The sequence below is a fragment of the Parabacteroides sp. AF17-28 genome, assembly GCF_003479205.1.
Classification (GTDB): Bacteria; Bacteroidota; Bacteroidia; order Bacteroidales; family Tannerellaceae; genus Parabacteroides; species Parabacteroides acidifaciens.
Map to the genome: position 1 here is coordinate 1 of NZ_QUGV01000034.1, position 41,588 is coordinate 41,588.

Annotated in this window: 27 protein-coding genes; 2 read left to right on the forward strand and 25 right to left on the reverse strand. The window is 44.1% G+C overall.

Features of this window, described 5'->3' with window-relative positions:
* Positions 1-542 (forward strand): DUF6383 domain-containing protein (locus DWW90_RS20895; RefSeq protein ID WP_233547814.1); only part of this gene is annotated, 542 nt, incomplete at its 5' end.
* A 349-nt stretch (positions 543-891) separates the two neighbouring features.
* Here the strand turns inward: DWW90_RS20895 and DWW90_RS20900 are convergent.
* From DWW90_RS20900 to DWW90_RS18545, 8 genes are all read right to left on the reverse strand, one after another.
* On the reverse strand, positions 892-5,859 hold the full coding sequence (locus DWW90_RS20900; RefSeq protein WP_233547816.1) for a family 78 glycoside hydrolase catalytic domain: 4,968 nt from the start codon (positions 5,857-5,859) through the stop codon (positions 892-894).
* A gap of 324 nt (positions 5,860-6,183) precedes the next feature.
* On the reverse strand, positions 6,184-7,476 hold the full coding sequence (gene tyrS, locus DWW90_RS18515) for a tyrosine--tRNA ligase (RefSeq protein WP_122331374.1): 1,293 nt from the start codon (positions 7,474-7,476) through the stop codon (positions 6,184-6,186).
* Between the two features lie 97 nt (positions 7,477-7,573).
* A complete protein-coding gene (locus tag DWW90_RS18520) occupies positions 7,574-8,287 on the reverse strand; it encodes a TatD family hydrolase (protein WP_122346046.1) in 714 nt (237 codons plus the stop codon).
* Between the two features lie 3 nt (positions 8,288-8,290).
* Positions 8,291-8,512, reverse strand: coding sequence for a membrane protein insertion efficiency factor YidD (gene yidD / locus DWW90_RS18525; protein WP_208642453.1), 222 nt, complete (start codon positions 8,510-8,512; stop codon positions 8,291-8,293).
* Positions 8,512-8,898 (reverse strand): ribonuclease P protein component, encoded by a 387-nt coding sequence (gene rnpA, locus DWW90_RS18530; RefSeq protein ID WP_115498543.1) that lies wholly within the window; start codon positions 8,896-8,898, stop codon positions 8,512-8,514. Before rnpA ends, yidD begins: the two co-directional genes overlap by 1 nt.
* A complete protein-coding gene (locus DWW90_RS18535; protein ID WP_187574917.1) occupies positions 8,888-9,655 on the reverse strand; it encodes a uroporphyrinogen-III synthase in 768 nt (255 codons plus the stop codon). The genes rnpA and DWW90_RS18535 overlap by 11 nt, the downstream gene beginning before the upstream one ends.
* Positions 9,652-10,380, reverse strand: coding sequence for a DUF4271 domain-containing protein (locus DWW90_RS18540; protein WP_115498541.1), 729 nt, complete (start codon positions 10,378-10,380; stop codon positions 9,652-9,654). Before DWW90_RS18540 ends, DWW90_RS18535 begins: the two co-directional genes overlap by 4 nt.
* Before the next feature lie 168 nt (positions 10,381-10,548).
* A complete protein-coding gene (locus DWW90_RS18545; RefSeq protein ID WP_115498540.1) occupies positions 10,549-11,985 on the reverse strand; it encodes a Gfo/Idh/MocA family oxidoreductase in 1,437 nt (478 codons plus the stop codon).
* Between the two features lie 197 nt (positions 11,986-12,182).
* Here DWW90_RS18545 and DWW90_RS18550 point away from each other — a divergent pair, with 197 nt between their 5' ends.
* A complete protein-coding gene (locus DWW90_RS18550; protein ID WP_122346047.1) occupies positions 12,183-14,999 on the forward strand; it encodes a pitrilysin family protein in 2,817 nt (938 codons plus the stop codon).
* A gap of 718 nt (positions 15,000-15,717) precedes the next feature.
* On the opposite strand, the gene DWW90_RS18560 is transcribed toward DWW90_RS18550, so the two are convergent.
* The 17 genes from DWW90_RS18560 to DWW90_RS18640 all read right to left on the reverse strand — a co-directional run bounded on the left by DWW90_RS18560 (position 15,718) and on the right by DWW90_RS18640 (position 41,345).
* Positions 15,718-16,614 (reverse strand): YitT family protein, encoded by an 897-nt coding sequence (locus DWW90_RS18560; RefSeq protein WP_115498537.1) that lies wholly within the window; start codon positions 16,612-16,614, stop codon positions 15,718-15,720.
* A 63-nt stretch (positions 16,615-16,677) separates the two neighbouring features.
* Positions 16,678-17,808, reverse strand: a complete 1,131-nt coding sequence (locus DWW90_RS18565) for a glycoside hydrolase family 43 protein (protein WP_115498588.1) — start codon at positions 17,806-17,808, stop codon at positions 16,678-16,680.
* Between the two features lie 10 nt (positions 17,809-17,818).
* Entirely contained in the window at positions 17,819-18,703 is an 885-nt protein-coding gene (locus DWW90_RS18570; RefSeq protein ID WP_122346049.1) for a hydroxypyruvate isomerase family protein, read from the reverse strand.
* 27 nt (positions 18,704-18,730) lie between these two features.
* Complete coding sequence (locus DWW90_RS18575; RefSeq protein ID WP_233547817.1) at positions 18,731-20,509, reverse strand: hypothetical protein; 1,779 nt, start codon at positions 20,507-20,509, stop codon at positions 18,731-18,733.
* Positions 20,510-20,518: 9 nt separating this feature from the next.
* On the reverse strand, positions 20,519-21,331 hold the full coding sequence (locus tag DWW90_RS18580) for an alpha/beta hydrolase (protein WP_122346050.1): 813 nt from the start codon (positions 21,329-21,331) through the stop codon (positions 20,519-20,521).
* Positions 21,332-21,453: 122 nt separating this feature from the next.
* The gene (locus DWW90_RS18585) at positions 21,454-22,722 is read right to left on the reverse strand and encodes a polysaccharide pyruvyl transferase family protein (protein ID WP_233547818.1); all 1,269 of its coding nucleotides are present in this window, start codon (positions 22,720-22,722) and stop codon (positions 21,454-21,456) included.
* A 7-nt stretch (positions 22,723-22,729) separates the two neighbouring features.
* Entirely contained in the window at positions 22,730-24,553 is a 1,824-nt protein-coding gene (locus DWW90_RS18590) for an FAD-dependent oxidoreductase (protein WP_122346051.1), read from the reverse strand.
* Positions 24,554-24,623: 70 nt separating this feature from the next.
* Complete coding sequence (locus DWW90_RS18595; protein WP_122346052.1) at positions 24,624-26,309, reverse strand: RagB/SusD family nutrient uptake outer membrane protein; 1,686 nt, start codon at positions 26,307-26,309, stop codon at positions 24,624-24,626.
* Between the two features lie 18 nt (positions 26,310-26,327).
* Entirely contained in the window at positions 26,328-29,582 is a 3,255-nt protein-coding gene (locus tag DWW90_RS18600; protein WP_122346053.1) for a TonB-dependent receptor, read from the reverse strand.
* Positions 29,583-29,765: 183 nt separating this feature from the next.
* Entirely contained in the window at positions 29,766-30,815 is a 1,050-nt protein-coding gene (locus tag DWW90_RS18605) for a FecR family protein (RefSeq protein WP_122346054.1), read from the reverse strand.
* 57 nt (positions 30,816-30,872) lie between these two features.
* The gene (locus tag DWW90_RS18610) at positions 30,873-31,424 is read right to left on the reverse strand and encodes an RNA polymerase sigma-70 factor (RefSeq protein WP_122331382.1); all 552 of its coding nucleotides are present in this window, start codon (positions 31,422-31,424) and stop codon (positions 30,873-30,875) included.
* 273 nt (positions 31,425-31,697) lie between these two features.
* Complete coding sequence (locus tag DWW90_RS18615) at positions 31,698-32,717, reverse strand: MBL fold metallo-hydrolase (protein ID WP_233547819.1); 1,020 nt, start codon at positions 32,715-32,717, stop codon at positions 31,698-31,700.
* Positions 32,718-32,851: 134 nt separating this feature from the next.
* On the reverse strand, positions 32,852-33,985 hold the full coding sequence (locus DWW90_RS18620; protein WP_122346055.1) for a metallophosphoesterase: 1,134 nt from the start codon (positions 33,983-33,985) through the stop codon (positions 32,852-32,854).
* Between the two features lie 100 nt (positions 33,986-34,085).
* Entirely contained in the window at positions 34,086-35,978 is a 1,893-nt protein-coding gene (locus tag DWW90_RS18625) for a RagB/SusD family nutrient uptake outer membrane protein (RefSeq protein WP_122346056.1), read from the reverse strand.
* 31 nt (positions 35,979-36,009) lie between these two features.
* Positions 36,010-39,426 carry a TonB-dependent receptor gene (locus DWW90_RS18630; RefSeq protein ID WP_122346061.1) on the reverse strand — a complete coding sequence of 1,139 codons (3,417 nt, stop codon included), beginning with the start codon at positions 39,424-39,426 and terminating at the stop codon, positions 36,010-36,012.
* A gap of 285 nt (positions 39,427-39,711) precedes the next feature.
* Positions 39,712-40,575, reverse strand: coding sequence for a FecR family protein (locus DWW90_RS18635; RefSeq protein ID WP_233547820.1), 864 nt, complete (start codon positions 40,573-40,575; stop codon positions 39,712-39,714).
* Between the two features lie 185 nt (positions 40,576-40,760).
* On the reverse strand, positions 40,761-41,345 hold the full coding sequence (locus DWW90_RS18640) for an RNA polymerase sigma-70 factor (protein ID WP_122346062.1): 585 nt from the start codon (positions 41,343-41,345) through the stop codon (positions 40,761-40,763).
* Positions 41,346-41,588: the final 243 nt, after the last annotated feature.

Consider the following 41,588-nt stretch of genomic DNA (forward strand, 5'->3'; position numbering starts at 1 on the left):
CTGCTTCTATCATGGCTCAGGATACATTGTTAGTTCCGACTATGGATGCTGCTGCTAAGATCGACACTGTATCTATCGCTGCTAAACTTGCCGGTTCAGCCGATGGTTTGAAGCATAATGTTAAAGCTGGTGTTAAGAACTTCCAGTTCAGCTTCGAATTTGCAAGCAAAGATGCAGATAACGAATACAACATCGTATGCCAGAATAACAACGGTAAGAACTATGTTCACAACATCAACGGTGTATTGGCAATGGGTCCGAAAGAAGACGCAGTTGTCGTAAACGTTCTTAACGTAACTCCGGAAGACGAAGCTGCAACAGGCAATGAAACGATCAACGCTGAAGGCGTGAAAGTTATCGCTGCTAACGGTGGTGTTCAGATCATCGGTGCACAGGGCAAAAAGGTTGTTATCACGAACATCCTCGGCCAGACAGTTGCTAACACAGTTCTTTCTTCTGACAACACAACAATCGCTGCTCCTCAGGGCGTAGTCGTAGTTGCTATCGAAGGCGAAGAAGCTGTAAAAGCAATCGTAAAATAAGAATGAATTTATAATCAAATAATTCTAAATAGATTGCGCGGGGTTGTGCGGGATGCGCGTAGAGACGGACGGCCGTCCGTCTCTACATTACGGATGAATATCCGTTTATCCCAATCAACACCAATTACCCTGCGACAGGCGAACAAGCGGTCAAGTTTAATATTAATAATACTAAAGTAATTGAATTAAAAGTTCAATGTAGCCTGTAGCCCTGTGAAGGACGAAAGCATACAAAAGATTAGTCCCGGAAGATGGTAACACTTCCGGGGCTTTGTCGTTTTATAGGGTTGCCGCTTCTTTGTCCCTGTGTTTGGCGCGCTGTATGTCACAGTAAGGAAAACCGAACCGGTCATTGAGTCTTCACTTCATTCTTACCACCGGCAAGTTTTATCTCCTGTCCGCCCCAGACGAATGTACCGGTCAGGGAGGCCGGCAAAGTGACCGTACCGGAAAGCCCTTTTCCGCTCTTCTTCAAACTGACTTCGATGATGCCTGCCGGATGAGGGATTTTTCCTTCGATTTGCTTCAACGATCCCAAATGAGGAGCGACACGCACCGAGCGGAATCCCGATTCGGCCGGCTCCACACCACAGACGGTAGCCAGGAAATCATAGACAGGGCTCGCGCTCCAGGCATGACAGTCCGAACGGGTCGGTTCCGGGTTTTCCGCAAACGTAGTCAATCCGATTGCCAGCATATCCTGCCAGGGTTTCAACATTTCCGTGTAGTGGTCTGCCAATCCGACCTTTTTTAGAGCACGGAACAGGTAAAAGCGATAATAGAAAGTCGCCTGTATCAAAGAAGGGTCCGTATTCAGCTTATTGAACAGCGCCTGTTGCTTCTCCTGCGGGACGGCATCCGAAAGGATTCCCATGATATTGGCGTGCTGGCTGTAACTTGCTTCATCCGGATCATCCGCAAGCATCTGTTTTCCTTCATTCCAACATTTATCCCAAGTATGACGACATAAGGATTGATAGACTTTTTCGTAAGAACGGGCCAAATCGGTTTCGCCAAATTCTTTCAGCAACTCGATCGCATCCTTCAAGGTATAAGCCAGTTGAAGGGAAAGGATGGAAGAACCACCTGTAATAGCAGCTTTATGAGTCCCGCCAAGCGGCTGGTCATTGTTCCAGGGCCACTGCTTCGGCCAGTCGATGAAGTTCCAGTGAGGCACCGGCCCCAAGATACCCGTCTCCGGATCGATCTTGCTTGTAAACCATTCTAACACGCTCTTGACACCCGGCATACAGTTTTTCACAAAAGCAGGATCATCCCTGTACATCCAGTAATCGTGCACCATATTAATCCAATAGAGCGAGAAAGGCGGGATGTATTGCGGCACCCGGCTCGGATAGCGGCTGGTCGTAATCCCCTCATACGAACGGGAATAGTCGAACATTTTGATCGCCTTCCGCATCAACCGGTCGTCCCCGTCGACATAGAGGGAAATCAATGCCTGGATGCGTGTGTCGCCCACATATTGCAGTTGTTCGTAATAGGGACAGTCGTAATAGGTCTCGTTCGCACACAACCGGGCTGTACGCCAACCGACCTCCCATATCTTCTGCAAATCCGGCTGGTCGCTGGCGAAGCTGCCATTCTCCTTGAACGGATAGGCGGTGTACATTCCATAAAGATCCAATAGGGTAAGCGGTTCCCCTTTCGTCTCGATTTCGACTTGCAGGTAACGGTAGGTACGGAACCACAACGGACGGAACACCCGGCCGCTTCCTCCGTCGGGATAGAATTTATCCGTAAATCCGCCTACCTCGCGCCCTTCTATATCGTTGCGGTTTCCTTTCTGTCCGTCCTTATACAAAGCTTCGCTATACCGCATCCGTATCTCGCTGCCCTTGCCTCCCGACACTTTCAGTTCCGGATAAGCATTCGTCAGATAGGACTGGTCGATCAGCAGCGTGACTTTCCGGTTGGCCGGAACCGTCATCGGGGCGTTTCCCTTTAGAAATGCAGAAGAAACAGTCAATCCTTCCGAACGCCGGATTGTCTGCATCCGCACCAAGGAGTCTTCCATCAGAGGGATATCGCGCCGGCACAACACCCAGTCATACCCAGTCCCGACCCCGTAAGGCTGCCCGCGTCCCAACGACACAACCTCTTTCCATGTACTGTCATCATAGTCCGCCGTTTCCCAATTCCAAGGATATAAAGAGGCATCCACAATATCGGCGCAACCCACATCCTGCCGGTTCTCAACAGAAGGGGCATAGGCCGGATTCTGATAGACTTTCCAGCCCCGACCGGTATTGACAACCGCTTCACGGGCCGTATTTCCCTGCACAATCAGACCTGTCTTCAACGTCATCTGCGCTCCCGGCGTATAACGTCCAGCATTCCAGACAATCGCGGCAAGCGTATTTTTTCCTTCTTTCAACAGAGAAGAGATATCTACCGTTTCAAAATACCAGTGGTTCAAATCTCCACGCGCCGGTCCATAGCAGACAGGCGTCCCGTTCACAAAAAGCCGGTAACGGTTGTCCGCCGAGACATTTATCACAAAGGATTCCGGTTTGCTATCCAGCTGGAAGCTCTTCCGGAAATGATAAACCCCATAATCATAAAGAGAAACCTGTGGACAGGATATCCAGTTAGCATCCCATTTACGGGCCAGAAGAGAGGCATCGGGAGCAACTTCCCGCACACCATTATTATCCACTGCATAGCCAAAAGCCGTAAACCGATGGACTCCCGCTCCGACATCCGGATACTTCTTTCCGTCGGGAAGGATAACTGTTGCAGTTGCATTCACCGGTACCTCGACCGTCAATTCAAATTTCCCCTCCTGGATCCGCCAGTCGGAACAGACCTGTCCATAAAGGGATTGATATGTGCCCCGGCAATAAGTAAGATCGCCTGCAGGTTGGGGAGCTATAATAATATGCTTCATCCCCGGCTTCGTTTCATCATAACGGATGCCGGCAAGCGTATTATAGAACCAGGCTACCACACTTCCGAACATAGGATGGCAACGGGAGGCTTTTCCTTCCCACCGTTCCCACAGGCAAGAGTAACGGTCGTCCATCACATAACCGAATCCCGGTATATCCCGCTGGTTCATCAACCGGAACGCGATATCGCTACGCCCGTTATCTGTCAGGACCTGCAACAATAAAGGAGTCGCCATAATTCCCGTATCGAAGTGATTCCCGATACTTTCCAAATGGGCAAGCAAGGCGTTGAACACAGCCTCCTTCTTCTCTTCCGGGACCATCCCGAAAGCCAGCGGAAAGACATCTGACCCCTGTCTGCCTTCCCAATAATGATTGGTCACGGGATTGAAAAAGACGGCATTAAAATCTTGTTTAATCTTCGTACACAGCCGGTCAAAATATTGTTTGTCTTCTCCTTTTCCTAAAGCTGCCGCCACTTTCGACATCAAGGATGCCGAATGATAATAGTAAGCCGTATTAACCAGGGCTTCCGGAAGTTCCATCTTCTTCCCCGGTGCGCACCAATCCCCCAAGCACCAGCCGTCCGGCTCTTCCCTGACGACGATTCCCCGCTCATCCGTTCGTGTGCCGAGATAGGAAATCCATTGTTTCATTCCTCCATAATGCCGGCTTAGCAAAGCAGTGTCACCGTAATAGCAATAATAAGCCCAAGGCATAATCACATAGGCCGAGCCCCATGCCGGACCACCGCCACCGCCTCCAAACGGAGCGGTATGCGGGACATAGCCACTCTTTCTGTTCCGGGCATCTTCCATATCGTCAAACCATTTCCGATAGAATTGAGTCATATCGAACGAAAGAAGGGAACTTTCCACGACCACTTGTGCATCTCCGGTATAAGCCAGACGTTCCCGGTGCGGGCAATCACTGCTGATACTGCCATGAAAGTTATTCGTCTGCGTCCGCAGATAGACTTCGTTTATCTTGTTGAACAACTCATTCGAGCAACTGAAACTACCGGTAGGCTTCGCATCCGTATGTACAACCTTCGCAATCAGACTGTTTTCATCTATCTTGACCCGGCGGGATGTAACTTCGATATAGCGGAAAGTATGCCAGGTAAAACGCGGTTCCCATTGTTCTTTCCGGTTCCCCCGCAAGGTATAGGAATCCACTTGTCCAAAATCATCATTCTCTTCTCCTACAAAACGGAGCTTGACCTGATCGCCGGCATTCCCCTCCACATTAATTTGCGCCCAACCGGAAACCATTTCCGGAAAAACAAACCAATAAGTGGAATCGGTTTTCTGTTCACAACGCACCGGTTTCAACGTCCTGACAACTCTGTCATAAGGGGCAAGCTGGGCATGTAAACGACCTGTCGGCGCTCTCATTATAAGAACGTTCTTCCAGGAAGAATCATCATATCCGTTCCGGTTCCAGCCATCCAGTTCTAAACGGGCATCATACACTTCGCCGGTAAATATGGCGTCATGCAACAAAGGGCCGGCAGTTGTTTTCCAGCTACCATCCGAGCCAATCATTTCCGTCGAGCCATCGGCATATTCTATTTCCAACTGGCATAATAAACGAGGCGTATCGTACCACATACAGCCTTCCACCGTCCGGTCACGTTGGTTATACCACCCGTTTCCCAACAGGACACCGACCGTATTGTCTTCTTTCTGCAACAAAGAAGTGACATCGAATGTATTATAAAGAACCCGCTGTGCAGACTGGTCGTCAAAGAAATAAAGCATCTTCTGTAGCGGACGGCGATCATAGTTGGTAACGGCGGGGGCCAATACCTGGTCTCCCACTTTTGTTCCATTGAGATACATCTCATAGAACCCCAATCCACAGATATAGGCTTTTGCCTGTTTGACCGGCTTGCTGATTCGGAATCCTTTACGGATATAGGGGGCGGGATAAGTCAAAGTCGAATCAGGGTAGCGGTCTTCCTGACTTCCGATCCAACGAGCTTTCCAGTCGGAAGGTTTCAACAGCCCCATTGTCCATTTCCCCGTACCGCTCCACGAAGAAGGTTTCCCTTTCTCATCCCAAACCATTACTTTCCAGTAAAGCGTCTGCCTCGATTCAAGAGGTTTACCCTTATACTCGATCTGATTGGAAGATGAAGAAATTACTTTCCCGGAATCCCAGAAGTCGGCTTGCTTATCCGTAAGCAACGATGGGGAGCTTGCCACCAGGATACGATAGGCTGTCTGGTTTTTTGCCTGTTCCGACGACTGCAACTGCCAGCCCAGCAAAGGCTTTTCATTCTCTACCGCAATCGGCTCTTCCAGATATTCACACCGAAGATTACAGACGGACATTCTTTCCTGCCCGGAAACAGAAGCGGCAAATCCTAAAAGGAAAGAGAGTAGCAGACAAAAATACTTCATAACATTAAGATTAACGGAGTGTTCACGATATCAATCGTACAAATATATCGATATCTATCCATCTGTTACTTACAAATTTGGGAATTAAATATGCAGAAATGATACAGGAAAGGCATTCCTGTTGCCAGAAAAGAAAAAAGGTTCGAAACTTCCGTTCCAAACCTTTTTCTTTCTGTGTGTTGTCTCACGAGGATTCGAACCTCGACAGACAGAACCAAAAACTGTAGTGCTACCATTACACCATGAGACAATCCGGCGCTTTATTTAAAGCGATGCAAAGGTAAGAATAAAATCTTACCCTGCAAGCGTTTTTGTACGAAAATCTTACTTTGCAATCAGCAAATAGTAGTTCTTCTTGCCTCTCTGAACCAATAAATATTTCTCATCCAGCAGAGAAGAGCAGTCGATCACCATATCCTGGTCTGCCAACTTTTCCTTATTTACACTGACGCCACCGCTCTGAACAAGCTTGCGCATTTCGCCTTTAGAAGGGAAAATGGCAGCTTTTTCAGTAAACAGGTCGATAGCCTTCACGCCGGCGCTCAGTTCGTCGCGTGAAACCTCAAACTGGGGAACACCGTTGAACACATCCAACAAGGTCTGTTCGTCCAAATGTTTCAAAGCTTCCGAAGTAGAGTTTCCGAACAGGATATTGGAAGCCTCGACCGCAGCATCGTAATCTTCCTGGGAATGAACCATGACAGTCACTTCCTTTGCCAGACGTTTCTGCAACGGACGGAGATGCGGAGCTTCTTCCTGCTCTTTGATCAGGGCCTCGATTTCATCCTTAGGCAGATCGGTAAATATTTTGATGTATTTGGCAGCATCGGCATCGCTTACGTTCAGCCAGAACTGATAGAATTTGTAAGGAGAGGTATAACGACGGTCCAGCCATACGTTTCCGGACTCGGTCTTACCAAACTTACCGCCGTCGGCCTTCGTAATCAACGGGCAAGTCAGGGCAAACGCCTCACCACCTAACTTACGGCGGATCAACTCCGTACCGGTCGTGATGTTACCCCACTGGTCGGTTCCTCCCATCTGCAGGCGGCAGCCTTCGTGTTCGAACAGGTACATATAGTCGTATCCCTGCAACAGCTGGTAAGAGAACTCCGTGAACGACATGCCGACAGACGATTCGCGGCTCAGACGTTTTTTAACGGATTCCTTAGCCATCATATAGTTAACGGTAATATGCTTACCGATATCGCGGATAAAGTTCAGGAAAGAATAATCCTTCATCCAGTCGTAGTTGTTTACCAACTTCGCAGCATTAGGCGCGTCCGAATCGAAATCCAGAAACTTAGCCAACTGCTTCTTAATGCTATCCTGGTTATGACGAAGCGTCGCTTCATCGAGCAGGTTACGTTCAGCCGACTTCATTGAAGGGTCGCCGATCATACCGGTAGCTCCACCGACCAGGGCAATCGGACGGTGTCCTGCACGCTGGAGATGTTTCAGCATCATAACCGACACCAGGTGACCGATATGCAATGAATCAGCCGTCGGGTCGATACCTACATAAGCAGAAGTCATCTCTTTTTGCAACTGTTCTTCTGTTCCGGGCATCATATCAGCAATCATGCCCCTCCATGTTAATTCTTCAACAAAATTCATCGTTTTAGATTATAGTATTAATTGAATGGCGGCAAAGGTACGACTTTATAATTGAAAATGGAGAATTGAAAATTGAAAATTAGGGAATAACAGTGATTTATGATAAATGCAGGACGTTATGAACGTTCTCCGCGACTTGCGCGGCAAACCGCTCCAGCGGAAGATCCAGGGAGGCTGAGAGGTGATCGTAGACGGTGCGGATATCGGTTTCGCGGTCGTCGGTTTCGGCAAATAAACGGTCCGGCCAGGCTATGCGCACGGCTGCCGGATTGAAGTGCTCGCCAAAAGAAAGGTAAAAACCTTGACGGATCAGTTGCCCGGCCAATATGGCATTGCCACGAAAGCCGTGGATGACCCAGGGCATACGGGGTTTGAGTTCTTTCTTCAGGGCGATCAGTTCGTCCCAGGCTTTGACACAGTGGATGATTAAAAAGACGCCGAGACTTTCGGCTAAAGCTGCCGACGCTTTGAAGACTTCTTGCTGACGTTCCAACGGCGCTTCCGCCAGCTTGTCCAAACCAGCCTCGCCGATTGCGACGGCACCCGGAAGCATGGCCTGCTGTTCAAGTCCGGCAAGCTGTTCCTCTACATTATATATATACCAGGGATGAATGCCGACGGAATGGAGCTTCCCCTTTCCCGCGCTCGACGCGGGATCGCACAAACAACCGGCTGTATCCTCTTTTCCGAATGACGATATGGCCTGTTCCGGATGCGATCCCGCGTCAAGCGCGGGAACGAGGCAGTTGACAATCGCGACATCTTCCGGATGAACCGATGGGCGGTGAGTATGTATATCGTAATAAACCATTACCTACGGGACAGGATCATAACCGCTACCTCCCCAGGGATGACAGCGAAGAATACGTTTGACTGCCAGATACAATCCTTTTATGGGACCATGTTTCTTGAGAGCTTGCACGGCATATTCGGAACAAGTAGGTGTGTACCTGCACGATGCCGGCGTCATGGGAGAGATACAATATTTATAGAAATAGACCGGCAACAACAGAAGAGTGGTAAAGAAACGCTTCATTATTCTTTGTTGCGAAGTACATTCAATGCTTTCGTCATCGCTTTCTCTATATCGGCAAACGGATGAATCTCCTTATCCAGATACAGGAATGCCACCAGCATACGCTTGTTTTTTTCTGTCAGCGGATCGATCAGGTCATATTTACGCACCCGGTAGGCCTCGCGCACCTGACGCTTGATCAGGTTTCGCTTGACGGCGCGTCTGAATTTCTTTTTGGGGACACTTATCATGATGGAGACAGGAGCCAACGCCTCCTCTTCCACCGGTAAATAAACAACCCGTAGTGGAAACGCTACAAACGATTGCCCTTTTTCAAACAACAGGTCAATGTAACGTTTCCACGACAGGCGCTCTTCTTTTGAAAGGGTGTACCTTCTATTTACCATTCTTTTTGTTACTACCCATCTCTTTTTTCAGATACAATTCCAGGGCAGCCGTCATCGACGGAGCTTCGGTAGTCGGTGCTTCCACATCCAGACGCAAACCGGCGTCTTTCACCGCTTTGGCTGTCGTCGGGCCGAAACATCCGATCTTTATATCTTCTTGCTTGAAGTTCGGGAAGTTTTTCAACAAAGAGGATATTCCGGAAGGACTGAAAAATACCAGCATATCATAGTCGAACTTCTCGTCTTTCGAGAAGTCATTGCTTACGGTGCGGTACATAACAGCTTTCGTGTAGTTAATCTTCTTTGCTTCCAACATAGTCAACAAATCATCTTTATGCACGTCTGAAACGGGCACAAGATACTTTTCTTTTGCATGCTTGCCGATAACAGTAACCAGATCATCCAGCTTGCCGCTCTGTCCAAAAAAGATCTTACGCTTTCTATACACAATATACTTCTGCAAATATACTGCGATAGCTTCCGTCATACAGAAATACTTCATCGTTTCAGGAATAGTAACGCGCAATTCTTCACACAAGTGGAAGAAATGGTCGATTGCCGTACGAGCCGTAAAAACAACAGCCGTATGATCCAGAATAGAAATTTTCTGCTGTCTGAACTCCTTAGACGTAAGGGGTTCTACTTTGATGAAAGGACGGAAGTCGATCTCTACTCCATACTTCTCTGCGATGTCGAAATACGGGGACTTCTCGGATGCAGGCTTCGGTTGTGATACCAGCAACTTTTTGATGTTCAATGCCATAGAGTACTTGTCTCGATAAAGTTATACAAATAAACCATACCTTCGTACAAAAATACCAGAGGTAAAATTTCTTGGGTGCAAAGGTACAAACTAATATATAATAAACCAGTGCTTTTCTTGTGAAATATCCGTATTGTCTTATAAATTATTACAAAACGACACAAAATATAAAGAATACAAAACATAACTACAGGTATTGTCACGTGAGTCCCGACAAACACTAACCACAGCACCGGGACGTATAGCGAGACGCCCCAAATCCCCATTATGGCATTATAACTTGTTTTCCATAGCCGGTATTTATTCGGATCGGCAAACACGCTGCCCAACAAAAAGTAACAACTTTGCTTAAACTGATAGAACAGGAACAGCACGCAAAAGATCGTGCAGAATGTCCACAAGACTTCCCTCCATTCCACATAACTGACAATCCCGTATATCCGTCCGATGGCAATCAGGGCAATACTGCAAAGAAATAAAACCTGGAACGTCATAAAGTTGCGGAAAAAGAAATCGCTTTTCCCGGCTACGCCATCAAACAGGTTCTGCCTTTCCTTCACCAGGAAAGCGTCTTTCAACATCTTCACAAACAGTTGGAAATTCAGCCGGAACACAAAGGCAAAAACAATAAACAGGAATAGGAGCAGCGAGAAGATCACATCGTCCACCAACTGCCCGTCCCATAACCGAATGCCCACGTATCCTTCAAATATACTCATGTTCCCTATGCGTATTACGGGTGCAAAGATAGATGACAATTGACAATTGACAGTTGACAATTGACAATTATTTCATCTCTGTACAAAAAAGAAAGGCAAGCTTACCCGACAAGCTTGCCTTCTCAAAAATAATCAACCGTTAATAATAACGATCTTAGAAACTATCTTTTAGATATTATAGTATTCTTCCCAACCCTGGCGCGGCATATCGCCAACCAGCATCTGGTTCATGACAGGATCGTTCACGATCTGTTTCAGGTCGCGGTCGAATACGATCTTACGGTTCATGCGCTGTGCCAATACACCCAGGCAGAATACCTGGCTCAACGGACCGGCGATATGGAACGGAGAACGGGTCTGTTCCTTACCCTGGCAAGCCAACAGGAAGTTTGCGTAGTGGTTGGACGGGCTCTTCTGATATTCAGGCAATGTCGGATTCATATCCTTAGCTACCTTATCAGGAATTACAGACAATGTGCTACCGTGAGAGCCACCCTTGAATGTTAATGTCTTTGTATAGATTTCCTTACCCGGGTTCAGTTTAGTCAGCTGCAGTTTACCACCGGCAACAGTCGGGATATTCGGGTCTACATCCGAAGAACCATAGTTTTCAGGAACAGGAGGAATATTGTCCAAACCGTCATACCAGGTAACATCTACGCTCGGCATATCTTTTCTTTCCGGGAAACGGAAGAGGATACGGGAAGACATCGGATAGAAGAACGGATTGTGATCTTTCAGATACAGCGGGTTAATTTCTGTCGGCAAGCCGAGATCCAGGAATTGATGAGCCGTATCGAGGATGTGAGCTCCCCAGTCACCCAGCGCACCCATACCGAAGTCATACCAGCAACGCCACTGTCCCAAATGATAATCGTGGTTATATTCGTGGAACGGACGAACACCTAACCAAGTATTCCAATCCAATGTTTCGGGAACCGGTTCGCCCATCGGCATATGCTTGATGTTCGGGTTCCAGTTATGCCAGCGGCGCGGAGAGTTCATGTGAGCCGTGATAGCCGTTACGTCTTTGATCAGGCCGGCTTCTTTCCATGCTTTAAACTGGAAGTAGTTAGCTTCGGAGTGTCCTTGGTTACCCATCTGGGTTACGACACCGAATTTCTTTTCGGCCTTCATCATCAGTTCGATTTCCTGGAAGGTGCGGGCCATCGGTTTTTCTACATATACGTGTTTTCCATGAGCCATAGCCTCGATTGTGATCGGGAAATGGGCGTGGTCAGGCACACCGACTGTCACAGCGTCGATCTTATCAGCCATCTTGTCGAACATCTGGCGGAAATCCTGGAAGCGCGGAACCTTCGGGAACATGGAAATAAGTTTCTGGGTATGAGGTGCACCCATATCCACATCGCAAAGGGCTACGACTTCGCAAAGACCGGTTTTATACAGTTCTTGTGCGATCTCGCCTCCGCGATTACCGATACCGATAAAAGCGATTCTTACTTTTTCGTTAGCGCTAACGAAAGGAACACCCGGCATTCCATTGGCTTTCGACGGAATCCAGAAAGAAGGAATTGCTGTAGCAGCAGAAAGAGCAAATGCCCGTTTCAGAAACGAGCGGCGTGAAATGTCATCTGATTTCATGGTAAATATATTAGATAAATTATTAATGTTTGCGTGCACATTAAAACAACAACCTCACAAAAATAGATATTTTTTTCTTACAGAAAAGCATTCTTCCCAGTTTTTTCCTAAATAAAGGCAAACGTTTTCAGTATTATGTCTGTTGTAATAAAAAACTGTTACATTTGTCGCCTCTTGACAATAAGAAAATAAGTGATATGAAGATCAGACAGATTCTCTCCATCGGATGTCTCCTTTGGATACTCGCCGCCTTCCAACTGGCAGCCCAGCAACCGCAGCTCCAGCCGTTACCCGTAGACCCGAAAGTCAGATACGGGAAGTTAGATAACGGACTAACCTATTATATTCGCCACAATGCGCAGCCGAAAGACCGCGCGGATTTCTTTATCGCCCAGAACGTAGGCTCCATCCTCGAAGATGAAAACCAGCGCGGACTGGCACACTTCCTCGAGCATATGGCGTTCGACGGAACCCTGAATTTTCCCGGACACGGCATGGACGAGTTCACCGAGAGCGTCGGGATGCGCGGAGGCGAGAACTTCAACGCTTACACAAGTTTCGACGAAACAGTCTATATGATCATGAACGCTCCGGTCACACGTGAGAGCGTTGTCGACTCCTGCCTCCTGATCCTGCACGACTGGTCGGGCTTCATCACGCTTGCAGACACGGCCATAGAGAAAGAACGCGGCGTGATCCGGGAGGAATGGCGCACGCGACAGGACGCACAGGCACGCATCTGGGAACAGCAGCTTCCGAAGATGTTCCCCGACAATAAATACGCACACCGGATGCCGATCGGGACAATCGACGTCATCAATAACTTCAAACCGGACGAGCTCCGGGCTTACTATAAGAAATGGTATCGTCCGGACTTGCAGGGAATCATCATTGTGGGCGATATAGACGTTGACCAGGTAGAAACCGCCGTAAAGCGCATCTTTGCCGATATCCCCGCCCCGGTCAACCCCGCCAAGCGCGAATACACGGAGGTGGCGGACAACGACAAACCGCTTGTCTCCATCGCCAAAGACAAGGAGGCATCCAATATCATCCTCTCCATTTTCTACAAGCATGACAAGATGCCGCACGAACTGTATGCGACAGCCGCCGGACTGATGAAAGATTACATGGAAAATGTGATCGAAACAATGATAAACGAACGCTTTGCCGAGATGATGCAAAAGGCGAATCCTCCTTTTGTCGCTGCACAGGCTTCGGATGGCGACTTCATGATCGCCAAGACAAAAGGTGCCTTCACGGTTGCCGCCTTAGTAGAAGAAGGCGGCCTGAAAAGAGCGCTCGACGCACTCGTGACAGAAACGGAACGGGTGAAACGTTATGGCTTCACGGCCTCCGAATACGATCGCGCCCGCATCAATGTGCTGAAACAATACGAATCGCTGTTCAACGACCGCGACAAACAGAAGAACCGTTCCTTCACCAACGAATATGTCCGCCATTTTACCGACGGAGGTTATATTCCGGGCATCGAAACGGAGTACCAGCTGATCAGCGGAATCGCTCCGCAAATACCGGTTGAACAGGTTAACCAGTACGTAAAGGATCTGATCGGTGATAAAAATATTGTAATCGGCCTGACCGGTCCGGACAAGGAAGGCATGAAATACCCGACCGAAGCACAGCTGCTCGAGGATTTCATCCAGGCACAACAGCTACCAGTCGAACCTTACGAAGAGACGGTTTCCAACGAACCGCTGATTCCCGGGCTGCCCGCACCCGGACAGATCAAAGAGACGAAAACAGACCCGCTGTTCGGCGCAACTGTCCTTACACTCGGCAACGGCATCAAAGTCGTACTGAAACATACGGAGTTCAAAAAAGACGAAATCCTGATGACGGCAACCAGTCCCGGCGGCAGCACCTTGTTCGGAGCAAAGGACATCGATAACCTGAAGGTATTCAACGACGTGATCACGCTCGGCGGAGTCGGCAACTTCTCGGCAACCGACCTGAACAAGGTCCTGGCGGGAAAGAAAGTCTCCTGCTCTCCTTCCATCGGCCTGAATACGGAAAACGTAAACGGTTATGCCGCCCCGTCCGACCTGAAGACGCTGTTCGAACTGGTTTACCTCAACTTCACGGCGCCGCGCATGGACGAAGAGGCCTACACCTCTTTCGAAGGCCGTATGATCGCACAGTTGAAGAACCTGCAATTAAACCCGATGGTCGCATTCAACGACACGCTGACAGAGGCCATTTACAAGAATAATCCGCGTGCAGCCCGCATCACGGCTGACGACTTCCGTAACATCAGTTACCCGCGCATTATGGAGATGTATAAGGAACGGTTTGCAGACGCTTCCGACTTCGTCTTTACGTTTGTCGGCAACATCGAAATGGACAGCATCCGTCCCTACATCGAACAATACCTGGCAACACTGCCCGCCAAAGGACGCGTCGAGAAAGGCAATCCCGCTGAAGTCCCGGCCATCCGCAAAGGCGAGTACACGAATATCTTCAAGCGTCAGTTAGAGACACCGAAAGCATCGGTTGTCAACTTCTGGTCCGGGCAGATGGATTACAACCTGGAAAACATCCAGACGGCCACTATGCTGAAACAAATCCTCGATCTCGTCTATATGGAAAAGGTACGCGAAGACGAAAGCGGCACCTATGGAGTACAGACTTCCGCACAGATTTCCTCCTTCCCGGAAGGACAAACCTTCCTGCAGGCCTATTTCGATACGGACCCGGCCAAACGGGAAAAGATGAACGAGATCGTCCGCACCGAGCTGACAAACATCACCGAGTCCGGTCCGCGTGAAGAAGATTTCAAGAAGAGCCAGGACAATATCCTGAAACGGCATGCCGAGAACCTGCAAGAAAACGTCTATTGGCTGACGACATTAGACAATTACTATTTCCGCGGATTCAACGGCGAAACGCAATATGTCGAAACACTGCAAGGCATCACACCCGCCAAGATTCAGGCATTTGCCAAGAAGTTGATCGGACAGGGCAACCGGATCGAGGTGGTCATGGAACCGTAAGGGAGTGTGAAAAACTGTCCTGTTCCCGCGCTTGACGCGGGATCGCATTAAAACCGACCCTATAAACAACTGATTGATAAGGCCTGTTCTTTTGCGGCCCCGCGTCAAGCGCGGGGACAAGGGTGTTTTCAACAGACCGCTTTCGTCCAAAAGATACCGTTTCCCATCTTCTACTATCATCTTGCTTCAAATCTGCCCCCTCCGCTAACACGCCTTCTTTCCCAAGCGCCCCTTCCAGCCTCCCCCGGCAGGCAATTTTCATTACATGCAGACCCATTTCCGATTACATGCCGATCCATTTGTCAACGGATGCCCACCCATTTGCCAAAAGACAGGCACCTTTTTCCACAAACATAAGCACTTTTTCCCCCGAAAGTACCTTCTTTTATACCCGAAAGCCACTGCTTTTATGCTAAGAAGTCACTATTTTCGGAGAAATAAGTGACTGTAACCGTGTTGTTTTCTCTGGAAGGCTTCTCCTGGCAGCCCTTTCCGGATTATCATTTTGCCGGATATCAGAACAGATAATGACCACGCATTCCAACCGCATGCCTATGAAAACCGTTTCCCGAAGCAAAAAGATATCCGTTCTTTTATCCTGGTAGCAGAATGTCAAACCTTAAGTCCGCGAGAATCGATTATACAAAAAAATCCGGCAGATTCCCTGCTACACGCAAAAGAAACCCTGCCGGATTTGACTTTTTGACAATCTGTCAATTTATGATTTACTCTTTACTTTCAAATGGTCGAAGCCTTCGCCATACACACCGATAACGGCACTCTGGGAGATAAAGGCCCGCGGGTCGATATCATTGATGATCTGAAAGATCGTATTGGACTGGCTCTTTTTTGCCAACACGAACATCATCTTTACCGATTTCCCCGTGTAAAGCCCTGTCCCGTCGATCACAGTCACGCCACGGTGCAAGGCATTAATCTCCCTTCCGATCTCTTCATATTTATTGGAAATGATAAAGAACTGGACTGACTGGCGGGAACTGTTGACCACCTGGTCGATCATGTAGCCGGTGACAAACAGCGTCACATAACCGTAAACCACCTTCTCCAAATCGTGCAACACAAAATAACTGGATGCAATAATAATCATATCGCAGAACATAATCATACGTCCCAGACTGACATCCCGGTATTTGTTGACGATCGCCGCAATGATATCCGTTCCGCCCGTACTGCCGTTCGACGCAAAAGCGACACCGATACCGCCACCACAAAAGATAGCGCCCAGAATGCAAGCCATAAAGGGCTGGTTCTGCAACAGTTGGAGTCCGGCAGTCAATTGTTGTATCACGGAAAGGAAAAACGTCAGAACAAAAACCGCAAACACTGTCTTCACGCTGAACTTCCATCCTAAGATCTTCAACGAAAGCAACAGTAAAAAGCCGTTAATGGCAAAGTAAGTGTACTGTACGGGCAAACCTGTCCCCCAGTAAATAATAGAGGCGATACCCGGAACAGCTCCCGATGGCAAATCGTTCGGCAACAGAAAAACGGTCCATCCTATACCGTACAAAATCATACCTAAGGCAATGCCCAGGTAATCCTTTAATTCTCTAACCGAAAAAGGGTTAGACTTTATTGACAATGTTGGTTTCATTCTTGTTTGTTTTATGCGGCTGCAAAAGTAGTGAAAGTTTGAATGCAGCCGCACAAAACATATCTAATATTTCCAGCTATCCTTCCATTCGATAACAGGCTGATCGCCTTCGAAGCGGATAGGGAGCCAGATGTAGCGGCCGTCTATGGCGTTTTGGGGTGTCCAGCGGTCGCCCATGTAGATGAACTGTCCGGGTTTTCCGGGAACAGGCAGCACATATGTGCTCTGTGAATGGAAAGAAGTTTCCGAATCGGCGCCCACAAAGGGATTGGCCAGCTCTTCCCAAGGCCCCCAGATAGAGGAAGCGACAGCGGAACGTCCCGGGTTCGGCGCCCAACCGGTGCAGCCGGACATGATCAGGTAATACTTGCCGTCTTTCTTGAACATGGCAGGCGCTTCCATAAAGCGACCGACAAAGAAGCGGGCGTAATTACCGGAACAGGCCGTGTAATCGTCCGTCAGTTCGGAAATATGCAGCGTGCTGTTATCCTCCGAAGCATAGATATGATAAGCCTTCCCGTCATCGTCCACAAACAGGTTCATATCGCGTGCCATCTGTCCGTTCTCGAAGTCACGGCCTAACAGGTTCAGCGTATCGGGATGCGCAGGCAGGTCGCCGCCACCGAAACCGTTCTTTGCCTCTTCGGGCACCTTGCCTTTATGAATCTCCAGCACGTTCTTCGGCCAGAAGCCGGCATTCGGACGGTCGGCGGAAAGCAGTGTGTAAGGTCCTGTGACCTTGTCGCTCACGGCAACGCCGCTCTTGGCTCCCGCATAGCCGGCTCCTTTCGGTTCGAGGTGGAACCACATCACATACTTACCAGTCTTCTTATTAAAGATTACCTTCGGACGTTCCAGGATACAGCCTTTTACAATCGGGCTGGATTCATCTTCCGAGACGGACAAAGCGATTCCCTCGTCTTTCCAGTTATACAGGTCTTTGGAAGAATAGCAGTGCACGCCGACCAAAGCCCGGTTGCCCGCTTCACCTTCCGTCTTATGTTCGCCAAACCAATAATAGGTGTCGCCCTGCTGCAACATTCCGCCTCCGTGGGCATTGATATGCACGCCGTTATTGTCCGGCCAGATTTCTCCGGGCTTAAAAGCGTTCTCCACCGAAGCGGTATCCGTCTTCCCTTTACATCCGCACAGGGCGAAGATCAGCAATAGGGGATAAATAGCAACTCTCTTCATATTCATTCGTTTATACATCGCAAATACGGATACATTTTTCAAGTGAAGCGATCTTGTCTTCCTGTTTCGGGACAAACTCCTGTCCGACGAAGCCCTTGTAGCCGGTTTCCACAAGCGCCTTCATGATGGCGGGATAGTAAAGTTCCTGTGTCTCGTCGATCTCCGCACGCCCGGGATTGCCTCCGGTATGAATGTGGGAGAAGTATTCGTGGTATTTGCGGATGTTCTCGATGATGTTCCCTTCCATTATCTGCATATGGTAAATATCATACAGCAGCTTGAAGTTGGGAGAGCCGACACGACGGCACAGCTCGACGCCCCAAATCGTATGATCGCACTGGTAATCCTTATGTCCTACGCTATTGAGAAGCTCCATTGTCAGCACGACATTGTGCTTCTCTGCCAACGGCATCAGGCGCTTCAACCCTTGCGCACAGTTTTCCCATCCTTGCAAGTCGGTCAGGCCGTTGCGGCGTCCGGAGAAACAGATCAGGTTGGTCAATCCGGCCTCGGCCACCATCGGAATCACTTTCTCGTAGCTGGCAACCAGTTCGTCATGCAACTTCGGATCGTTGAAACCGCGGTCGATGCCTAAGCCAGCACCCTGGCACATAGCGACAGTCAAACCATGCTTCTGCACCACAGGCCAGTCCTGCGGGTCGAGCAGTTCGATCGATTCGATCCCTATATTCTTACATATCTCACAAAATTCATCCAGAGGATAGCTGCCGAAGCACCATTTACTCACGGAATGGCGGATATTGCCTTTCAGCGGTTCGGGTTTCTCCACTTTCTTCTTTTTTGCGGGAGCGGCTGCTTCCATACCGGATACGGCCATTGCTGCACTGCCTGCCAATACTGTCTTGATGGCGGTTCTTCTTGAAATGTTTTTCATACTATTCTTGTTCTTTCGTTAATTCAATTATTTAATCAGCTCCCATTTGCCCTGCAAATAAGCTTTGTCGATCACGCCAGCCAAAGCCTTGTCGTTTGTCCGTTCGGCCAAATCCTTCAGGTCATTATACAGATAGAACTGCAACCAGAAGCCGTAATGATAGCGTTCGCGGGTAGACTTCGGCTGTAACATCAGGGCATACCATTTAGTGTTCAACTTCTTGGCTTTCGCTACTTCAATCGCTTTTTCAGCATTCTTCCACATATTGTCGGAGACTTGGGACTGGAGGTCAAGGAAGTCTTTATACTTCATGTCAGCGGTATTGATGATCGGACAACGGTCGTCCAATCCCAGTTCCTTCATGGAAATGCGCTGTTCGAAGACCTTGTCACCATCCAGATCGAACTCCATCAAGTCGAAGAAGCCGTTATTGTCCGTATCCGTATATTTCACGGTTGGGAACACTGTCGGCTCGGTCTCGATACGTTTCGGACCGTAACCGTCATAGATTCCACCCATTCCCTGGTAGAACTTGGCGTTCTGGTCTATGCGCCAGCAGCCCCATTCGGCTCCGTAAAGATGAATCTTTCCGTCTATCGGGCTGACGTACAACTGGCCGTGGCCGGAGTTATCCAAGTCCCATTCGCCCCGGTCACCTGCCGGGTCCGACTGGCCGTTATTATCGATACCGCCTTGTCCTTTACCGACCTTGAAGGGATCGAGCGGCTGATAAAGTTCGACACGTTCCCAGCGGTTGCAGTCGTCATCCTCGTCATACGTGAACCAGGCTTCATCCCATTTTCCTTTGTTGAATGTAAGATCCCAGGCGGCATCATGATCCGGATACAACAGTTCCGGCAACTGACGCCAGCGGGCATCCATAAAGAAAGTATCGGCTTCGGGAAGTCCGCGCAGATTCTTGTTGATATGTTTCTGGTCTTTGTAGCTGAAACCGGGACCGGTGAAGCGGATCGTCATATCCAGGTCGAACTCATTGCCCGGACCATTATCATTATCCATATCTATCGAGATGGAGGCCCAGTCGATACTTCCGGCAAGGACGGAATTTGCCTGCCCGTTTTCCTTCACAATCTTAGGCGTATCACAGAAACGGATTGCCATTTCCGTCAGCCCGTCGTTGTCGGGATCATAAAACAGAAAAGGATTCTCCCAGTTCATACGGACATCGTTTACGCGTTCGGTCGAGCTGTGTATCTTCATGAAAGCGCTCTTCCCGTGATAATCTTCGTAAAAGTCGCTGATTCCGTTATGTATCCAGCAGCGGAGCGTGAACGTATTCCAGTCGACGTAGTTGAACACGTCGTCTTTGTCCGTGTCGATCACCCACATATAATGGCCGTTACCGGTCTTCATCCGGTCTGCCTCGGGAATGTTATCGACAACGACCTGCATAGCCGGATTACCGTCCTCATCTTCGCCTACCCAGTCGATAATCAAGTCGCCGTAACCACCGTAAATGCCATCCCTGTTGCGGTCGATCATCAGGCAGTCGTTATCGGTATCGCCTTCCAGATCGCCATATTGCATATCATCGTCATCATCGATCCATTGCACGGGAATACCGTTAGCCGTCACCGTACGCAGGATATCCGGATCGCCGTCACCGTCCAAGTCGATATAAGTCGGCTTATATCCGGCCGGGGCAGGCGGCAGGCGATATGGGATCAGCAAGGTATTTGCATTCCAATAGTCCTTCTTCACGGGTTTATCCGTCTGCGCAGAAACGCCTTGTGCACTCAGCAGCAACGAACCGGCTGCCAGTAATAATGTAATCGGTTTCATCATGTATGTGGATTAATCGGTGATTTGTATATGTTTAAGCCATTTCTGTATCAGGTCTTTCACTTCCTGGTAATATGTAAAGTTATGCCGGAAGCCCCATCCGTGCCCTCCGTCGGGAAACATATAGAGGGAAGCGGGAATATGATGTTCGTTCAGAGCCGTATAATAGAGAATCGAGTTCAACGGCGGAACGCTCTTATCGTCATCACTCAGCAGAAGCAATGTTTTCGGCGTCTTGTCATCCACCTGTTTCTGGAGTGAGTAGCGGTCGATCAATTCCTGGTTGCCGATATCATTTCCCAGCAGGTTCTTCTTGGAACCGCCGTGCGTATTCATTTTATCAAAGCTGATTACCGGATAATAGAGGATCGCAAAGTCCGGCCGGTTAGCATCCGCAGCCAATGTGCTGAGAGATGCGGCCAAATGTCCGCCGGCAGACGAACCTATAACGCCAACTTTATGGGTATCAACATTCCATTTGGCTGCATTTCCTCGGATAAGGGACATCGCTTTCTCTGCATCACTCAACGGAATCGTATGCACGCCTTTCGGCATCCGGTATTTCAGAACAACTCCCACAAAACCGTTCGAAGCATACCACTTCGCCATATCGTGCCCTTCATGGTCCATCGCCAGCCCTGAATATCCGCCGCCCGGGCAAATCAATACCGCCGGCGCCGCCTTCCCGCTCTTCGCCGGATGATAAACAAAGATTTCCGCCTCACTGGCTTCCGGCTTATCCGGCCAGAGCTTAAATTGTTCTACCTGCTGCGCCCAAACCACCGGAGCAAAAAAAGACAGGAGCAGTAAAAGAAAGTGTTTCATAAGGTATTATTTCTTAATCATTAACCGAGTTATTAAAAACAGGTGCTAATGTAACGAAAAAAACTAAATACACCTATAAACCGGGACAAAAAGAAATAAGACCATACTATATGTAAGTCTTTTTATAAGAATTGAGAAACGATTTTTACTCCCATCTCAAATAATTCGGAGGCCTTATCCATACCCTGTTTCCGATATGCCTGCGCATTATCATAGTTAGAATAAACATTCATAAGACAATCTGCAATCTGTTCACCTGTCGTATCATTAATCTCAAACACCCATTCATCAAAGCCCAAATCATAATACATCTGCCCTTTTATCGTATCTTCCGGCTGGCGAAGATAAAAAGCAGGTGTCCCATTTCGCAGAGAGATAATAGGTGAATGACATTCAAAGCTAAGAACACAAAAAGCTTTGCTATAGAGAGACGCCGCCTCATCAGGCAACCAATATCCCCGCTTGACGACATTTTTTTTGACATCATCCGGTAGAGGATCAATCAAAAGTTCATCCATTATATCGACTTGATAAGTCATTTCCGGACAAATAAGAACTTTATTTCCTGTTTTCCTTACCCAGCGAATGATTGCTTCCCGAGCTTTGGCATGGTCGATTTCCTTCCACTTATTGTTCAATGCCGTTGTCTCTTCTATTTGTCTTTCCGTATAACTCTCGCGCTGAATCAACCAATAAGGCGTCTTTCGCAAACGGGGAATCACACAAATAAATTTACGGTCTTCCAAGTCGTTAGCAATTAAAAAAGCACGAGCACTTTCTTCATCATAAATATTCAGAGCGAAGGTTGCATCAGGTACGAAACGGATTTCAGGCTTCGTGATCCCTGCTTCCTTCAGTTTCCCGATTGAAGCTGTCTCACGGGTGAAAACAAACGAAGCATCTTCCAATAGATTTTTCAGAGAAGGTGAGATATCCTGGATAGTTGTTCCGTAAATTCCGAAAGGTTTATCCGTGATTTTACGCCAAGCCTCTAAACAGTTAGCCGCAACAACCGACGGCCCTGAACCGTGAATAAAGACATCCGCACGATCAATGGCCTCCAATAATCTGCCGTCTGTAATCGTAAAATCTTTATCCGGATTACCATAAAGAATATCTATCTTAGGAAAATTCTTTTTGAGCAAAGCCTCTACCTTTTCGTTCTTGCTCCGTTTCCACAAGGTAATAGTTGCTTCTGGCAGATATGTTTGCAGAATATGCAGCAAACCCGGCGTATGGGCAATATCCCCAATATTCACATCCTGCCAGCCAGAAACAACCAACAAATATGGATTTCTCTTCTCTTCCTTCACCTTGTTCAAACAGGATGGCAGAAATATTGCAGCCGAAAAAATGCCTGCTTGCTTTAAGAAAGCTCGTCTGTTCATCATAGTTTTCCTATTTTAATGAGTCTAATAATTCTTTCAAATGTTTAATATATACTTCACGCGGCTGGCAATTATATTTCTTGCAAAGAATAGCTGCGGCAGCAACCACTTCCCCCATCATCCCGGTTGTATTTTGTACACGGGTAGAAGACAATGCAATATGCGAGACACTGATGTTCCGCCCTGCCATAAACAAGTTATCGACATTAACAGAATAGAGGCAACGGTAAGGAATACGATAAGGAGGTGGAACCTGGTCATCACGCAAATAACGGCGGGGAGTTCCCAGATCATTAAAATAATGTTTCATTGTTGAAATAAATTCCTCTCCCGGGAAAAAGAATGTATTTTTAGGAGTCGGGAAATGTTGGTCTATCGAATAGGTTCCTATTACAACAGCGTCATCATACCTTACATACTCCTTCTCTATATCTTGTTGTACAAAGAATACATCTCCTACCAGACGACGTGATTCCCGTTTTCCGGCAATGTAAGTCATCATGTCCAGTTCCCGGTTTGCATATTCTTTCTTAAACTTACTGTCGTTTTTCAGGAAAGCCCAGTTTCCATAGATAGCGCGGAACAGATAATCCCGGATATATTCTGCATCATTTACTTGGTCATAGCGGAAACCGCTTTCCCACCAATTACTACCGGAAATAACCTTTTCACAAGATTCATCATTGAACTGTATCGCCCATTCGCATCTCGGAAATGATACTTCAGCCGGCATCACTTTGCTTTTCCATGAAATTGTCGCACCCAACACGATATTATCCGGCCTGTCCGGAGCTAATGTTTCTCTTGTTTCCTGCCTCATCTCGCGCCCCACACGATATTCGGCACCCGCCAGATAACCTAAGTTGCCATCTCCGGAGCAATCGACAAACAATGGGGAAAAGAACTCTATCTCTTTTCCATTCTCAATATGTTTAGCGGTCACAGACTTTATCTGCTTGCCTTCCTTGGAAGCTGCAAACACATGCATATTCGGGAAATAGGACAGCGTTTTCTCCGCTTGTATCATTTCAATAACCTGATCTTCCTTACTATATACATTCCGTATTTCTCTGATTACATTTCCTAAAGCAGTATACGGTTTTACATTCATCTCCCCACTGGCAACCACCCTTATCTCGGTACTGTTGTTTCCTCCCGGAACAGGACGGTTATTAATCAACGCTACTTTCAAACCTTCCCGTGCCCCTTTGATAGCTGCACTCAACCCTGCTGTACCGGCTCCAACTACGACGAGATCATAATGGCCTCCATCTTCGGGTTTAACCGGGATATTCAACAGTTGTTTTCTGAACGCCGACAAATCGTCTTTCCGGTTGGGGATAGCGGAATTTTTGTTCTTTGTAAAAAGGATCGCATCACATCGTCCCTCAAATCCGGTCAAGTCTTTTAATGTAACAATATTGCTCTTTTCTTTTATCTCGACACTTCCGGCATATTCCCAATCCCATTGTGTTCCCATTCCCAATTCGTTATCAAGAGCCGCTCCGTTTACAGCAATTTTAAACCTACCTGGAGACTCTTTCGTCTTCCATGGAGAACACCAATTCCAGGTACGGGCATATACATGCCAAGTCCCTTTTTTCGGAATCATTACTTCCGTTGAAGCATCTTGCACCGGCTTTCCTATACCGTGAGCCAACAGGAAAGGAGATCCCATCTGATCCATGAACTGCTGGTCCAATACCCATCCACCTTTTTCATTAAAACTCTCTGCTTCAACCAGTACAAAGTCCTTTTTCTGCGCAAGAAGCGAAAAAGAAATAAAAGCTTGGCACATAAGCATCATATAAATAAGTCGAAATACTTTTTGCATACCTATTATTATTAATCGTGTTACAAACTATGAGGAAGCAGGAAAGCTCCCGCTCCCTCACTTGTATTATTTACTCGGCAGCTCCGGGGTAACCGGGATTCTGTAATAATTTTGCACCCGTATTCGCATCAATTGCTGTTTGAGGAATTGGCCATAATTCATGGTAAGGTTCCATATTGTCCTTAACCCTGAAATTATATTTCATCGTTCTTTCATATAATTTATTCAGTCGAACCAAAGTCTTTCTACGCGGTTCTTCAACAACTAATTCGCGCATACGTTCATCCAGAATATAATCTAACGATATTTGACCAGGCTGAACGGGTTTAGCTTGTGCTCTTCCTCTGACAACATTAATATCATTTGCAGCATTTACCAAATCTCCTTTATGGAAATAGGCTTCCGCCCTTAACAAATAAGTTTCAGAAAGACGCATTATGTACCGATCATTAGGTGTCCTTCCAGCCATAGCCCCCCAAGGCATTTCCCCTTCTATCTTACGGAAGTAAGGATAACACACTCTAAATGTATCAACCGATTTATCCGTTATTGTTCCATCAGACAAAGTAATATACATTTTGCCATCATCCTTCTTTGTCAGAACTAATTTTTCCCCATTATACTTAGAATCAGGATTATTCATATAAAAATCTTTCTTAAAGTTATAAGGAGAGTAACGCATATCGTTCGGATCATCCCATATCTCATAATTAGCATGATTTAAAGGGCGAATAATCCCCTGCATACGTCCTACTGTGTCACAAACCAGAATCTTTTTACCATCAGGATAAGTTACATCTTCTATTTTAGGTCCCCAAAGACGAAGTTGTGCATTGTTAGCTTCTTCGGCTCCCGGAGTCAAATATTCGAACTGTACGACCCATATCCCCTCTTTATTGCCTGAGGCTCTATTTTGTTGGTTAGTCCAAAACAAGTCAGAGTAATAATCTCCCGGACGGCTTGTATCACCAAAACGGGATTTCACGAGTGCGTATTCTCCACAACTACCGTCAATAACAGCAGTAGCAGCGGCTATCGATTTATCATAAAATGACTGATCTCCTGTTTCTTGTCCTAAACTAATGTATACTTCTGATAACAGATGGTTTGCCGCAGCTCGAAAAATACGTCCATCTTGTGAAGCATCAGATGTAACAATCGGTAAATATTGGGCTGCAAATTCCAAGTCCTTCTGGATAAACTCAAGAACTTCTTTCCGTGAAGCACGTGTATAATCAAAACGAGGACTCAGTTCTTCTTTATCGACAATAGGCACACCTCCAAAAAGATTCACTAAAATATTATATGTATAAGCCCGAAAAAACTTAGCCTCTGCTACAATTGCATTTTTTTCGTCTTCTGTCCAAGAGACATTTGGATTCTCTGCCCTGGTAACAACAAGATTAGCATCTTTCAACATTTTCTGATAAGCCCAGTTCCAATAGAACTTGGGGGTTGCATGCTCCGGTAGAATCAGACTGTAATCATTAAAGAAACGACCATCTGTAACACCGCTGCATGCCACATCTGTCCCGGTATTCATGACATCTTCATTATTCGACTGAAAAAGTCCGCTACGAGCAAAATTATGTAAGGAGTAAATTACTGTCTCAAACCCCTTTTTAGAAGTCAATAAGTTTTCCGGACTGAATTTATCCATCGGCTTCTCTTCCAAGTAGCTATCGCTACATGACACCTGTGTTCCCAACAATAAAATAAGCGTAGAGAACAAAACTATGTATCTTGATTTTTTCATCTTTACTACGTTTTTTAATTATAAACTGATCTGAAGTCCCAAAACCCATGATTTTATCAATGGACCATTCTTGGAAGCTCTCCCTCCGGAAGCATGTTCCGGATCCCATCCATGCCAACCAGTCCAAGTTGCAAGATTTTTTCCACTAACATAAACTTTTACATTATTCAATGTTAACTTTTGAATTAGTGATTTTGGAAGACTGTACGCCAAAGAAACATCCTGCAATCTCAAATAAGTCAACTTTTCATAAAATCCATAACTACGCGGATTGGAGTAACCAACACTGGGGCGATCATTTAAAGGATTTTCCGGAGTCCAATAAGGTAAATCCAACTGATTACAACGATTATAATATTCTGTTCCCGGATTTATCCAATTATTTGCAGCATATCCACCACATCTCAAATCCAATAAAAAGGATAACGTAAAATCTCTATATCTGAACATGTTATTCATACTCATTGTAAATTTCGGACGGTTATTATGCAAAACCATACGATCTTCCGGACCAATGGAACCATTGCCACTAATATCCTTAAACTTTATATCGCCTGGTTTTGCAGATTTGTCAATAGAGAAATCATCCCCTTCCTGCCATATTCCATCAAAAACATAATTATAGTTTGATCCCATAGAATATCCGATAAAACGACTTTTCCCTATATCGTCATCTTCTTTTCCATCACCATCCAAATCTTCCCCTGAAAGATGAAGAATCTTATTCGCGTTAGCTGAAAAATTCAATGAGGTACTCCATGAAAAATCTTTCATACTGATGTTCTCGGAATTTAAAGTCAGTTCAATTCCTCGGTTTTGAGTTTCTCCAATATTAGTCAAATACTTATCATAGCCCGTCATGCTTGGTATACTAACTTCCAACAAAAGATCAGTCGTTTTTGTACTGTATAAATCGATATTACCGCTCAAACGACTATTAAACAAAGTAAAATCCAAGCCTAAATTATAAGACTGTGAGGTTTCCCATCCTAACAAAGGATTTGCCATAGAAGTAGGATAAAGTCCGACTGAAGTGTTTCCTCCATCACCAAATACATATCGGGCCAAATCCATCGTACTTAATGATTCGTAACTGCTAATTCCACGATTACCATTCTTACCCCATGATAAACGTAATTTCAAAAAATCTAACCAGGAAATATTTTTCATGAACTGTTCCTGAGAAAGAGCCCAACCTAAACCAATAGAAGGGAATGTTCCATATTTACGATCACTACCAAAAGCAGAATAGCCATCTCGTCTAACAGTCAGGTTTACCATATACTTGTCAGCAAAACGATAACCGACACGTGCCATACTTGATACGGCGGCAGATTTCCCTGCTGTCGTACTCACCGTATGATTTTCACCAATGCCTAATCCATTAAATCCCAAAGCATCATTAAATATATTATTACTGCTTAATGTTGATTTATTTGCACTACTATATTCGTAACCATACATCAACGTTACATCCACATTATGCTTTTCTGCAAACGTATTATTATATTTGACGATATTTTCAAAAATAAGATCATGGGTAAACTGATGCTCTTTCGAGCCGCTTCCTAACCAAGACGAACCGTCACGATTATACGCTGGTGTATAGTTGTTTACATCCTTAAATCGCAAGTTGTTAGATAAGTTCATCTGATAACTCAAACCCTTCAATGGAAGTTTAATTATCATATAGTTATTATTAAACACTCCATACGAAATCTCCTTATTATCTTTCATCTCCACATTCCACAGTGGATTCTGAACCATACCATCACCATAGGGTAAGCGACGTAATGTCCCGTCGTCATCATATCGAATAGACGAATATGGACTTAATCTTGCAGCATCTCCCCAGTTGGCCTCAGCTCCTGAATAGTCTTTTGTCGCAAAACTGGAATTTGTTCCAATTTCAAGCCAATCTGTAACATGAAGATCAAAATTGGCTCTCACTGATAATCTTTTAAATTGGTCCCCGACTAAAGGTGATTTCTGAGATGTAAAAGAACCAGAAAGATAATAGGTCATTTTTTCTCCCTTTCCAGAAATGCTCAATTCATGTTCAGTCATCGGAGCATCCTGCTTAATCACATCCCAAGGATTAATGGTTCGGCCGGCTGCTATATTTTCTTCTTCAATCGTTTGAAAAGGCAACTCTTGGTTCATATAGACCTCGGCATCTTTACGCAATTGTTGATATTGTTCACCACTCATAAGCTTCGGCATATTGGCAAAATCAGAAAAACCGACATAACCATTATAATTCAGCTGAGGTTTCGATGTTTTACCTCTTTTAGTCGTGATCATAATAACGCCATTAGCACCACGAGAGCCATAAATAGCTGTAGAACTGGCATCCTTAAGAACATCAATCGTTTCAATATCATTCGTATTAATATCCGATAAACGTCCTCCTGAAAATGGAACACCATCCAATACTATCAGCGGATCATTACTTGCAGTTATAGAGGTCGTCCCTCTAACCTGTATCGTTCCATCTGCTCCTGCCATACCTGTATCAATAACCCGAACCCCTGCAACACTTCCCCGCAGAGCTTGTACCGGGTTAACATTAGGAATAGTTGATTTTTCGGTAACATCTACACGCGTTAATGCTCCTGTTACATCCTTTTTACGGGCAGAACCATAACCAATTACTACAACTTCATCCAACGTCTTCGTATCCTCTTTTAACTTTATGCTATACGAGTTCTTTTGTGTTATCGGAATATTTTGAGTATTATAACCGATATAAGAAACAATCAACACGGCTCTATCTGCAATGTCTAAAGTAAAACGTCCATCAGCATCTGTAATTGTTCCGTTTGTCGTTCCTTTTTCTACTACATTAGCCCCTGCAATTGGCTCTCCATTTTCATCCGTGACCACTCCTGTGATCTTTCTTGAAGCTTGAGAGTTGACCATTGCTTTTGTTATAATAATATGTTTCCCCGTAATTTTGTAAGTCAGATTATTATTCTTCGTGATTTCATTAAGTATTTCCGATACGAGTTTATTCTTTGCATTCAGGTTGATACGTTGGTCATTATCAATCTCTTCACTTTTATAGAAAAACATAAACTCGGACTGTTTCTCTATCTGTGAGACGACATCGTAAAATGTTCCATTTTCTACTGAAACTGAAATACGATGCTCCTGGGCATAAGTTGTCGCGGAGATTTGGAGTATTCCTACTAATATGAGCATTAGCGTGATTTTCATAATACGTGTTATTTTTAGTGACAGTAAAGCACTATCATCTCGTTCTTTTTTCATACATTTGGATGTTTTTATTATTAAATTGTCTCATTCGCAGAGTTTTCCAGACAAGAGCGAAGGAGAACGGTTAACTAATTAAAAATGATTTTTGAATCGGGAAATGTTGCAACCATTTTCCGATTCTACTTTTAAATGACCGGGAATTTATGCATAGGCAGTTAGATTTAATAGTTATACAAATTATTTACTTGTTATGAATATGTCCTTTTTCACCCGCTTAAAAGTGAACTGTTTTTCATAATCGATGATTCGAAGTACATCCAGAATATCCTGATCCAGTGAAAATGTACCTGTATATTTTATCTGTTCCAGACGCTTATCGTCCAGATAGATCTTTACATTATAATAATTCTCGAGACGTTTAACAATGGAAGACAACGACGCATCCTTAAATTTATACTCTCCGTTAATCCACGCATTTGACAGGGATGCATTTACGTCTTGTAGAGAAACAGAACCCATTTTATTATCCGATAGCGCTTTCTGATCAGGCTTCAAATACATACGACTCATAGATTCTCCCTTTTCATTGAATGCTTCCAACAAAATTTGCCCACTCAAAAGTGTTATTTCACTATATAATTCATTACTATACGCTTGTACATTAAATGTCGTACCCAATACTGTTATGTCCTGCTTATTCAGCTTAACGACAAATGGCTTTTCTTCATTTTTAGTTACTTCGAAATAGGCTTCCCCATCCAGATAAACCTGGCGGTTTTTCCCGTTAAAACTGGCCGGATATTTTAGTGTTGTTGCTGCGTTCAGCACAACTTTCGTTCCGTCAGACAAAATCACTGTATTGGCACGCCCACCTTTTTGAACATGTATTTCATTATATACGATACTTTCTTCCGCCAAATAAGACGATTTTACATTTCCATAAAACGCATGGACTCCCCAGCCTAATCCGACAGCCAATACCGCAACTGCAACATATTTTACCAGCGAAAGCCATAAACCATATGTCTGTGATTTTGCAAGAGAAGACACCGTTTCATAGCGTTTTTCCATACGGGCATGCATTTTCTGCCAACTTGCCTCATTCACATCTTCTCTCGAAAAGAAAGGACGACGGCTGGAATCTGATATACATTTCAGATCAAAGAAATAAGATTTGTGTTCCGCATCTTCCTCCAGCCAGGATTCCAGGAAACGGAGTTCTTCCTCATTTATATCCTGCTGCAGAAAACGGATTATCAATTCTTCTATGTTATATTTCTCAGACATTCCAATACTTGTTTATATTATACACGATTAACTTTCCGGATATACTTACGCCAAGTCTCAGAATTTTAAAAGAAAGATCAAAAACCCAGCTAAAATACCCCGTAAAATCTTTAGTGCCTTATAAAGCTGCGCTTCCACCGTCCGGGTAGATATGTTGAGCAACACGGCTATTTCTGCAGTCTTTCGCTCTTCCAAATAAGACATGGTAAAGATTTCACGGCATTTTCCAGGTAACTTGTCCATCTCATTGTAGATAAGCTCCAAACGTTCATCTTCCGCAAAAAGAGATTGCGGATCATCATTATAATAAATCTCTTCTACTTTCAATTTAGTTGTGACGGTACTAATATAGTCTCCTTTCACCTCCTGGTGCTTCAGGTAATCCAGACAGGCATGCTGGACCGAACGATATAGATAAGTCCTTATTCCTTCTTTTAAAAACAAGAAAGTCCTCTTCTGCCAAATTTTAAGAAATACATCCTGCACCAAGTCTTCGGCAGTAGTGGCATCCACATATTTCCCGGCATAAAAGATCAGTATCGGAGCATTCGATTTATATAGCTCCTTAAACTGATTCAACTCTCGATCTTCCTCTTTCGGTCTATCCATAACGTATGCTAACAAAGAAACGTTTCTACAAGTATAGACGATTTATCTGGGAAAACTACTTACGGAAAGGTTATATTTTTATTTAGAGGGGGCTTTTTAACGATTGAAAGGAGAAGATTTACTTTTGTATTGAGTAGAGCGAATCCCTCTCAAGAATAGATGTCGCTTTTTCTTGGACACAACAAGCTTTTTTCCACCTATTTGACTGTCGTCGTAGCGATTGGATAATGTCTCATTTTTCTGCGTATTTAGTTTTAATTGGAAATTAGGCTGTTATTTATACCAATAGACTTCTCCCCACGTCATTAAGCAACTGGAGATTCTAACATCTTCTAATTTAATAAATGAAGTCCAATAAGATTCGCGATGATCAATCGTATGTCCCAATTCATTTTCATGTCCTGTAATCACGAGTTTTGGATTGAACCCTTCAATCGTATCGGACAAACGGTTCGCCCAACAATTAATCAATAAAATATCCAATGCAGGAATTTTTGTTTTCACATCAAATAACCACTCCAAATCATCTTCACTATATTGATCACCCGTCTGTGCGAAAGTAAAACCTTCAGGAGTCGTCACCACATGGATATTGTTAATCAGTTCACTTTGATGCCCCGGCAATATTTTTACATCCAGCTTGCCCCCTCTTGTTTTGAATGTTTTATCAATAATCTGCTCCGAACGAATATGAGTTACCGATTTATTTCCAACCAAACTATTGTCCGGAGCAACCACCTGTTTTCCCATATCTGTAAACATTTTTACGACAACCGGATCTATATGGTCCGGATGATTATGAGAAAGGAACATAATATCGCACTGTTCAACAATAGCTTGCATCGTTTTATCTGAAATCAAAGAAGGAGATTCCTTCATAGCTCCCCCACGATACAAGTCAAAAGCAACAGTAACACTTTTTGTCTTTACGATAAATCCGTCATTATAGAGTTTATACACTTTAATACCCTCTACCAATGGTTTCTGCATATCTTCCAAAAGCACGCCCAAACGAGATTCCATGAATCGGGAGAGAGTTCCGCTACCATCCAAACGCGTATCATGAAATACACCATCCAATAATTGTAATGCCGCTTTACGAGCCAATGTCGGATTACCAGAGGAAGGAGGGTTATCTTTTAAGAGAGCATCTACCAGATGAAAAGTTTTTTCAGTTTGATTAATCAGATACACTTCTTGCTTTCCCCAAAAAGGCACCATTTTTTCCTGCGCTTGTAACAACATATACAATGGCAAAACAAACAATAATAATAAAAATACACTCTTTCTCATTTGAATAATTATTTAATTTTCGCTCGTGAAATTTTACTGATTATAGCAGGGTAAGGGAAATTGGCATACGCCAAAATATTACCCTACTCTCGCGTCACATTCAATAAAACTATATTTGGATGAGTACGCATTTATCACCTCAACTCGAAATGTTTACTAATCTCCTTTGAATTACCAGCGTAGAAATCGATAGTTACATGCTGGTCAGAAACATTCATTTTATAAGAGCCTGCCGAAGTCGAACGGATATAGGTTTTCAAACCGGATTTATATTCATTCAACAGCTCAATGTCGTCCTCATATTTGGATCCGTCCTCTTTTCTCTTGGATTTAGCCATTTCGTGAATATTACCGTAATCCCGCGGCTGATCCGACGTACAAGAATAGGTCCCTAACTCCGGTTTAGACCAGACGCTATTAACTGTCATTTGTGTAATGCGGCCACCATCCCCATACCAATCTGCCAATTCAGTCGTATGAATGTGTCCACAGATACACAAGGCGTTCCGTTGGGCAAATACTTTACGAAAATGTCTACGTGCAGCAGTCTCTTCAACCGACTTACCTCCATGGAAGAACCATCGGCAGCTTCCTCCGTCATAGGGTAAAATCGGACCGTGAGTCAATATGAATGTATGTCGGGCTCCTTCACACTCTTTTAGCATCTGATCAATGAGTGTATCATCGGGGTCATTGAAATCCAGTACAATATAAGCATCACTACCGATCGTGAAGAAAAAGTTCGTATGAATAATGGATTTTCCTAATTCCTCAGACATCCGTTTCGGCATATAGGTATGATAAGCCTCTTTTGCGTTCGTTCCTCGGATATCATGGTTACCCGTCACAGTCACAAAGGGCAAACCATGAAGTTCTGACTTGAAGCGGTTCATCACGTCTTCTAACATTTTTTTGTGGACCTCCGGATTACCGCAATCTCCTTGAATCAAGTCACCCAATTGAAATACCATTTTGGTGTCAGCACCAATCAGTTGGGCAGCCCGTTTAAGTAACAAAGGACAACGCTCTCGCCACATCTCCCCATTACGGGCAAATTCAGCACGTTGTACTCGGTTCAACCATTCTACCGGTTCATTATAGTCTGCATGATACACACTGGCCGGTTCCGTATCAAAGTGTGTATCACCTAACAATACGATTGAATATTTTTTCTCCAGGTTCGATTCAGATAAATAGGACAATCGGCTTCCGAATACTAAACCTGCAAGCGATGTTGCACTGGTTGCTAGAAATGCTCTTCGTTTCATGATATAGATATTTATATGATGTAAATATAATATAGTTTAAAATAAGAGGTATAAACCTTTCATTTTATACCTCTTATTTTCATTATTCACATTTTACAGATTAATCCTGCCAGCCCGGATTCTGCGTAAGATTTGAATTCATCTCTCTTTCCTTTGCAGGGATCGGCCAAATCTTTATTTGTTCACCAACGCTAAGATGCTTGTAAGTAGTCTCACCCCAAATCTGCATCAAACCATTCGTATTAAGTTCTCCTACCTGTCCGGAAGAATGATCTTTAAACTTCCTGTCGTACCATGTACCCCAGCGAAGCTCATTAAAGAACATAGAGTCTTCACCTCCAAGTTCAACATAAAACTCTTTACGAATACGTTGCCGCATATCCTCTTGTCCACTCACAACAGTCGCAGGATAAGCCTGATCATTAAGAAGAACATGCCCAACACGCTGTCTTACTTTATTTACAAAAGCAACAGCCTCACTCGTCCTGCCTAACTCATTCAAGCATTCAGCCCGCCTAAGAAGAATTTCAGCATAACGACAGAGTATAATATCTTCGGAATAGACCCAACGAGTCGTACATTCATCATTCTCTGTTACATATTTCCTCCAAAGATAATAAAACTTAGAATTTGTATCTGTACGGATGTCATAAGGTTCTCCAGCATCCAGAATGTACGGCCAACGGAGCGTCCAGGTATGATTTCCTACACCTGCCTGATTCCCGTCGTAAGTCGAGTAAGGAGTTATAATCGACTGCATCAGACGCGGATCACGATCTTCATATGCCTGACGTATTCTTGCCTCATTTCCTTGATCCAAATATTTGCTCATATCGGCACCATAAGAAACCATATTATTATAAAGAGCCTGATAATTAGAGGTCGCTTCTGTTGTACCCCATTCTCCTTTACCGGATTGAAGTCCGTCACGCAGAAAGAAAGCAACTCTTGCCAAGGGAGTCATCGAATGCCATCCGGGACAATATTTTTCCCAATCAAATTCAGATCCGTCCGCACACTCGTACATTTCCACAAAAGCTGGATTCGGGAGATAATTGTTCCAAGCAGAACCACCCGTACAACGATTACCATAATTGATTCCTCTCGGATTCCCCATACCACTTGTTTCAACACATTGTATTGAAAAAATCATCTCATCGCATTGCTCGTTAGCCGGTTTAAAGAGCTGAAAGAAATCTCTGTTTCCTTTTACGCCATTACTCGGACTGTAAAGTGAATATCCAAGCCCTTCAATTGCTTCAAAGTCTACAAGGGCTTTAGCATAATCCCCCATAAACTGATAAGCATAACCTCTGAAAGCATAAGCAGCACCTTTTGTTATACGTCCATAACTACTATTACCTTGAGCATATTTACCAGGAAGATTAGGCTCATTAATACAATCCGTAAGATCTGTAAGAACTTGCTCCCATACCTCAGCTTCCGATGAACGCGCTTTGGTTGCTTCCGAACTCTCCACATTTTCCGTATAGATGGGAACACCTCTCCACAGGACATTCAAATGATAATATGCCCAAGCACGCAGAAATTTACATTCGGCTTTCAGTCGCGCTTTCTCGTTGTCCTCCATTTCCGGGACATTATCAATGTTGTTAATAACATCATTAGCCCTATATACAATCGTATAATAATACTTATAATGATTACCGACATTTCCATCCGAAGGTGTACAAGAACCGGAAATCACAAAACAATTATTTTTCCAGTTCATATCAATATCCATTACGGACGACCAGGCATCAAACGGAATGCCGATAGAAGGGCTATCGTAATTTTTAGAGAATTTTTCATACAGTTCATTATATACACCCATCACAGCTGCACGGGCCAAAATAGGGCTGGTCCACACATTAGAACTTGAGAAACTATAACTTGGAGATGTATCAAGAAGATCGCCGGCACATCCTCCTAAACCGAATAACATACCCGATAAAGTTCCGATGATAGCTATTTTTCTGAATAATTTTTTCATATTTTCAATATATTAGCTGTTTCCAAAATAATTAAAATGTTAAATTTATACCGAAGGCATACTGACGCATAGTAGAATATCCCATGCTAACACGCATTTCAGGATCCATACCAGAGAAGCCGGTAATCGCAAAAAGATTTTCCCCGGAAGCATAGACACGAAGTCTTTCAACATAGAACTTTTTAGAAATACTTTTAGGCATTGTATATCCTAAAGTCAAATTTCTAAGTTTAATGAAATTCCCTTTCTCCAAATGAAGAGAAGAACTTGCTGAGCTCTGAGCCCCCGACACATTAACCAAACGAGGTTGTTTTGAAGACAGATTGGTTCTCGGATCCGATGGATTTTCAGGATCATAGAAATAATGATCATCCGCTACCGCATCTGGAATTGCATAGCCATAAGTTGTTTCACTTGAATTTCTTGCCCTACCATAGTAGTAAATACTAAATCCGGCAGATCCTCCCCAAGTCATAGAAAGATCGAAATCTTTCCAGTTTGCGCTGGCCTGGATACCAAAATTATATTTTGGAGTGGTTGAAGTTCCCTGAAATTCAGAATCATATGAATTACCATAAATTCCATCCCCATTCGCATCTGCATAAATATACTCGCCATACCAAAGTGCATTTTTAGCAATATTATTATAAGGTTGGAAAGTATAACCTGCCGCTTGCATGGCCTGAAGCCATTGCATATCGTTTTCCGTACGGATCATACCATCTTTAGGACCACCATTTATATTAACCGTACCGTCCGCATTGAAATATGAACCGTTACCATTATAAACATTAGGAAGATAAAATTCATTAATCTGATGTCCTTCGATAACTCTTGTAGTACTACCGGTAGAAACATCTCCTATATTGGTAGAATATTCCGTATGTTCCTCATTCCATCCTTTTTCCAATTTACCTTTATATTTGCTGACAAAGTTTTTATTAAAAGAAAACTGACCTTTAATGCTATAGCTGAAATCCTTGCCGATATTATCTCTCCATCCAAGCTCCAATTCAACACCCCTGTTCGTAACTTCCGCAATATTCGCTTTCGGAGCAGTCGCATTCCCCATCACCATATACATATCAGGAGTATATAAAATTCCGGTAGTCAACTTATTATAAACATCTATATTACCGTTCAATTTATTATCAAAGAAACCAAAATCAAGCCCCACATTGGTAACGGCTGTCTCTTCCCAAGTAAGAGCGGCATTGGCAATAGAAGTGATGGCAATACCACTTGTTAGAGCTTGACCGGTAGAATAATTTGCTGCCGAATATACGGACTGCCAATCATAATTGCCGATTGCATTGTTGCCCAGCTTACCCCAAGAAGCACGAAGTTTCAAGTTTGTCAACCACTGTACTGGTTTAAGCCACGACTCTTCATTCATACGCCAGCCAGCCGAGAAAGAAGGGAAAGCTCCCCAGCGATAATCAGGAGAAAACCTCGAAGAGCCATCATAGCGTAAGTTAAACTCAAGCAAATATCTGCTTTTATAAGCATAGTTCGCACGTCCGAACACCGAGCGGGCAGCATATTCAGTCCCATAACCAGCCGTCGAGTAAGGTGTTGTAGCGGCATCAAGATCATTTACAGCGGCATCTGTAAGTCCTAACTTACTCACATTCGTCTCCCTATAACCATACGTTTCTTCCTCATAGCCAATCATAGCCGACACATCATGGACGCCAAAAGACTGGTTATAATTAAGTAAATGATTCAACTTCGTGCGATTCGTTCTTGTATAATACATACGAGTATAAAGAGTTGAGGGGTCATCAGCTCCTGTTGAATAAGCCCCCTTAGAAAAACTGAACTTTCCAACGGAAGCGTCTGAAACTTTTCTTTCACGGCGAAGATCTTGATAGTAGAAATCAAAGTTATATGTAAAATATTTCAGAAACTTGACTTGAGCATACCACTCCGTATAAAGTTGTGAATATTTGTCAAACCCATTCAATACATTATCCCAAAGCCCGTTATGCGACTGCGGATCCTCTTCGGGTCCTTCCGGCGCACCATATTTTCCATCATAATACGGATATATACAAGGAACCATCTTCTCCGTGTTCATGGAATTGATATGACTGCTCCCATTATAACTGGTAACACTGACTTCTTGATCGGTAACATTTCCCGATGTACGAGTTCCAACCCGCAGCCAGTCGGTAATGTCAGAATACAAGTTCACACGCCCCATATAGCGATTATATCCCGTATTTTTCATGATACCCGGATTATCTATATAGGAAAAGCTCATTGAATAACCTGTTTTCTTCTCCTTGCCATTGAGTGAAATCGTATGTTTCTGCATCCATTGCTTCGTATAAATCTCATCCCACCAGTCTGTATTGGGATAAGCTACATAGTTCGGATAACCCGAAGCGGAAATTCCATTAGGATCAGCTTTAGCTGCTTCCCAAAGATCAATAGAACTCTGAGAAAACATATCGGAGTTTCCCAAGTTATTAGATGATTCATTCATCAATTTCATATACTGGACATAATCCGAAATTGTATGAACAATTTTGAAAGGTTCATTATATGAGACTGTGCCATCATACGTCACACTAATTTTACCCTCCGTGCCGTTTTTGGTCGTGATAAGGATAACACCGTTAGCACCGCGATTTCCATATATGGCACAAGAAGCCGCATCTTTAAGGATGGAAACATTGGCTATATCAGAAGGATTGACCATACTGATGCTTTGTTCCATTCCATCAACAAGAATAAGAGGACTGGAAGAATTCAGTGTCCCGACGCCGCGAATATTATAAGAAAAACTCTCTGCATTAGGTTGCCCCGAACTTTGCATGATCTGAAGGCCAGGTGAGGCACCGCTAAGCGCTTGAGAGGCATCGGTAACGGGCCTTGATGACATTTCTTCAAAATTGACAGTGGAAACCGAGCCAGTCAGGTTTACTTTCTTCTGGGTACTATAACCAACGACAACTACCTCTTCCAATGCTTGCGTATCCTCTGATAATGTAATATCGACAACGGAACGATCTTTAACTTGAATTTCGATTCTATTATATCCTATATAAGAAGCTACCAACACAGAATTTCCAGAAACGGATAAAGTGTAATTCCCATCGACATCGGTAATAGTCCCATTAGTAGGATTTCCTTTTTCAATGATATTGGCACCGGGGATCGGTTCTCCGTTTTTATCCGTTACTACGCCTTTTATATTTATCTTTGCTTGTAAAGTAGCTTGCTTTTCGTTTCCTTTATATAAGGCAATATGCTTGTCGTTTATCACATAATGGATATTCTCTTTTGCAAATAGTTCATCCAACATTTCGGGAACTGTCTTATCCTTAAAGTTGACAGTAACCTTACGAGTTACTTTTACCTGTTCTAAATTATAAGTGAAATAGAAACCACTTTTTTGTTCAATAGTAGCGAGGACCTCCTGTACTGTCGTATTTTCCATATTCAATGACAATTTCACCGACTGTGAATAGCTCAAATTAGCAAAAGACTGTAAGGTTCCCAATAGTATGAATAATATAACACATCTCATAATATTTAGACTTTTTCGAAGCCATGACGATTTATATACACCGCATGGCGTATTTTTCATAATATAATGCATACATTTGTAAATGATTAGTTAGTAATAAATTTAGGTTCACTAAAGCGTTACTCGCTTAATCCCGGCTGAAGATATTGCCGTATCTTCAGCCTTCGTTTTTATAAATCCTTTCCCATAGGCTTTTTATTTTAATGGTTTGAAAATCCGTATTTGTTCCCCTTCAAATGAATAATCCAATCTCCGGGTTTCTTTCAGTAAATGTAAAACCTGTTCAATCGTAGCTGTATCCTTAAAGCGGCAAGTAAAAACCTCAGAACTTAAAGAATGATCTGTTATAATTATTTTCACATCAAATTTCCGTTCCAAATCACGGACAATATTATCAAGTCGGCATTGGATGAAAGCGCCTTCTCCGTTCATCCACAACTTAACCGTATTCGTATTGATATTCTTTTCCAATGTCAAACCGGAACTTTCCGAATATGAAATCTGTTCGTTTGGTTTGAGAGTCAATTTATTTTTACAGTCGTTTGTTTCCACTTCAACTTTTCCCTCTGCTAATGTGACAACGGACTTTTCGTTCAAGTAAGCTTTTACATTAAATTTCGTACCCAATACCTTTATTGCCAGCAAAGGTGAATGCACGACAAAAGGAAGATGTTCCTTATGGGCCACTTCGAAAAAAGCCTCCCCTTCAAGCCGAACATTCCTTTCCTTGTCAGAAAATTGTGTCGGGTAAATAAGTTTACTTTGGGAATTCAACCAGATCCTTGTTCCATCGGAAAGCATTAGAGATGCTCTTTGTCCTTTTGGTACTTCAACCGTATTCTCGCTTACAGTTGCCGGTTGAACCATTTTATAAAGATTCAATCCTAATAATCCGATGATGAGGACAGCTGCCACATATTTTAATATTGAATATAGGTAAAAATGCTGAACAGCATTTTTACTCTTTCCCTGGGAAAGAGTAAAACGATTATATGCCTCCTCTATCTCCTTTTTATCTGAAAATCGTAACTCATCTTTCAAACTCCAGACACGTTCCATCTCAAACAGCCAATCTGCATTCGCTTTATTGGAAGCAATCCACCGGTCGACTAACCGGAGGTCTTCAGGAGTACAAGTGTGAGTGAGGAATCGTATGAGTAATTGTTCGTCCATCTTTTTATTGTATTTATACAAAGAAGACAACTAAGACGAAACAAACTACGTAGTCAAATATGAGGAAAAATTCAATTTATGTTACAAAGCATGAAAATAAGCATAAAAAGTCCTTTCAGGTCTTCCCGGAGAAAAACAAGCGCCTGCCTGATATGCCCTTCAACTGTTCGCGAAGATATTCCCATAATTTCGGCTATTTCTTTATGACTGATATCATGGAAGTAGGCCAATCGGAAAGCCTGTGCACATTTAGGAGGTAATTTATTAACGGAAAGCTCTATTATCTCACGCAAATCTTGATTTATAACAGATTTAAGGACTTCATTGGCATCACTGGTTTCACCTAAAAAAGCAATACGCGCCTCTGCAATACGAACACGCGATTCATATTCGTCGACAACCATTTGATGTTTAATATGATTCAGACAACTATTTTGTAACCATTTAAAGAGAAAAGATTGAATATTATCCGGTTGTATCATCTTTTTCTGCTCCCAATAAGAAGCGAAAACCTCTTGCACCAAATCTTTAGCCACTTGCTCATCTACAAAACGACAAGCAAGTGCCATCAATTTAGGATAGAAACATTCAAAGAAAGTTTTAAAAGCAACATGATCCCCTTTCCTTATTCTTTCAATGTCAATTTTCGCTTCCATATTATCATCTCCTTTCAATCTGTGGTAAAAAAGCGCGGAGCCCATTGACTATTACGTTTTTCTTTATATTTCCAGACAAAGATAATTTTATTTTCGATAAAAGGCTTATTCGTTAGCAATTAATTTTTATTAGAAACACAGCAGTACTAATTAACACTTCAACCATTGATAATTTGCGGGGAAGCCGTACATTTGCACTGTGGTTTTTTCATAATAGTATTAGATTTAAGGTTAACAAAGTTG

Excerpts from the sequence above, each read along its gene's own strand:
- DWW90_RS18635 (WP_233547820.1), bottom strand. The coding sequence starts at position 40,575 with ATGGAACGTGTCTGGAGTTTGAAAGATGAGTTACGATTTTCAGATAAA.
- DWW90_RS18565 (WP_115498588.1), bottom strand. The coding sequence starts at position 17,808 with ATGAAGAGAGTTGCTATTTATCCCCTATTGCTGATCTTCGCCCTGTGC.
- DWW90_RS18625 (WP_122346056.1), bottom strand. The coding sequence starts at position 35,978 with ATGAAAAAATTATTCAGAAAAATAGCTATCATCGGAACTTTATCGGGT.
- tyrS (WP_122331374.1), bottom strand. The coding sequence starts at position 7,476 with ATGAATTTTGTTGAAGAATTAACATGGAGGGGCATGATTGCTGATATG.
- DWW90_RS18640 (WP_122346062.1), bottom strand. The coding sequence starts at position 41,345 with ATGGAAGCGAAAATTGACATTGAAAGAATAAGGAAAGGGGATCATGTT.
- DWW90_RS20900 (WP_233547816.1), bottom strand. The coding sequence starts at position 5,859 with ATGAAGTATTTTTGTCTGCTACTCTCTTTCCTTTTAGGATTTGCCGCT.
- DWW90_RS18605 (WP_122346054.1), bottom strand. The coding sequence starts at position 30,815 with ATGTCTGAGAAATATAACATAGAAGAATTGATAATCCGTTTTCTGCAG.
- DWW90_RS18620 (WP_122346055.1), bottom strand. The coding sequence starts at position 33,985 with ATGAAACGAAGAGCATTTCTAGCAACCAGTGCAACATCGCTTGCAGGT.
- DWW90_RS18520 (WP_122346046.1), bottom strand. The coding sequence starts at position 8,287 with ATGGTTTATTACGATATACATACTCACCGCCCATCGGTTCATCCGGAA.
- DWW90_RS18585 (WP_233547818.1), bottom strand. The coding sequence starts at position 22,722 with ATGATGAACAGACGAGCTTTCTTAAAGCAAGCAGGCATTTTTTCGGCT.
- yidD (WP_208642453.1), bottom strand. The coding sequence starts at position 8,512 with ATGAAGCGTTTCTTTACCACTCTTCTGTTGTTGCCGGTCTATTTCTAT.
- DWW90_RS18630 (WP_122346061.1), bottom strand. The coding sequence starts at position 39,426 with ATGGAAAATACGACAGTACAGGAGGTCCTCGCTACTATTGAACAAAAA.
- DWW90_RS18600 (WP_122346053.1), bottom strand. The coding sequence starts at position 29,582 with ATGAAAAAAGAACGAGATGATAGTGCTTTACTGTCACTAAAAATAACA.
- rnpA (WP_115498543.1), bottom strand. The coding sequence starts at position 8,898 with ATGGTAAATAGAAGGTACACCCTTTCAAAAGAAGAGCGCCTGTCGTGG.
- DWW90_RS18545 (WP_115498540.1), bottom strand. The coding sequence starts at position 11,985 with ATGAAATCAGATGACATTTCACGCCGCTCGTTTCTGAAACGGGCATTT.
- DWW90_RS18590 (WP_122346051.1), bottom strand. The coding sequence starts at position 24,553 with ATGCAAAAAGTATTTCGACTTATTTATATGATGCTTATGTGCCAAGCT.
- DWW90_RS18580 (WP_122346050.1), bottom strand. The coding sequence starts at position 21,331 with ATGAAACACTTTCTTTTACTGCTCCTGTCTTTTTTTGCTCCGGTGGTT.
- DWW90_RS18610 (WP_122331382.1), bottom strand. The coding sequence starts at position 31,424 with ATGGATAGACCGAAAGAGGAAGATCGAGAGTTGAATCAGTTTAAGGAG.
- DWW90_RS18540 (WP_115498541.1), bottom strand. The coding sequence starts at position 10,380 with ATGAGTATATTTGAAGGATACGTGGGCATTCGGTTATGGGACGGGCAG.
- DWW90_RS18595 (WP_122346052.1), bottom strand. The coding sequence starts at position 26,309 with ATGAAAAAATCAAGATACATAGTTTTGTTCTCTACGCTTATTTTATTG.
- DWW90_RS18550 (WP_122346047.1), top strand. The coding sequence starts at position 12,183 with ATGAAGATCAGACAGATTCTCTCCATCGGATGTCTCCTTTGGATACTC.
- DWW90_RS18615 (WP_233547819.1), bottom strand. The coding sequence starts at position 32,717 with ATGAGAAAGAGTGTATTTTTATTATTATTGTTTGTTTTGCCATTGTAT.
- DWW90_RS18570 (WP_122346049.1), bottom strand. The coding sequence starts at position 18,703 with ATGAAAAACATTTCAAGAAGAACCGCCATCAAGACAGTATTGGCAGGC.
- DWW90_RS18575 (WP_233547817.1), bottom strand. The coding sequence starts at position 20,509 with ATGATGAAACCGATTACATTATTACTGGCAGCCGGTTCGTTGCTGCTG.
- DWW90_RS18560 (WP_115498537.1), bottom strand. The coding sequence starts at position 16,614 with ATGAAACCAACATTGTCAATAAAGTCTAACCCTTTTTCGGTTAGAGAA.